The sequence below is a fragment of the Fibrobacter sp. UWP2 genome (assembly GCF_900141705.1).
In the GTDB taxonomy this organism is placed as follows: Bacteria; Fibrobacterota; Fibrobacteria; order Fibrobacterales; family Fibrobacteraceae; genus Fibrobacter.
Genome location: NZ_FQYM01000007.1, coordinates 57672 through 115342, shown reverse-complemented (window position 1 = coordinate 115342; position 57671 = coordinate 57672). Strand labels below are relative to the sequence as shown.

The following is a 57671-nucleotide window of genomic DNA, read 5'->3' as shown; positions in this document are numbered from 1 at the left end:
AACGCCCGAGGGTCATTCCTATTACCTACCCGAGAACTGGATTTTCCGTTATAATGTTCGCAACGGCGAAACTCAGGTCCTTGCTCATAATGGCACCGAGAACTTGTACAACGGCACCATGATTGTGGCGAACATGCAAAAGGCTTCTTTTGCAGGAGACTTGAACAAAATGCAGAACCCGTATGTGTGGAGTTTTGAAGCGGGTGTAAACGGAAACTTGCCGTTCTTTGCAGACGAAAGCCATCCGGCTCAATCTCCCGAAGAAGTTGTAACCTATACGGTGACGTTTGTATTTTACCGCTGGGACGAAGAAGCCAACGCTTTTGTGAAGGTGACCCACGCTGTGGTAGTTGCCGCTGGCGGAGCGGCCTCGGCTCCCGAACTCGAAGAACGTACGGGCTATACTTTTGCAGGATGGGACAAGACCTTTGACGCCGTGGCTTCAAACATGACGGTTACCGCCCTTTATACCATTAATTCTTATGTAATTACTTTTGCCAATGGCGAAAACGTCCTGGATTCTGTTGAAGTACAGTACCAGACGGTGCCTGTATATGAGGGCGAAATCCCTGTCAAGCCCGCCACCGAACAGTATTCTTATGTGTTCAAGGGCTGGAATCCCGAAATTGTGCCCGCTACGGCTGCTGTTACTTATACAGCCAAGTTTGATTCTCTTATCAATGTGTACAGGGTAACGTTCAAAAATGGTGATGAGATTGTTCAAGAATCTGACTTGAAGTATGATGCTATGCCGTCATGTGCCATTGTCCCGGTGAAACCAGCGACCGAAAAGTACACATATGCCTTTAAGGGTTGGACCCCCGAAATTGAATCTGTGACAGGAAATGCGGTATACCAAGCGCTGTTTGATTCGACCATCGCTACGTTCAAGGTGACGTTCATTAGCCACTTGGGCAACATTTTGGAAGTGCAGACAGTGAATTACGGCGAGGCCGCGATTCCCCCAAAAGATGAGGCGAGCGACGGACGCTACTTTGTGGGATGGAGCCGCTCCATAGACAATGTGACCGAGAACATGATCGTGATTGCCTTGACGGATAACATTGCCATGCTTTCGAGCAGCTCCGTTGCCGAGAGCAGCAGTTCTGTTGAGGAAAGCAGCAGTTCTGTTGAGGAAAGCAGCAGTTCTGTTGAGGAAAGCAGCAGCTCGGTTGGAAGTAGCTCCAGCCAAGAAGAAAACGTCGACAAGCCGGTTCCAGGCTCTACTGGCCTTGAAGTCGTCGACCCGGTCATTGATCAGTCGGGTAACGCCATCCGCTTTACCTTTGGTCAGAATGCAATCAATACTCAAATCAAGACCTCGGCCCACTTGCAGGTGCTTGGCAGCAAGGGTACGCTAATCGACACAGTCCTCGCCGACTCTGTGACCGACTTTGACTCCCGCATGCAGTGGCTGCTGGTGCCCTCTCCGACAGGGAAGTTCGAGGTGGTGCTTACGCTTGCCAATGTTGTCGATACGGCGACTTACCGCGATTCGTTTGAGGTATCCAATGAAATCAAGGTGCAGCCGCGCTCGTGGCAAATGGTTTCGCTCGCCTTGCTCGATACCGACAAGGACTGCGACCGCGAAGATGCCGCCTTCTACTGGTGGGACGAAACAAACCCGGTGGGCGATTACTGGCAGTACCGCAGCTACGACTTTGGTAAGTCGAATGTGGACGCTTCCCGCGGCTACTGGTACGGCACCAAGAACGGCAATCCGTTGATACTTAAAGAAGAGATGTCGAGCAAGGACGATGTGATTACGTGGAAGCTCGACAGCCTGTATAGCGGCTGGAACCTGGTGGCGAACCCGCATGGCTGGTATGTGGACCTTACCCAGGGCAAGGGCGGCAGCGTGACGTTCTGGCGCTGGAATGCCGAAACCGGCGAATACGAAATCCCGAAGGTGCTCGGCCCTTACGAGGCTGTTTGGGCGAAGGTCTCGAAGCCCACGGTGTGGAGCGTCTCGGCAGCGCCGGTGTTCAAGCTTGACAAGAGTGATGCCAAGAATACGCTTGCCAAGGTCGGCGCCAACGAATCCTGGACTTTACAGGTGGTACTCTCGGACGACGAAGGCAAGCGCGACAGCTGGAACTTCTTGGGTGCGGGCGAGGCCTACAGCCTCGAGGAACCTCCTTCTGGCATGGGCGACCATGTGAACCTTACGATTGTGGAAGGCAAGGAACGCCTTGCCAAGAGCGTGAAGCCAGTGAGTGCCGATATGGAGTGGACACTCATGGCGACCGCGTCCAGCGCCCGCGATGGCTACCTCGCCTTTGACGGACTCGACGACTTCCGTGCCGCAGGCCTCCGTTTGTTGGTGACGGTGGATTCCAAGACGACCGAGGTGACGGATTCTCGAAAGGTGAAGGTGGTGCTGGGTGAGGGTCAAAAGCAGGTGAACGTGCGCGTGACCAAGTCGGCTGTCACGGTGGCGCAAAGCCGTTTGGAGGGCTTTAGCGTACACCAGGCCGCTCTCGGGGTGAACGTGAACTTCACTGCACCCGCCAACGTGGCGGGCAGCCTTGCCAGGGTCGACTTGATGGGAGTCGACGGCAAGGTTGTGGCGACCCAAAAGGTCCGGGCGACCTCGGGGGGCAATGCAGTGGCGCTGAAGTCCCCGCGCGGCGGTCTCTACTTTGTGAGGGTGCAGGTCGGTAGCCAGAAGGCGGTCCAAAAGGTTTTGGTGAAGTAAAAAAAGAGCCCTCTCGGGGGCTTTTTTTGTTATTGCCCTCTCTTTATATTATTTTTCAAGTATGTGGCCGGCGTTCTCAGCCCGGTTTTTGTGCACCTCAAAATTTGGAGGCCTACATGTTGACGAACCGTAAACTCCTTGCCTTGGCAACGGTCTTTTTGCTCGCGGTTTTTGCCCATTCGCAGTCATATAACGTCAAGTACTTTGTTAGTGAGGGCGTGCAGCAAGTAGGTGACGATGCGATGACCGTGTACCATATGGCGATGAATATTAACACGGACCCGACGTCGGCTGCAATGGAGCAATGCCACACCTTGAAAAATGACATAGAGACGGATCCTGACCTCGCCCCTGTTTATTTGAATACGCTTAGCAGCCAATGCGGTGTAGAAGTGTCCGTAGAAAACTTTGACGAGGTTTGTGTTCCGTGTTTTGTGAATATGGCTTCTATGGATGTCCCGGAAGACGTAGCCTATGTTTACACGTTGAACGAACCCGTTTTTTCATTTGATAAGGGCGATAAGGCGGCTTATGCCCCTGAGCTATATGGAAAAGGTCCTGGAGTTCCGGGCACCAGCTTGGCCCTGACAGGATATTTTATTCTCCCGTCTGGTGTGGAATATGTAGGTATAAGAGTAGACGATGGACTAATTTTTTCCCTTGAAACTGATGATCTCGGCAATCTGGTTTCGTCACAACAACAGTTATATATGACTGCGGTGAATGCGCCTTATGCTTTGCATATTATTGATAATGGCATACCTGTTTATGAGGAGACTACTACGGGTGGTCAAGGACAGTTGGTGAATGAAACCCCTTCCATTGGCTTGCTTTATGCAGAAAACGATCCGCATTACAAGGCGAAAGTGTTTTTTCACCCTGTGAAGGATTCTTCGACTGGATATTCGATTGTGACCTACGCCTACAACCAATCAACGAGCACGTTGGATGAACCCATGGACACGGCGCGCATAACCTTTTCTGATTCGGATCCCTCCGTTTTACTTTCGGACCATATTCGCATAGAGGGGGGGCTGCCGTCTGCCAAATTACCGTTTGGTTGGACCGAAAATGGCTGGTATGCCAAGTTTGCTTATGGCTCTGGCTTAGGATCTATGAGAACGTTTCTTGATACGACTGATGTAAAAATTAGTATCTCTGAGTACGGGGACATTGACCTTAACGAGCGCTTGCAATGGGCTCATCGGTTGTTAAATAACTATCAAGGTGATGGAGATGTTTATTATGGACTTTATATAGGCCCGGATTCCTCGTATAAGGGCTATAGAGTGGACTTTGACGCAAACGTTGACGAGTACAACAATTCTTTGTTTATGGGCGATCACACCTACCAAGGCCTGGTTGGAAGTACCGTTGAGGATGCCGAGCCTTTCCCCACGGACGTTTTCCGTACCGATGCCTGCTTTGTAGGCTGGATGCCGACCCGCGACTATGAAGGCGAAATCTTGGCTGAAACTTTAACGGATTTGACCTTGGACGAGTTTGCCGAAGAACTTGCCTCTATTCATTTTGAAAACGAAGAGGAGGACTTTTTTAAACTGTATGCAAAATGGGACGAGTCGTGCACCCCCGAAACGGAAACAATTGCGTTGGAGTATGCCGGAGGGGATTCGCTGGGCGAAGTTTCCTTGTGGCAGTACAATGTCGGCATCCATCATAAGTTTGAAAAAACTTCGAATGGCTACGAGTTAAAAATTCCAAAGCTGGACCTAGGTGCAATGTTGGATTTTGAAGTTTATGTGGACGGCGATCGCGAAGTTGCCGATAGCGGAATTGTGTTCTCCTATACTTATACTGATACTGATGGGGAAGCAGAACGGGACAGCACGGTGAATCTAAAATTGAACTATGGTAGTTTAATAAGCATTGTGCACAACTATGAAATTGAAATGAGAGATATGAAACTGACGGTCAGTTTCCGTCCGCTCCCGGTTGAGGTGATATTTAACGAAAACGCCGGGGACGACAATGTGTTCTATCGAAACTTTGACAGGTCCCAGCAACTTTATGCAGACGAAACGGAACCGCTGGAAACTACTCTTTTTAGGGCGGGTTATTGCCTTGACGGTTGGGGCTTGGCTCCGGATGCCGAAGAATTTTACACCAAGCCGAGTGACATAATCGCCGCAGCAGAACCCGGGGCGGATTCCATCGCGGTCTATGCAATTTGGTCCGAATCGAATGGGGCTTCTAGTTGCGGAGCTTCGGAAACGTTCACCTTGGTGACGAGTGCGCATGGCTCCGTAAAATTGAGCCATCAAGTTAATTATGAAGACCCCTTCTATTACAAAATGGAACCGGTTTCGGGATCCTCGTACACATACCAGATGCAGGTGCCGACGGGGGTAGGCTTTGCTTTTTATACCGAAGTGGAACCCGAAGAGGGTTATGTGGTATACCGAGCTTCTTATGTGAACGGAACGCAGTCCGACTATAGTGGCGAAAACGTGGTGTCTCAATGGATATCCTTTTATGAGGACCCTGCCGAGTTGCGCGTGCTCTTTAAGAGCTCCGGTCCGTACAACTTTACGCTTTCGCCAGATTTGGAGAACGCGACAGACTACAATGCCGTGTTCCTGGCCGCCCCCCGTGGAGTGTACCAGTTCAGTTCCCAGTCCAAGCTGTACCTGAACGAGGGAATCCCCACACTGTACGATGCTAGCAATTATACGTACACCCCGTGGAACTTAAATGAGAGCCCGGCTCAACGAACTTATGTGAACTTTGACGCCGACTTGCTGGACTCGGTCGAACTTTACGATTCGTACAAGATGACCGCCACTTGGGAACCCTTGACCGAGAACGATGCGGCGTTTAATATTACCACTCAGGTCTCGGGAGGAGAGGTCTTGCTGGTCCAGGAAATTAACGGCAAGACGGTGGAACACTCCATTACTGCGTATAATGGGGATGACAGTGCGTTGGTGTTGCCGATACTGTCAGATTTCCTCGGGTATTCGTTCCGCTTGAAACTCGTGCCCAACGAGGGCAATGTTCTGGACCAATCTGTTTTGGTTACTATGAATGGAGATTATGCAGGATACAATGAAACTGCTTATAACGACGGGGACACAATCACCTTGTTCCCGTACGGTGGTCGAGAAACGTATGCCGTGAACATCAATGCGCAGTTCGGTAAAAAATTGAAACTTGTGTTCGACGAGAATACCAAGTCGACGGATGTGTACTACGGTTCGGAATGGACGCCGTTTAAAGAGATTGTCGCAAGCGAGAATTACGTTTACCTCCCGACCCTATATTCCAATGAGGGGTGTGTGGAAGGTTGGTCCGTGAAGCCAACTGCAGAAAAAGCCGACTTTGAAAATAGCGCGAGGGGCGAAGAACTGCTGTCGGCGCTAGAAAGTGATATGGGGAATGTAAAATCCAGCTACACTTTGTATGCCTATTGGACTGAACGCGATTCTTGTCAAGATTACAAGCAACTGCGGTACGAGAGCGGCAAGCATGGAACCATTGAGCTTGAGGAGGCCTTGGTTTCTTACAATGAGGAATCAGGCGAAGACTCTGTCGATATAGTGATACACCGTTTTGCCCAAGACAGCGTGATGCTTTTGCCGAGGTATTTTATGATGGCCGGCTGGTATGTGCATGCTGTGCCCGACAGCGGTTATAAACTGGATTCGGTTCGCCTGGAGTTTGAAGGCCTTGATACCTTGGTGTTCTTGAACGGGGACCTGTTGATGCCTCCTATGAATGGAGGTTCACAACAGCAAAACTATGATTGGTTCGAGGGTTCTGTGAAATTGAGGGCGTACTTCTCTGAGGGTGAACAAGAAGAAATCCGCTACGGCTTTGACAAAGCAGAACTTCGGCTCTCGGGCAATGCCTTCCAGCTGAACCTTTCGACCAAGGGCAAAGCCATGGTGTACTCTGAGGGTCGCGCGGTTTTGATGGATGCGCTGGGTGTTGTGATGGATTCGACCGAGTGGTATGTGGATTCCGTCCCCGACCTTGTGCGCTGGGAAAAACGTGATTTGAAGCCGGGCCGCTATGTGGTGAATGCCAAGATTCGTTGTCCGCGAGGTGTGGACGTGTTTGAGCGCGCCTTTGACGTTTCGCCCAACGTGGCAGAGGCTTGCGACAACTGCTGGCAGATGATTTCGCTGGAGAGCGCCGAGATTGATTCGCTGGACAAGGACGATGCCGTGGTTTACTGGTGGGACGAAACCTCGAATTACGGGCTCTATTGGCAGTACCAGAGTTTCTCTGGGGCTTCAAAGCCTGTTGCCGGCCGCGGTTACTGGTACAATTCGCTTGAGGGCCGTGAACTTGCCATTAAAAAGGGTGAAAAGCTAAAAGAAACCGATCGCATGTGGAAGCTCGACAGCGTCTACAGCGGCTGGAACCTGGTGGCAAACCCGTATCCGTGGTACATTGACGCCTACGCCTCGGGCTTGGATTCCACTGCCGAGATTTACTATTGGAATGCCGCCGAAGGAGATTACGTCGGTACCCGCTATATTGGCCCTTATGCGGCTGTGTGGATAAAGGCCAAGGAGCCCATGGAAATTGACATCCCCTATGAACATGCCTTTGTGGTGGTGGTCGACAGCACCGGTGAAACTTGGCTGAACGATGCCGAAAACGGGATGTTTGCCTTGGATAAGCCGAAGATGCTTGCCAAGGCGAACGGCGTGGGAGACTGGTCTATCCAGGCGGTACTCTCGGATGACCGGGGCCATAGGGATTCTTGGAACGTGCTTGGCGTGGCCGCCTCGGCATGGGAGCGTGAAGCGCCTCCTGAGGGCATGGGCGACCGTGTGGACCTCTCGATTGTGGAGGGCAAAAAGTCGCTTGCCAAGAGCTTTAGGGCTGTGGATGCCGCTTACGAGTGGACTCTCGACTTGTCGGCTAGCAGCACGCGCAAGGGTTATCTCACGTTCGAAGGGCTCGAAGAACTCCGTGGCATGGGCTACAGCGTGTTTGTGACCGTCGACGGCGCAACTAATGAGATGCTGCCCGGCAAGGCGCTCCCGGTGCTTTTGAAGTCGAACGCCACGCAGGCGCGCGTGCAAGTGACCGCTGGCAAACCCAAGCTGACCGTCGTCAGCAGCCTTGGCGAGCTGCGAGGTTTGCAGACGGGTAACGCCCTCGAGGTCTCGTTTACTGCAAGCGAGCCTTTGCAAGGGCAGGAGGCTCGTGTGCAGCTGGTGAGTCTAAAGGGCGAGGTTGTGGCTGCGGCTAGTACTCGGACCCAGGCAGGGGCAAACCGTGTGCGTCTGGAAACCTCGCGCTCCGGCCTGTTCTTGCTTCATGTGCGCGTTGGAAACCTCTCCAAGTCTGCGAAAATTGTTATAAAATAAGCCGCAAAACGTGATCGCGTAAACTTTTGGCACCCTTTTTTGGGGTGCCAAAGTAATGTTTTTGTAACATCCGCCAAATGTTTAGTTATTTTTTCCTTGATAAGATACAAGGAAAATCCTATGAGAAAGCTTCGCTTTTTTATGATTCTGGGTTGCCTGTTGGCGACTTCCATGGCCTTTGCTGCAACTGTGTCTCCATTACCGCCGTTGCCCGAAAATCACACCATGTTCTGCTTTTCGGGTGGTGCTCTTACGGGTGGGGATAGCCTCGTCATTTCGCAAAAGAAATATTCCGAATACAATGCGGCCGTCGACCATTGCGTGAGCTATTGGTATATAAACACTTCCGTTTATTCTCAAGAGTATGAGAGCGGAGAAGAGGCTTTGCATTTTACAGCTACGTTTGATGATGAACGCGCTTATTACGATGCACGGTCTGTAATCATGGCGCATTTAAACAATAACGTCCTTGCTTCGGTGACTCTTGCGACAGATTTGGATTTTGGTGATGATGAAACAGATTATACCAGTAGTACAGAAACATGTAAGGATTTTGCGGACAACAACCTTTCTTTTCAAAATCGAGGATTGTCTTTTGATGAAACACAACGTTTGATAGATGCTGGAAACGCTGTCATAAAAAATGTGTGTTATGTTGCGGAAACATCTAACGGTGTGTCTTTTTTGTCTTTTGCCAATAATATGACGAGCTATGGCAATTTGTCTTTTGACCATATTTATTTCCGCTTGGGGTCTGAGAATGAGAACAATCCGACGAGCGCAAGTGTGCTTGGGTCTATCACAGGATATGTTCACGACATAAGTGTCAAAAATTCCTATTTTGAAGCGGGTTTCGCAGGTGCTTTGGGCTCCTCAAACGATTCTTACAGTTTAATCTCCAACATAACCATTGAAGACGTTGTGGTGAAAGGGGCTGAGTATGCGGGTGCGTTTGTGGCGACCGCCAGTCAGGCTGACCTTAAAAAAATAACCGTCAAAAACGCTGATGTTTCGGGAAACGTGGCTGGCGGCTTGATGGGAACTTTTGCTTATGGTAATGTTGGTGAATGGAGCATTGATTCTGTAATTGTTGGGACGACTTCAGTTCATGGGACGTATGCTGCAGGCGGCTTATTTGGTTCTATTAGTATATCGTCTATGGGTAGTGCAAATGTTCACGTAACCCATGCCGGTTTGAGCTCGGTGTCCATTGACGGTGCGCGTTATATGGGAGGCCTTGTAGGATATTCTGATGTAGGAGGACAATCTAATGCTGCCATAGACATTCGTGAATCTAGTTTTGAGGGGTCTGTTGCTCTTGGTTGTGCCGATAATTCGGCTATAGGGGGTGTGATGGGCGCTTTGGCTGCGGACATGTATGGGACAAATTCGGTAGCTGTCAGTGGAACAGGAGTGAAAGCGACCATAGGTTCGGCAACGCCTTGTGCTACTCCTCCCAGCACAATGAGTGTTGGAGGTTTGATAGGTGAGGGTTATGGTGACGAAAATGATGGTGCTGTGAATATTTCGGCTAAGGACAATTTTATTATCGGCAGCATATTGGTGCCTAATGGGCAAACTTCCTCCATTGGATACTTGGTTGGTGCAGAAAAAAATGGAACGTCTTCAACTTTGATAGACAACTACTACTATGGCTCCACGGGAGATGCGGCTGTAGTGGGCATAGGTTCCATGAGCCAAGCGGAGTGGAATGCCGGTATGGTAAGTGGAAATTTTTTAAGCTACAACAACTTCCGCAACGACAATGGTGGAAAATTGACGGCTACAGGAACTCTTGATTATAGGTGGACCCAAAAGTCGGTAGTCAATGGAACCAATGTGTATGCGAACGGAATCCTTGCCGACGCCACCATGAAATCGGATGCGCTCCCGGCAATTATGAACATGGTTGATGCTTCGGAGCGTGATGTATATTGGACTCGCACAGATGACGACAATGACGGGCTTCCGTTTTTTGCCACTGCAGGCGTGGCGCCCTTCCCCAACTGGGTTGTTCTGTTTGACTTGACGCAACTCTGCGCAGGCAATGCAGGCTGCTCCGATAAAATAGCGGCCTTAAACCCATTTGAAATTACAGACGATCAAGTCTCCGAAACTAGCTATTACAAGGCGTTTTACACTACTAGCGAAAAGAAGTTCTCGGAAAACGGGCTAGAGTCTTTGGTGGATGCCGTGACTACAGCGTTGGGTGCTGGTGAATATTACTGGAATTATTGGGAAAATACGGGTTTTGATAAAACTGTTGAAAAACGTATTCCCATAAGCCTTGCGGGAGTCCAGTCCGAAAAGTTCGGTGCTATTACGCAAATGACGGGGCCATATTTCGTCTACATTCAGCAGACGAGTCGTTATACGGTTTCTTATTGGTTGAATGTGGGCAACGATCAAACCCCAAATTACCAAAAGATAGATGAAGATTGGACTGCGACGTCATTGTTCTTTTTGACGCAGCCGGTTTACGATATAGTTAATGATGAAAATGGTCCTGGCCTCTTTTTCCCGCCGGCGATATATGAATTGCCTGCAGAAGGGTTTAGTGGGGCGCTGACCAGTTTCGCAAGTTACGTGAGACTGTGCGCCGACGAAACTGGGACGGATTGTATTGGTGATATGGATCATTATTATGATTGTTATGGAAGCAATGCTGGTTATTATGATCCACAAAATGTACGCAATTTGTGGGATTACATCGGATTGACATGTACAGATCCTAACTTGAATGGTGAAGAAACGGATGTGTCAAACTATAAACACCTCCGTGTTGAATACAAGCGATCCACTTCCTACTATATGACCTTGGTGCGGATTGCTTCGGATGCTTGCTCTGAAAATGACCTTTGTTCCATGAAGATTACTGCGGACGGAATCGGAGCCGATGGAATTACTTCTGGAAGCGCGAAAATCCCATCGAACAGTGATGAGTCTTCAATTCCGACGAGAGGCTCTTATTCTTTTGAAATAAACAAGCCTGGGTACAAGCTGACCTCCTACACGGTAAATTTGATTATAGACCCTCCTGCTTTTGATGAAGAGGAAGGAACCGTGCAAAAAATCACGGTAGAGGACAACTCCTTTGCCTTGCCTTCTGTTATTCTTTCTGGTTATGACGAAGCCTGGCAATACTCCAAACGAATTGTTTATTCGCTAGAGAATCCCGACAAGGTGATTATGGACAGCTTGTTTGTTGCAATTCTCGATCTTAATCAAAATTACGGGGATCTTTCAAACCACATTGAAGTGTCTGGCACATTTGAAGCAATTCCGTATGACGTGTTCTTCCATGTCCCGGTGGCGCCTGAACCGGGGATGTCCTCGCCATATTTTGTTTCGACCGATATGCAGGCTAGCAAGACGTATAAACTTGATGACGAAAGCCTCTTTTTCCTAAACGAGCTCTATGGTAAAGTGACTGATTATGAAAATGGGACGGAGTATGTTGAACCGGTACAGGGCTGGAATCTATCTCGTGAGATGCGTTATTCTGATGTTTATTCCTTTACTGCAGATGTGGTTGCCACTGTGATAAGTGACGGCTCTTTGGTTCCGGCGACGGAAACTGCCAATGCGCAAATCCATTTGTATGCGAACTGGCAGGAAATAGCAGACAATTATACGCGAAACTTTATCCCCGCAAATGTGCCCGTGTGCAAAAGCCCAGAAGAAGGCGAAGAGGCGGTTTGCTGGGGGGACGAGGATGTTTTCCCCGGCGAGATTGTACTTAAACAGTCGCTGGGCGAGACTGTCTTTGAACACCATGCAAACATAGTTGAGAATGAGGATGTAGGTGGAGATCCATATTTGGCTGTCGAACTTCTTGAAGGCAATTTGGTCAATAAAGAATTTTGCTTTGACGCCAAATTTAACGTGGATGGCGGATATGCTGTTAAAAATGTTAATGTGTCGGGCCGTTTTGCTCAATTGCCGAACGAGCCGGAAGGTAGCCCTGTAACCCTTAGTTATAAGCTTAATGACGATGACTCTCAAGATACTATTATTTGTTTGAACGGTGCGGCGCGAAATGTGCAGTTGACAGTAGATATAGACACGTTGCAATACGTTATTCATTTTGCCGTCCCGACGGATTCGAACATTTTTGCATTGGATCCGTACACGGGTGACAATTGGATATTCGCAAAAGAATACACTGTGATAAGTGACGATGCAAGTATCCCGCGCATTGCTTCGAGTGAGGGCTGTGTGGCTTGGTCTTTGAATGAAAATGGCCAATTGCTTGCCCCGCTTTCTGGCAGCAATGACGAAATGAATGGGGGAATAGGTGAAGTTGTTGAACTTAATGGAAATGTGGCTAAGTTGCTGACTCCAGGTGAAAACACTCTATACCCTCGCTCATACGGCGGAGAAGATTGCCCGCGAGGTTCTGAGGTGACAAATGCTAAACTGCATACGAATGGCTTTGGGACTATTGTTTTGACTCAATCTTTTGGAGTGGATGATGAACAGGTGGTTGTTCCGCACCGCTTTACTCCAGATGATGCCGGGGATACGGTCTATACAATGATAATCCCTCGTGTTAATACCAAAGACGGACTTGGTTCTATAAGCTTTGCGCTGAAAGCGGAACCGGACAGCAATTACTTCTTGAGCGGAAATATAGAGGCATTTTATGAACTGCTGGAGGAAGGTCGGTTCCAAACGTCTTTGCGTGACGGTGCTGACTTTACTTTTGAAGGCTATACCTTGGATCTTTACGCCAACTTCGTTAGCAAGGGCCCGTATTACGTAAAGTACGACTTGAATATGGCTGACGAAAAAATGCCTGGCAATCTGTTTATTCCGAGCGGCATGACCCAGAATAAAACAGTGTTTCTTTCGGAGCGTGATTCTGACGGGCTTACTAATTATGCTGAACTTGATAAACCTTTTAGGAATGATTCCTGCTTTATGGGCTGGAAAACGTTGGACAACATGTTTACTAGAGTCGATGCCTCTACTGCGCAGTTCCTGAGTAAAGACTCCACCGAGCCGACCTTGCTCAAGGCGGTATGGGGACAAGGCAAATGCGCTACCGCTGATTCTAGGGTTGCTTTGGCGTTGGTTTCCAATGAAGGTGAAAGGTCGTCTGATACAAGTGCTGTCGCCCATGCGAAGGTCAAACTGGTGCAGACCTTTGGCGAAAAGACAATTGAGCACCTTTTGGAAGACTCTAAGGGGATTGAACTGGGCTCTGCACCGGAAGGGTACGATGTTGACGTGGTCGTGATTCCGGATCCCGGTTACAAGGTCGTTCGTGACACAAACGGGGCGCCTGTGATGGGTGCCAAGTATCGTTTGAATGATGGCTTGGCTGAATCCATGACGGCCGAAGGCTCTACATTCAAGATTGGTTTCGTGGATGTGGAGCCTTCGCAAGCACTTGTTGTGGTTCCGCAATACTACTTTGCCCCGCAGGTGACCATAGCCGATTACCTGTTCACGTTTAACACCAATGGACAAGGTTCCAATGTATTCTTTGGTTCCGGTTGGTTCCCGCAAGGGGAGTACAGGCTGAACGGAGATAGCGTTGCCGCATTCCCCAGGGATGCGTTCCGGGCTGATGCTTGCCTTGAAGGGTGGACTTTTGAACCCGATGGGACAACTAGCTATAATGGCTATGACATGGACTTCATGATCGCAGTTAGGGATCGTGATGTACTTGGTCTCGAGTCAGATACCCTGTATGCCGTGTGGGATACCTCATGTGTCCAGAATGTTGTCAAGGTGGTCTCCAATAATCAAAAGGGAGGCCGTTTGAACCTGCTCCAGGTGATTGAAAACGACACAATCTCATTTGAAGTGGGCGAGGAGGGACTCGAGGTCCCCTATATAGATGATGGACTTCGTTTTATCACCAGGTTCATTGCAAAATTTGGTTGGTCCCTGGCTGAGGGTGAACCTGTGAAACTGATGGATGTGAACGGGGTCGTTTACGATTCCCTGCCTAATGGCGGAGAAATCGTTTTGAATCGTTCCATGGTCATAGATGTAGAAATGAGTCCCGATGAATACCACTTGGTCTTTGACGCGGTCAATGACGATGCAACCATATTCTATGGCGATGATTGGAAGTCTGAAGGCATATTTAGCTTGGCCGAAAAGAGCGAAATCCCGCTCCCGGCAGTGCTGTACACTTCTGGAGAATGCCTTGAGGGGTGGACGTTTGAAGGGGCTCAGTCTGCGTATGCCGATTTTAACGAAGATATGGCTAAAGATATGCTTTCTGCCTATAAAGACTCCATGGGAAGTAGCTTTACTGTAAAGCCGCGTTGGACCGATGATCTGTCTAAGTGTAGGGGTGATTTTACACGCATATTTGTTGAGTCTGAACATGGCTCGATTGTGCTGAACGACGTTTCTCGTGAAAAGACTGAAGTCCATGAGTTCACCAAGGATGGCTCCATGGTGCTCCCGCTGAGGGTGAACGGACAAACTCTTATGCCTGTGGTGGAGGCGGACTCCAGCTTTATGATGGACTCTATTGTGGTCACTCGAGTTCATGAGGTTGGTCAAGAAAAGGTGGAAGAACGCTATACGGTTTACCCTGGTGCGACTCTGCCCTTCAATCTCGAAAACGTCTCCTTGCGAGTTTTCTACAGCAAGAGCAACAAGACGCCTGTTGTGGTGAAGGCTAAATTCATGCAGACGGGCAATGCTATTAAGGTTGCCTTTGAAACAAGTGCGTTTGAAGTGACTCGCGGCGTGGATGTTTCGCTCAAGATGATTGACTTGAAGGATGACTCTATTGTGGTCGATACGCTTTTGGGCGACTCGGTGAGATCCGCCTTTGCGGATTCCTGGGAAATGTTCCCTGTATATCCGGGTTACTACAAGGTGATTCTCTTGAGTGGGGATTCCCTTGAACAGGTTGATACAAGCTTCATTGTGAGTGTGGCCCCCGGCATATCTGCGGTGCAGGCTGATGGCTGGCAAATGATATCGCTTGCCGCTATTGATTGGGATTCCCTACAGTGGGATGACGACATCAAGTTCTACTGGTGGAACGAGTTGTCTATGTCGGGTAAGTACTGGCAGTACTATGAACTCAATCCGTCGGATAGCATTGTGGACACCCGAGGCTACTGGTACAGCTCGCTCGAAGGCCGAGCGCTCCCACTCCGCGCTCAAAAGGATGACGGCGCCGACGTGGTTTGGCAGCTGGACAGCGTTTACAGTGGTTGGAACATGGTGGCGAACCCGCACGGCTGGAAAGTGAACCCCTATGGAGATTTGCGAGACGGTGAACCGGACTTTACTGAAGATACTGAAATGGAGTTCTTGCATGTGGACCCCAAAACAGGCGGTTATGTTCCTGTGTTGGAACTGGAGCCGTACGAGGCGGTGTGGGTGCAGGTGGAAAAGCCGACCAAGTGGACTTTCTCGGCGAAGCCTGTGTTCAAGCCGGCGGTGCGGGATTCGCTCATGGAAGAAGGCGACAGTACCAAGGCTTTGGGCAAACGCAACGTACTTGCCAAGGCGGTGGACGGCAAGAATTGGAGACTCCAACTCAGGCTTTCCGATGCTTCGGGCAAGTCGGACTTCTGGAACATGATTGGTTCGAGCAGCAAGCCGTTTGCCACCGAGGAGCCTCCCGAGAACATGAGCGACCATGTGAACCTCTCGATTGTCGAGGGCAAGAAGTTCCTCGCGAGGTCGGTCAAACCGGTTGCAGCCGAGCAGGAATGGAAACTTGAACTCTCTGCCACAAGCAGCCGCATGGGCTACCTGGAAGTGGACGGGGTCGATGCCCTCCGCATGTTCGGGCTCAAGGTGTTTGTGACGGTCGACGGCAACACGACCGAGATGACGGATGGCAACCGCATCCAGGTGCCGCTCGCCAGGAAGTCGAAGTTCGCAACGGTGCGTGTCGCGCCGACGGCGAAGACGCTTGTCGTTTCCCAGCTTTCGGCGGTTCGCGCGGTCAAGGCTGGTTCGGCCCTCAGCGTGACGTTTAATGCGACCGAGGGCCTGGCCGGTGCAACTTCCCGTGTGGAACTCTTTGACATGCAGGGCCACGTGATGGCGACTGCTACGGCAAAGACCCTCGCCGGTTCGAACCAGGTGACACTCGATGCTCCGCGTCCGGGACTCTACATGCTCCGCGTGCGTGCCGGCAGCCAGTCGAGCGCTGGCCGAGTGCTGCTTAGGTAAATTGCTGATTTTAGCCTAAAAAGAGCGTTTTCCGCCTGTCGTGGGAACGTTCTTTTTTGATTCTTACGCCCCCTTGCCAATCTTGCCATAGGGGGCCAAATATGCTAAATTTGAGCCCGCTATGACAAAGGCTAAATTCATCAAATTCATTATTGCGTCGATCCTCGCGATTGTCGCCCTCTACTTGCCCTACGAATCCATGGGATTCGATGCCGCAAGCCCCATGGGAATCCTCAACCCGCTCGAAATTCGCGTCATTGGCGTTTTCGTGATGGCAGCCCTTTTCTGGATTCTTCAACCGTTCCCGATCTGGTCCACCTCCATGCTGGTGATTGTGCTTATGATTATCACCATGTCGGACTCCGCTTTGACGCCCTTCCGCGTCGACGGTGTGACCATGATTAGCCACAAGTCCATTATGGCGACGTTTGCGAACCCCATCATCATGCTCTTCTTGGGCGGGTTCTTCCTCGCTGCCGCTGCGACCAAGTACAAAATGGACTTGAACCTCGCTCGCGTGCTCTTGAAGCCCTTCGGCAAGAACCCGAAGTTCGTGCTGCTCGGCCTTATGCTCATTACCGCCGTGTTCTCGATGTTCATGAGCAACACAGCTACCGCCGCCATGATGCTCGCCATTTTGGCTCCTGTGCTCAAGCTCTTTGACGAAGATGACCGCGGTAAAGCGGCCTTTGCCCTTGCCATTCCCCTTGGCGCCAACATCGGTGGTATGGGTACCCCGATCGGTACGCCTCCTAACGCTATCGCCCTCGGTGCCTTGAACGATGCCGTTGCCCGTGGCGACTTGAACGCCGCCCCCGTGTCCTTTGGCCAGTGGATGGCTTTTGGTATCCCCTACGTGATTATCCTTATGGTGGTGGCCTGGATTTTGCTCCTCAAGATTTACCCCATCAAGATGAAGCAAATGGTTTTGAACATTGAAGGAGCCGGCAAGTTTGACACGAGCCCGAAAGCGATCATTGTCTACATTACCTTTGCTCTGTGCGTGCTCCTTTGGGTGACGGGTAAGGGAGTGCATGGCATTAACGACAACGCCATTGCCATGATTCCGATGGCTGTATTTGCCCTCACGGGTGTGATTACCAAGAAGGATTTGAACGCCATGAGCTGGGACGTGCTTTGGCTCGTCGCCGGCGGCTTTGCCCTGGGTGTTGGCCTTAACGCCACGGGTCTTGCGGCTCACCTTATCAAGACAATCCCGTTTGCAAGCTGGTCTCCGTTCGCCCTCATGGTCGGCTGCGGCGTCATCTGCCTCTTTATGGCGAACTTCATGAGCCACACTTCTACGGCGACTCTCCTTGTGCCGATCCTTTGCGCTGTGGGCATTGCTTGCCAGAACAACCTCACGGGGCTTGGCGGCGTCACCGCTCTCCTCGTCTCTGTCGCCTTCGCAAGCTCTCTCGGCATGAGCCTCCCGATTTCGACGCCTCCCAACGCTCTTGCCCACGCCACCGGTTACACCGACACGCGTGGTATGGCCATTACGGGTGTGGTGATGGGCATTCTTGGCTTGGTGCTTTCCTGGGTCATGATGATCGTGCTCGCCAAGCTCAACTTCTTTGGTTCGTAATAGAACGGAAGTCGTTGAACTAGACTGGTTTAAAAAGAGTCTCCGCAACGGGGCTCTTTTTTTGTATATTGGCAATACTCTATAGGAGGGATTTTATGATCCGCAAATTTCTTGGTTCTCTTATCTTGTTGAGTGTCTTTGGTTTAGCTGCGTGTGGCGGCGATTCGGGCAACAACACAGACTCCACGGAAGACGAATGTACAAAGGATCCTGGTGCCCCGATGTGCCAGGTGGACGAGCCCGAAACCCTCGAATAATAGCCCGGAACTTTTTTACATTTTTTGTTTCCGCCGTATTGCCATGGGGGTGCGGTTATTCTATATTTGCGCAAGTTTAAACCTTGAGCGATTTAGACAAAAAATGAAAAGAATTCTTGCAATGTCGAAGCCCAATGCAGTTTGCGCAATCCATGGCGCAACGGCAGATGGCTTTTTCAAGGGTTCTAAATTTTCTGATTTTGATTTTGCTGGACTTTTTAGTTCAGCATTTTTTTTACCGGCATTGTCACCGCGCACATGTTGCGCGGTCACCATTTTAACACAAGAGTTTAATAATTAGTCATACGGAGATAAAAAATGAAGATTGAAGGCATCGACAAAGTCCTTATCATCGGTTCTGGCCCGATCGTGATCGGTCAGGCTTGCGAATTCGACTATTCCGGCACCCAGGCTTGCAAGGCCCTGCGCGAACAGGGTTACAAGATTGTGCTCGTGAACTCCAACCCGGCTACCATCATGACCGACCCGGTCATGGCCGATGCCACTTACATCGAACCGCTGAACGTCGCCCGCCTCACCCAGATTATCGAAAAGGAACGCCCGCAGGCACTCCTCCCGAACTTGGGCGGTCAGACCGGCTTGAACCTCGCCTCTGCTCTGAGCAAGGCTGGCGTGCTGGACAAGTACGGCGTGAAGGTCATCGGTGTGAACCTCGACGCTATCGAACGCGGCGAAGACCGTGAAATCTTCAAGGAAACCATGCAGAAGCTCGGTATCGACACCCCGCGCTCCGGCATTTGCCACTCTGTGGAAGAAGCCGAAAAGATTGTTGCTGAAATCGGTTACCCGGTGGTCGTTCGCCCGGCATACACCATGGGTGGTGCAGGCGGCGGCTTCTGCTACAACGTGGAAGAACTCCGCACCATTTGCTCTAACGGTCTTGAACTCTCCATGACGCACCAGTGCCTCATCGAAGAATCCATCCTCGGTTGGGAAGAGCTGGAAGTCGAAGTCGTGCGCGATTCCAAGAACCAGATGATCGCCATCTGCTTCATCGAAAACATCGACCCGGTGGGCGTGCATACCGGTGACTCCTTCTGCGCAGCCCCGTTCCTCACCATCGACAAGAAGCTCGAAGAAGAACTGAAGGAAAAGGCCTTCAAGATTGTGGAATCCATCGGCGTGATTGGCGGTACCAACGTGCAGTTCGCTCACGACCCGAAGACCGGCCGCGTGGTGATTATCGAAATCAACCCGCGTACCAGCCGCTCTTCCGCTCTCGCTTCCAAGGCTACCGGCTTCCCGATCGCCCTCATTTCTGCAAAGCTCGCTGCAGGCCTCACCCTCGACCAGATTCCGTACTGGCGCGACGGAAGCCTCGAAAAGTACACCCCGAGCGGTGACTACGTGGTGCTCAAGTTCGCACGCTGGGCATTCGAAAAGTTCCGCGGCGTCGATGACTGCCTCGGCACCCAGATGAAGGCCGTGGGCGAAGTCATGGCTATCGGCAAGACCTACAAGGAAACCCTCCAGAAGGCTATCCGCGGCCTCGAAAACGGTCGCTCCGGCCTCGGCTTTGCGAAGGACTTCAACAAGAAGAGCAAGGAAGAACTCCTCGAAATGCTCAAGACTCCGAGCTCCGAACGCCACTTCCAGATGTACGAAGCTATCCGCAAGGGCGCAACCGACGAAGAGATCTTCGCTGCCACCTACGAAAAGGCTTACTTCGTGCAGCAGATGCGCGAACTCGTGGAACTCGAAGAAGAAATGCTCAAGACTCCGGGCCGTCTCCCGGCCGACGAACTCCTCATCAAGGCCAAGAAGGACGGCTTCAGCGACAAGTACATCGCAAAGATTCTCGGCATCCGCGAGAAGGACGTGCGCAAGAAGCGTACCGAACTCGGCGTGGTCGAAGGCTGGTGCGCAGTGCCGGTGAGCGGCGTGAAGGACCAGTACTACTACTACAGCACCTACAACTGCAAGGACGAATCTACCGCTTCCAACAACCCGAAGAAGATCATGATTCTCGGCGGTGGCCCGAACAGAATCGGTCAGGGTATCGAATTCGACTACTGCTGCTGCCACGCTGCAATGGCTCTCCGCGAAATGGGTTACGAAACCATCATGGTGAACTGCAACCCCGAAACGGTCTCTACCGACTACGATACTTCCGACAAGCTCTACTTCGAACCGGTTTCTTTGGAAGACGTTCTGCAGATTTATCATAAGGAAAAGCCGGCTGGCGTGATCGTGCAGTTCGGTGGCCAGACTCCGCTGAACATCGCCCGCGCACTCTCCGACGAAGGCGTCAAGATTCTCGGTACGAGCATCGACTCCATCGATATCGCTGAAGACCGCGACCTGTTCCGCAAGATGATGGACCAGCTCGGCATCCCGATGCCGGAAAGCGGCATGGCCACGAACATCGACGAAGCCCTCGCTTGCGTCAAGCAGATCGGTGGCTACCCGGTGATGATCCGCCCGAGCTTCGTGCTTGGCGGCCGCGGCATGGAAGTCATCTACGACGAAAGCATGCTCCGCGAATACGTGGCGAAGGCCGTGGGCGTGACCCCGGATCGTCCGCTCCTCATCGACCGCTTCCTCCACAACGCTTTGGAATGCGAAGCCGACGCCCTCTCTGACGGCGAACACGTTTACATCCCGTCTGTGATGGAACACGTGGAACTTGCCGGTGTCCACTCCGGTGACTCCGCCTGCATCATCCCGCCGGTGACCATCACCAAGGAAAACTTGACAACCATCAAGGATTACACCAGGAAGATTGCCGAAGCCCTCCATGTTTGCGGCCTCATGAACATGCAGTACGCTATCGAAGACGGCAAGGTGTTCGTCCTCGAAGCCAACCCGCGCGCAAGCCGCACGGTGCCTCTGGTCTCCAAGGTTTGTAACACGCAGATGGCCCGCCTCGCTACCCGCCTCATGCTCGGTGCCAAGCTCGAAGACTTGAAGCTCAAGGACAAGAAGTTCAACCACCACGGTGCTAAGGAAGCTGTGTTCCCGTTCGACAAGTTCCCGAAGGTGGACCCGGTTCTCGGCCCCGAAATGCGCTCTACCGGCGAAGTGCTCGGCCTCTCCGACGACTACGCCCTCGCTTACTACAAGAGCCAGGAAGCCGCAGGTTCCTTCCTCCCGAACGAAGGTGCCGTGTTGATTAGCCTCTCCGACAAGGTTAACTTGTCTGAACAGGCCATCGAAATCGGCAAGGAATTCCAGAAGCTCGGCTTCAAGATTTACGCTACCGAAGGTACCGCCAAGTTCTACGAAGCCGCCGGTGTCAAGTGCGAAGTGGTGAACAAGATTGCTGAAGGCCGTCCGAACGTCCTCGACATCATCCTGAACAAGCAGGTGAACCTCATCATCAACACGCCGTGGGCAAAGCGCGACGCCATCAAGGACGAAAGCGCCATCCGCAAGGCCGCCATCAAGTACAAGGTTCCTTACATCACGACCCTCGCCGGTGCCTACAACACCGTGAAGGGCATCGCCGCTGCAAGGAACGGCCACGGTGCCGTTAAATCTCTGCAAGAATACCATGCAAGCATTGAAGAGATTTAATTAGGCGTGTCATCCTGAGCGTAACGCCGTAAGGCGTGAAGTCGAAGGATCCAAAAACTTTAAAGACCGTAGCAATAAAATGCTGCGGTCTTTTTTGTGTGTATGGGAGGGGGAGGAATCCCCCTCGCTTCTGTTTCGCCAGACTTGAAACAGTATAAAGGTTGGTGAGCCTGTCGAACCATCCGTAACGCCCGGGCTTGCAGAAAAAGTGTAGAAGGTACTTCCGCATTTGCGGATGCTTTTTCTACATAGTGGTGGTGTTGCTCCAACTTTTGTTGGGGCGATTTTGCATTTGTGCAAAGGCGCTTATACTTTTGTTGTAGCCATTTTGGACAGCATGTTGGATTTGTTCTAAAAAATTATATATATTCTCCAATGACAAACCAAAAATGGAGAATGTTATGGCAAACAAATACGCAGGCACCCAAACCGAGAAAAATCTGGAAGCGGCTTTTGCAGGCGAATCCCAGGCTCGCAACAAGTATACCTACTTCGCTAGCCGCGCCAAGAAGGATGGTTTCGAGCAGATTGCCGAACTCTTCCTCAAGACTGCCGACAACGAGAAGGAACATGCCAAGATGTGGTTCAAGGAACTGGAAGGCATCGGAGACACTGCCGAAAACCTGAAGGCTGCCGCCGACGGCGAAAATTACGAATGGACCGATATGTACGAGGACTTCGCGAAGACCGCCGAGGCCGAAGGCTTCAAGGCTCTCGCCAACAAGTTCCGCATGGTTGCCGCTATTGAGAAGCGCCACGAAGAACGCTATCGTGCCCTCCTCAAAAACGTGGAAACTGCCGCCGTGTTCGAAAAGAGCGAAGTCAAGGTGTGGGAATGCCGCAACTGCGGCCACATTGTCGTGGGCACCAAGGCCCCGGCCGCATGCCCCGTGTGCGCCCATCCGCAGTCCTTCTTCGAAGTCACTGCTGAAAACTATTAAGAGACCGCTCGTTCGTCGTCTCGGGTGAGGAACCTCCGGTTTCTCACTCGCTCTCGCAACCACGCCTCGTTAATACGAGGCGTTTGTTGCTCACGGAAGGAGCCGAGTGTCGCGGCAGACTGCTTGCATGCCGATATGACCGAGGCGACGAGTAATGCGCTCTGCGCAATTACTAATAAGACCGCTCGTTCGTCGTCTCGGGTGAGGGCCCTCCGGTTTCTCACTCGCTCTCGCCTCCGCCACTGATTAATATCAGTGGCTCCGGCTCACGAAAGACCGCTCGTTCGTCACGAATGACCATTCGTTTTGAATGTTTCCATCCCCGGTTTCGGCCGGGGGTTTCTTTTTTTCTAAATTTATGGGGCTAACAATTCCATAATGAGGTAAAAACAAAAAATGGCAAGAGCATTGATTATCGGTTGTGGCGCTGTCGCCACGGTTGCTATCAAGAAGTGCTGCACGGCAAGCGAAGTGTTCAGCGAAATCTGCATTGCTAGCCGTCACCGCGAAAACTGCGAGAAGCTCGCTCAGGAACTGCGCCCGAACACGAAGACTGTCATTACGACTGCCGCCGTGGATGCGGACAAGGCCGAAAATGTCTCTAAGCTCATCAAGGAATACAAGCCCGACCTGGTGATGAACATCGCGCTCCCGTACCAGGACCTCGCCATCATGGATGCCTGCCTCGAATGCGGCGTGAACTACATGGACACGGCGAACTACGAGCCCGAAAACATCGACGATCCGGAATGGCGCAAGGTCTACGACAAGCGCTGCAAGGAACAGGGCTTCAGCGCCTACTTTGACTACAGCTGGCAGTGGGCATACAAAGAAAAGTTTGAAAAGGCCGGCCTCACGGCGTTGCTGGGTTCCGGCTTTGACCCGGGTGTTTCCCAGGCCTACTGCGCCTACGCCCTCAAGCACCAGTTCGACACCATCGAAGAAATCGACATTTTGGACTGCAACGGTGGCGATCACGGCTACAAGTTTGCCACCAACTTTAACCCCGAAATCAACCTGCGCGAAGTTTCCGCTCCGGGCAGCTACTGGGACACCGACGCTAACGGCAAGGGCCACTGGGTCGAAATCCCGGCCATGAGCATCAAGCGCGAATACGTGTTTGACGAAGTGGGCAAGAAGGACATGTACCTGCTGCACCACGAAGAAATCGAATCGCTCGCCCAGAACATCCCGGGCGTGAAGCGCATCCGTTTCTTCATGACATTCGGCCAGAGCTACCTCGACCACATGCGCTGCCTCGAAGACGTGGGCATGCTCAGCACGCAGCCCATCAAGTTCCAGGGCCAGGAAATCGTGCCTATCCAGTTCCTCAAGGCTCTCCTTCCGGACCCGGCAAGCCTCGGCCCGCGCACCGTGGGCAAGACGAACATCGGCTGCATTTTCAAGGGCACCAAGGACGGCAAGCCGAAGACCTACTACCTGTACAACGTGTGCGACCACCAGGAATGCTACAAGGAACTCGGTAGCCAGGCTATCGCCTACACGACTGGCGTTCCTGCCATGTGTGGCGCCATGATGGTGCTTACCGGCAAGTGGAACAAGCCGGGCGTGCACACCGTCGAAGAATTTGACCCGGATCCGTTCATGGAAGCCCTCACCAAGTACGGCCTCCCGTGGAAGGAAAACTTCAACCCTGTTCTCGTTGACTAGAGAGACCCAGAGCAATGAAAAAATGGCGCATTGACGATTCCCGTGACTTGTACAACGTCAAGGGTTGGGGCGTGAACTTCTTCGACATCAACGAGAAGGGCCACGCAACGGTTCATCCGCTCAAGGAAGGCGGCCCGGACATCGACCTGTACGAACTCGTGCAGGAACTTTCGCTCCGCGATGTCTCCACCCCGATGCTGCTTCGCTTCCCGGACATCCTGGACAGCCGCATCGAGAAGATAAACGAGTGCTTCAACAAGTCCCGTCAGGAATATGGTTTCAACGGGAGCTACTACAGCATCTTCCCGATCAAGGTGAACCAGCAACGCGCCGTGCTCGAAGAAATCGTCAGCCACGGCAAAAAGTACAACATCGGTCTCGAGGCCGGTTCCAAGCCGGAACTGCATGCGGTGCTCGCGAACATGGACAATCCAGATTCGCTGATTATCTGCAACGGCTACAAGGACGAGGACTTCATTGAACTTGCCCTCCTCGCGCAGAAGATGGGCAAGAAGATTTTCATCGTCGTCGAGAAGATGAACGAACTCCACTTGGTGGTGCAACTCTCCCGCCGTATCGGCGTGCGCCCGAACATCGGCATCCGCATCAAGCTGGCAAGTTCCGGCAGCGGCAAGTGGGAAGAATCCGGCGGATACCACAGCAAGTTCGGCCTCAACAGTTCCGAACTGCTCGAAGCGCTGGACTACATCAAGCAGGAGAAGATGGAAGACTGCATGAAGCTCATCCACTTCCACTTGGGCAGCCAGATTACGAACATCCGCCACATCAAATCGGGCCTGCGCGAAGTCTCGCAGTTCTACGTGCAGATTCGCAAGATGGGCATGGGCCTCGAATTTGTGGACGTGGGCGGCGGCCTCGGCGTTGATTACGACGGCACCCGCAGTTCCAACGCGAGCTCGGTGAACTACTCCATCCAGGAATACGCGAACGACGTGGTGTATGCCATGTACGAAGCCTGCGAAAACGGGGACGTGCCGCACCCGAACATCATTGCGGAATCGGGCCGTGCTCTTGCGGCGCACCATTCCATTTTGGTGTTCAACGTGCTGGAAACCGCTGGCCAGGCGTTCTTTGACGAGAACGCTCACGAGATTGACGACGACGCTCCCGATGCATTGAAGGATTTGTACGGCATCTACAAGGGGCTCACCCCGAAGAACCTGCTCGAAAGCTGGCACGATGCCATCCAGCTTAACGATGACGTGCTGAACGGTTTCAAGGTGGGCGATTACGACCTGCCGACGCGCGCCATGTGCGAACGCCTGTTCTGGAGCATCGTGCGCAAGGTGGACCAGCTAGCGAAGGACTTGCGCCATCCGCCTTATGAATTGAGCGAACTCCCGCGCCTGCTTGCGCAGAAGTACTTCTGCAACTTCAGTTTGTTCCAGAGCCTGCCCGACAGCTGGGGCGTGGACCAGGTTTTCCCGCTCATGCCTATCCAGCGCCTGAACGAGGAACCTACGGTCGAGACGACTATCCAGGATGTCACTTGCGATTCCGACGGAAAGATCGACATGTTCGTCCGTGGTGGCGACGTGAGCCGCACGCTCCCGCTGCATGAACTCAAGAACGGCGAACCGTACTACATTGCGGTCTACCTCGTGGGCGCCTACCAGGAAATCCTCGGTGACCTGCACAACCTCTTCGGCGATACGAACGCAGTCCACATCGTCTGCAATGACAAGGGCGGCTACGAAATCGACAAGGTGATTGACGGCGAATCCGTGGAAGACGTGCTCGATTACGTGAACTTCAGCGACAAGGCGCTCGTACGCACCATGGAAAACTGGGTGTCACGCTCCGTGAAGGAGGGGAAGATCAGCCTGCAGGAAGGCAAGGAATTCCTGAACATCTACCGCGGCGGCCTTTACGGGTACACGTATTTGGAGTAGCAAGGGATTGCCCAGGCGGTGGAACGGAATAGTCGACAGATTGCCGTATTGCTTGCGACCTACAACGGCGCGAGGTTTCTGAGGGAACAGCTTGAATCGCTGTTCCGGCAGTCTTGCGAAGATTTCCATCTGTACGTCCGCGACGACGGCTCTACCGACGATACTTTGAAGATTGTAGGCGAGTTCGCCCAAAAGTACCCCGACCAGGTTTCGGTCATTGACGACGGGGAAGGTCGCCTGGGTGCGGCTCACTCATTTATGAACCTGCTGGACCAGGTGGATTCTGAGTTCTACATGTTTTGCGACCAGGATGATGTGTGGCTCGATACCAAAATCGAGAAGACGCTGGAGCACATGCTCGGGCTGAACCAGAACATGCCCGTAGTGGTGGCGACGGACTTGCAGGTGGTGGACGAGAACTTGAACAAAATCAAGGATTCTTTCAACGCCGACTTGAAAATAGACGTTTTTCGCAAACATCCGGAGCTGCTTTACGTGCGCCATGTGGTCACGGGCTGCACCATGATGATCAACGAGGCTGCGAAAAATATTTCGCTCCCCTTCTCGCCGCTGGCGACTATGCACGATGAATGGATTGCCCTTTGCACTCATTTTGGCAACGGGACGATTTCTATTTTAGACAAGGCGACGGTGCTTTACCGCCAGCACTCGGCGAACGCCGTAGGGGCGGAAGAATCCACAAAGGGTTTTGTCCATCGGGTAGGCTCTGCAAGGGGGCGTTCCCATTTTGGGGCCCTTTATAAATTAGTTCACGAAGTTTTTGACGTTTCGCTCGTTCAGTTTTTGCTGTATAAAATTCGCTTCAGCTGGTTCTAGCCAAATAATCTTATATTTGGTCTATGCTTCAAGATATTGAACCGTACCAAATGCATAACGAGTTTCGGGTGCAAACGCCGAAACCGAGCGACTATTTGATTGTCTATAATGGCGAAAATACGCTCCTTAAAAAGGTAGGCGACAATTATGTTGTGCCCCGTTTTAGCGATTTTGACGCGGCAAAGTCGCTGACGTTCCCGTGCCACTATTTGCTGAGCATTGATGACGAGGCGTATTTTTTGCTGGATGACGAAAACCGTTCGCGCGTGGCGCCCGAGGGATTTGAATTTGTTGGTAATCGAACCTTCCGCATGCTCTGCAGCCCGCTTGAGCGGTTGGGCGGCGCCACTTCGGCTCACATTGCCCGCTGGGAATCCCTCAACAAATTTTGTGGACGTTGCGGTGTGGCGATGGCTCGTGGAAGCCGCGAACGCGCTATGGTTTGTCCTGCTTGCCACAATACGGTCTACCCGAGAATCTCTCCGGTGGTGATTGTCGCCGTGCATAACGGCAATGAACTTTTGATGGCCCGCAACCTGGATCATCCCGACAAAACCCGTTTGTTCCTGATTTCGGGATTCGTAGAAATTGGCGAATCGCTGGAACAAGCTGTGGCTCGCGAAGTGATGGAAGAAGCGGGAATCCGCGTCAAGAACATCCAGTACTTTGGAAGCCAGCCGTGGCCGTTCTCGGAGTCGCTCATTGCGGGCTACACGGCGGAACTGGACGGCGATGCCACGCTCCACATTCAAGAAAGCGAAATCGAGCGCGCCTGCTGGGTCAAACGCGAAGACATTCCGCCTTACGATACCAGCGTAAGCATTAGCTGCTGCCTTATCGAAGCCTTTCGCAAGGGCTGAGTTTTCTATATTTTACAGTAATGAAATTACCCGTCGTATGCATCATTGGACGCCCGAACGTGGGTAAGTCCTCCCTGTTTAACCGCATCCTCGGCCGGCGTGCCGCGGTGGTGAGCGACCGTGATGGAGTCACCCGTGATCGCCATTACCAAAATGCGAATTACAAGGGGCACGAATTTACCGTAGTCGATACCGGCGGTTTTTTGCCGGACGACTCCATTGACGTGCTCGCCGATAGTGTTCGTGCCCAGATTTTTAACGCTGTGAACGAATCGGACCTGGTCCTTTTTATGGTGGATGTTCGCGTGGGCATTACCAAGCTGGACCAGCAGTTTGCCCGCCTTATTCGCAAGCTCGACAAGAAGGTGATTCTTGTGGCGAACAAGAGTGAGAACCAGAGCGACCGTCAGGAGAGCTACGAGTTCTTGAGCCTTGGATTTGGGCAACCGCGAACCATCAGCGCCAAGACGGGCTACGCCTGCTTGAGCCTTTTGGACGAGGTCGTTTCGGTGCTGCCGACTCCGGTTCGTGGCGAACGCCGCGAAGAACGTCCCATCCGCTTTGCTATTTTGGGCCGCCCCAATGCGGGCAAGAGCACGCTCTTGAACCGCCTCTTGAACGAGGATCGCGCGGTGGTCTCCGATATCCCGGGCACGACCCGCGATTCCATTGACTGCGACTTTGTGGTCGATGGTCAAAAGTTCGTGGTGACCGATACGGCAGGCCTTCGCAAAAAAGCGAAAGTCGAAGACGAAGTCGAAATCTTTAGCAACATGCGTACGCTCGAGAGCATCCGCCGTTCTGACGTGTCGGTGCTGATGGTCGATTGCACCCGTGGCCTTGAGGTGCAGGATCTGCGCATTATTACCGAGATCCGCAAAGTGGGCAAGGGCCTGGTGCTGGTGCTCAACAAGTGGGACATTTATCCGAACAAAACGGAAAAATCCTTTGACCACATGGTCAAGGAAATGCTCGAACGCGAGCCGATGCTTGAGTACGTGCCTATTTTGAGCATTAGCGCCAAGGAAGGCCTCCGTATTAACCGCGTGGTGCAGGCAATTCAAACGGTCTATGCCAACTGCCGCCGCGTGTTGGGTCGTGACCGCGTTGCCGAGAGCTTTGCGAACTTTTTGCAAGAGAAGGCTCCGCCGAGCCACAACGCCCGCGTGGTGATGCTTTCCCGTGCTTGCCAAATCATGGTGGAGCCGCCGGTCATTGCCATAGAGACGCGTACGCCCGAACTGGTGGACGAATCGTACAAGCGTTACCTGCTCAAAAAGTTTTATGAGGAATTCCAACTGCAGGGGGCGCCCTTGCGCTTGAATTTCGATCAGAAGTTAACCCTTAGAAAGGATGAAGAACTTGAACAGTTTACTGAGTCTTCCAATAGCATACTTGCTGGGGTCGATCCCCAGCGCCATTTGGATCGCAAAACTCGCGAAGGGTAAAGATTTCGATATTCGGGACTACGGTTCCAAAAATGCGGGCCTTACCAACACGTTCCGTGTGCTCGGCTGGAAACCGGCGCTCCCCGTGGTGTTCATGGACTTGCTCAAGGGTTTCTTTGGCCCGTGGATTGCCATGCGCATGTGCGAATCCCAGGTCGCTGCCGGCGGTGCGGACTATTCCCACTGGGTTCCGCTTGTCGCGGGTATCCTCGTGATTCTCGGGCACAGTTTCACCTGCTTCGCGGGTTTCCGCGGTGGCAAGGGCGTGCTTGCGGCGCTCGGCGTGTTCCTCGCGCTTTGCCCGATTACCGCGCTTTCTGCATTTGGCGTGTGGATTGTCCTCACGGCTTCAACCAAGTACGTTTCGGTAGGTAGCATTGGCGCCTGCGTCGCGCTCGGCATTTTTGCCGTGATGGGCTACCTCAAGTTGCCTTTCCCGCCCGACGATATCAACCTCGGGCTCATGATTACCTGCCTTCTGGTGGCGGTTTTTGTGATTGTGAAGCACAAATCGAACATCAAGCGCCTTTTGAACGGTACCGAGAACGGTTTTGGCAGCAAGCGCAAGACCCCGAAGGCGTAAATATTGTAGATTGTTGTAAGAATGATTGTCAGTGTCATTCTGAGCGCAGCGAAGCGGAGTCGAAGAATCTAAAAAGACCCATTCGACTTCGCCACGAAGGGGCTTCGCTCAGGGTGACACGCAAGAGATTAGGAAAGATAATATGAAGGTTACAGTTTTAGGTACTGGTGGTTGGGGCCTGACTCTCGGTCAGGTGGTCTATGAAAATAAGTGCGAAGTTTCGTTCTGGACAAACTCGCAGGCTGAAGTCGATCTGCTTTCGACGGAACACCAGTACAAGGACAAGCTCCCCGGCGTAATCTTCCCGGCGGATTTCAAGTACACGACCGACATGAATGCGGCCCTCGACGGTTGCGACATGGTGCTCATCGTGGTGCCTTCGCAGTTCATGGGCGGTGTCGCGAAGAATCTGGGCAAGTGGACTCCGGCGAAGGGCAAAGAACCTATCGTTGTCTGCGCCACCAAGGGCATTCTCGAAGGTACGAACCAGCTGATGAGCGAAGTGCTGCTCTCGAACGTGCCGTGGCTTACCGAAAACAAGATGGTCGCCTTCAGCGGGCCTTCGCATGCCGAAGAGGTTAGCCGTCATATCCTTACCGCGATTGTAGCTGCCTGCGTGAACGAGGAATCCGCGAAACTCGTGCAGAAGGTGATGAGCTGCTCTTACCTGCGCGTTTACAGTTCTACTGACATCGTTGGCGTGGAACTCTGCGGTTCTGTGAAGAACGTGATTGCGATTGCCTCTGGCGTGCTCTACGGGCTCGAGGCGAGCGGCAAGTACAAGATTGGCGACAATACGCGTGCAGCCCTCCTTACCCGTGGTCAGGCCGAAATGTGCCGCCTGGGCAAGGCTCTCGGTGCAAAGTCCGAAACGTTTGCGGGCCTCGCCGGCATGGGCGACCTTATCGTGACCTGCCTCTCGCAGCACAGCCGCAACCGCTATGTGGGTGAACACATCGGGCGTGGCGAAACCATCGAGCAGGTGCTTGCCGGCATGAAGATGGTGGCCGAAGGCGTACCCACCTGCAAGAGCACCAAGGCGCTCGCCGACAAGCTCGGTGTCGAGATGCCTATCGTGAACTCCGTGCACGCGCTCCTCTTCGAAGGCAAGAAGGTCGACGATGTCATCAAGGACATGTGGGGCCGCGAGCTCAAGGAAGAAGTCTGGGGCTAATCCAGATGAGAAGCCGCGAGGCTAGAAACGGATTGATACGCTGAAGTGGGCGGCAAACCCATTGCGGAATGCCGCCGATGTTTTTTGTGGTACATCGCCCAAGATGTTCCCGTCTTTTTGAGGTTCTTCTTCCTTTTTTGAGCCGTTGTTGCCGGCCTTGCCGCCTTGAGGGGCTTCGGTTTCGGCGTCTTCGTAGATTTCGCCGGGGCGTATTTCGTTGTAGCTGATAAAGAATGGGATGATTTGCGTTGCCCCGCCGCTAAAAAGGACGTGCTCGCCGAACTTGAACTCAAATCCCGGCGAGAGGATGGTCCCCAGGCTCCGGATTTTGCGTACAAAGTGTTCGTCTATAGAACTGGTAGCAAAAAGGACGGTTGTCTCGGAGGTGCGTAGGATATCGACTTCCCCGTGGGCGTAGTAAAAGTCGAGATTGATGGAGGGCTTGAATGAGCGCCGACTGCCCAATGCCCATAGGTATTTTCCTCCGCCCAGGATCCCTGTGGCGTCTAGATCGGTGTTGACGCGGAAGGCTTTTTGCAAAAAGGTGAATGAGAGCGCCTTGAGTATGGATGGGGGAAGAGCCCGGTTCGGGGCGAGCGTCTCGTAAAAACGATCGGGATTGGCATCCATCTGAGCGTTCGCGTATATGAAATCCAGGTGGAACGCCATTTGTTCTTTAGCCCATTGGAGCTGCGCATAGTTTAATTGGAACTCAAGGGGCACGTATAAAAACCGCTTGTGGCTTTGCTCTTGGTGAAAAATTCCGAATAGGTAAATATCGGCGTCGGCAAAGGTGTAGTTGGCACTTAGGATTTCACCGCCAAGGTTTGTCGCAAAGCGGCTGCGGAGAACCATTGCGGACACGGAATCGCGGATGTAGTATTCTTTTTCGGGGTTCTGTGGGTCCGAGGTCAAGTACAACCCTGAGAGTTCTAGGCGGCTGTTCCGGATTTTGGCGCCGGCGGATATCCCTCGGTAAAACAGGTGGGTTTGCCAATCTACCGCAATCTCGCTTACGATGTCGCTCTTGTTTTGTGAAATCCAGCGGAGGGTACCGATTTCGGGCTCCCCACGCCCCATGAGCGTGCCGGCGTAAAAAGAGGAGTCGTCGCTGTGCAGGGTAAGCTTTGAATGGACAAAGGGGAGGCTGTTGACGTCGACGCCGAGGGTGAGGTACTTAAAGTGGGCACGGAACCCGGCGTTTCCCACATCCCCGTCGTTTTCGCCCTTGAGGGTCCACTCGTCGGTATAGCGGCCGTAAATGGAATACTTGTAGTATCCGCCAAAGACTTCCACGTTTTGCAGCCTTAGCGATTCGCTTATGCCGCAGGCTTTGGCGGCAAAGTGCTTGTCGTCGGTATGTAGCAAAAAAAGCCCGCCGCAATCGGCGGAGCTTTTAGATTCAAAAAATTCCGAGGCGTTGGCAGATGTAGCCCAAAGGGCCACAAATACCAACGGGAAACACTGTCTTGTAAAACGACTCACGATGGATTAGTAATCGTACTTGCCGTAGTAATCATAATCGTCGTAATAATCGTCAGACTCTTCGTCAAGATCCTTGAAGTACTTGACCCAGTCCCACAAGAGATCGTTGGTCATGCCGGGGAATACGCCGCCAAATGTGGGGTCCGGGAAGAAGATGAACTTTTTGAAGTCGTTTATGGTATATGGTTTCCAGCCGTCGTCGGTAACCTTGCCGTTGGCAAGCCCTTGGATGGTAATGGTCTTTTTGCCGCTCTTGTCGGTGAAGTACAAGAAGTTGGGAGTGACTTCGTCGTAGGCCGTGGCAAATACAGACGCGCCTTTCTCAACCTTGCAAAGAGTGCTGGGTAAAGTTATGGCCTTAGTCATCGAAGAGAAATCTATGCTAGTTTCGTCGCTATAGGGGGATTCGGTGAATTCTGCGACGCAGTTGTTTATGCTGAGATCGTACGAAAGGTAAATGTTGTTTTCTTCTTCTTCATCCCAAGCGTTAAAATAGATGCTCATTCTGTTTTCACTGATATCGTAGTAACCGGAGAAGCATTCTATGAGGTTGGTGTAGGGAACGATGTCCATGAATTTTTTGCAAGTTTCGGTTTCAATGTATTCTTCTGCGTAGCTCTCATGCCCATAGAGGTTGTCGGTCCAGAAGAAGCCTTCCACAGGAGTGGACCACTCTGAACTCTCGTTGAATACATGGTACGGGAAGTAATCCTGGAATCCGTCGGTGATGTTGAAGAACTTGGCGAGGTTCACCTTGAGCACCTTGCCGTTTTCGAACGTGATGTCGACACCGTCGTGGAGTGCGGCCCGGTAGTGCTCCAGGGAGTCGATTGCCTTGGCGAGGTCGCGCGGGCTCACGTCGGAGAATTCGTCATCGCCCACAATGTAAAGGTCATGAGATTGGCCTTCGAGACCCTTCTTGGATTCATCGATGCCGTATTGCAAACCGATTTGAACATAGCTGATGGCGGTATCCAAAAGACTTGGGATGTTTTGGTAGCGGCCTTTCCAATCGTCGTAGACGGTGGAGAACATGCTGCTCGGATCCATGAGCGAAATGATGTGCTTGTAGCCCTTATTGTCGTAATAGTTGTCGTATTGATCCAGCGTGTCAATCCAGTCGTACTTGCCGTTGTCGGAGAAGTCGATGTTGAGGCTTGCGGCCATGGTGAGGATGGACTTGGCCACATAGAGGGAGGCGAGTGCCGGGGCGAATTCGCCACGGTCGAGTTCATAGGTCTTTTCTTCGTAGGTGTAGCTACAAACGAAATTTTCGTCACCTACAATGTTGGTCATGTAGATGATGGCGGAATCGACGGACGGAATGGCCGAGGCGACCGCTTTTTGGATTTGTGAGGTGAATTTGGTGCCGTCCCCATTGACCAATATGCTCGTAGCGTCATCAATGCCTATGTCCATAAGGTCCTGTTTGTTGGAGATGGTGTCGATTAGGGCTTTGATGTCTTTGTTGTTCACCAGGTCGGTGATGATGCTTACGGCGTAACCCAGCTGGGCTTCGCAGTTGCCCGGGTATTGGACAAGCACTTCCTTGAATATGGCCTTATTGCTTCCGCTTACGGTTTGCGCGTGTTTGAAATCGCCTTCGGCAATGGCTTGGAAGGCATCGGCAATGTTGGCCTTGGCAGAGGAAAGCTTATTAATGACGGCTTTATCGGTTACTTCTTCGCAGGAAGTTACCGAGAATACGGGGGTTACGGGGACCGATGCCCCCGGATCGGGAATTTGTTCTACAGAGGTACTGCTGCTGTCATCGCCGCAACCGATGAGGAACGCCATACTGCTGGCCGCTGCGAGAGCGTATTTTTTGAAAGAAAGCATATAAACTCCTTGTTTAAAAGGAAAAATACATGATTTTTTTACAAATGGGGAGCGCTTCAATGGATTATTTGCCTATTTGCGGCCTTTTAGGGTAGCAAAAACGATGCCTCCCTGCAAAGCTTGAAATAAAAGGGGCAAATAACTGAGCAATGTGGATGCCAACACCACGTCGGCGGGGAGGCCCAGGAGGCCGGTGTACAAACTCACTTGAACATTTTCCCTGATGCCAATGCCATTAATGGATATCGGGAGCATGGTAAATGTCACCATGATGGTCGTAAAGACTGTAATTATGGCAATGTCCACCTCGATGCCCATGGCCCTAAAGTAGGCGTAGTGGATGACGATGGTCACCAGTTGCAACCAAATGGAATCTAACCCCGAGAGCATAAATGCCTTTTTGTGGCTTCTATAAATTGCAAAAGCGTCCTGCAATTTTTTTAGAGAAGGAAATCTTGACTCCAGTGAAGTAGGGATCTTTACTTTGTCTAAAAAAAGCCCGCCAAAAATAACAGCAATGGCTAAGATGGCAATGATGCTTACTGTAGCGGTGTAGATTGTGGGGATGTCGTAATGGGACGCCACCCAGGGAAGGGCTGCAAAAAAACTGAGGAACATAGCCAAAAGTCCCATGACGCGGGAGATGACAATGGCTGCAACGGAGTTGGCTGTGTTGCCGAATCGTTTGCCGAAGGCTATGGTTTTTACGGCATCGCCGCCAAAACCACTGGGGAGCAGGTTGTTGAAAAAGTAGCCCAGGGCGATATAGGCGTAAAAAGTGCGAAATTTGATTTTTTTGCCATCGTCGAGCAATAGTCCGCGCCATCGGTTCGCCTGAATGGCCATGAGAATTACTGTTAAGAATAAAATAATGGCAAGCCAGGGCCAGGTTGCTTGCGTCCAGTTGCCAATTGCTTCAGAGAACGGAACTTTTTTGAAAATGTATACAATGCCCCCGATGGTCACCAACACCTTTATCGTGTTCAGGATGATTTTCGTCATCTTTTTTTGCATAGTAGCTTGCATACGTACAATATAATATATATATTACTCCCACAGTGATTTGGCGCTATGGGAAAGGAGATGTAATGAAAAAAGGTTTAATTCTTCCTGCAGTCGCATTTGTGACGATGGGTGCCCTGTTCGGGTGCTCAAACCAGACGTTGGAAGCGGATTCTGTTGCTTCGATTGATTCGAACGGCGCTTCTGGAACAGTGCTTCGCGTGAGTACTGCGGATGCGCAGGCTCACCTTGCCGGATACAGACGTTCTGTGGTGGGGTCCTGGTGGCTTTCCGACTCGACGTCCGATACTACTCAGACTGTCTCTGTCGATATTGATTCTACCCTGCAGGATGGTGATTTCGCTGTTGAAGCGGAAGTCCAAGTCGAAGACGACTCTACCTTTACTGTTGCGTCTGCCGGTGTCGATGGTGATGGTGCTGCCTGGATGATTCAGGTGGAAGACGGAGCCGTCGTGTTCTCCTGGCGTGACAATGCCGAAGATGAATGGCAATCCTTCAAGACAGAAAAGAGCATCGAAAAGAACAAGCTTGCTAACGTACGTATGGAGCATGCGGGTAAGATTGTTGTTTTCATGGTCGATGGCAAGATCTTGGCCGCCTTCGAGGACGATGGCCGCAAAAAGGTCAAGGTGAAAGGTTCATTCACGATCGGCTTCGATTCGAAGGAACACGGAAAGTGCCATTGCAAAAATGGCCATGTGGAACAGGCCGGCGTTGAAACGGTCGAAGAAATCGAAGAAGTCGAAGTCGATACGACGGCGGTCCTCGATACGATCGAAATTCCTATGGATACGGCCGAGCTCAATACGGACACCCCGGTTACGGAATGGATCGCTGAATGGGACTTCAACGATGCCGAGAATGTCGGTCTCGACGTGACCGGTAACGGACACGATGCGACCATCGGCGAAGGTGATGTGTCCTCCGCGGACGGAATCGCAAGCTTCGATGGCCATTCGGGCTTTACGGTGAAGCTGGACGAAGATATCAATATCAACGAGTTCGTTGTCGAGGCCCGTGTAAAGCCGACGCAATTCGGAACCATGCAGAACATTATCGTGGCCGAGCCTCCTGGACGTGGCGTGGACGGCTGGCAGCTTCGCATTGACGAAGGTGTCTTGACGGTCCACCTGCGCGATGACTCTGTGGATGGCGATGACTGGAATATCTTCCCGGGCAAGAAGATGGAACTCGACACTTGGAGCGAAATCCGCCTCGAACGCAATGCCGACAGCGTCAAGCTGTTCCAGGATGGAGAACTCACGGTTGCCGTTGCCTATACGGGTGACGTGACCCAGATGCGCTACGACTGGAGCATCGGTTTCGACGGTATGCAGCAGTCTTTCCATAACCGCTACTTCATCGGCGAAATGGACTACGTCCGCTTCGGCAAGTTTAGTGGCTTTAGCGCTGGCGCCCTGCCCGTCAAGGTTGAAAGGCTCCTGGCCGCTTGGGAATTCAACGAACCGACCTTCATCGGTCTCGACCGCATGGCAAACAACTCCACGCATTACGTGGTTGGCTCTGCCAAGGTTGCCGATACGACTGTGGCTCTCGATGGCCAGTCCGGCTTGCAGATTGGCCTTTCGAAGATCTTCAAGCGCAACACCTTTGCAGTTGAAGCTCGCGTGAAGCCGACCTCGTTTGCTGAAATGCAGAACATCATTGTCGCGGAACCTCCCGGACGCTATGGCGACGGCTGGCAGCTCCGCGTCGACGATGGCGTTCTCACGGTTCATTTCCGTGACGAAGAAGTTGACGGTACGGAATGGAACGTCCTCACGGGCGCCGCTCTCGCTCTTAACGAATGGACCACGATCCGCGTCGAACGTACCGCCGATTCTGTCAAGGTGTTCCAGAATGGCGAACTGACGGTGAGCGCCGAAGCTGTGGGCGATGTTTCCCAGCTGGGTTACAACATCGGCATCGGTTACGACGCTATGATGCAGGCGAAACACGACCGCTTCTTTGTGGGCGAAATCGACTACATCCGCTACTACGGCCTGTAGCACTTTGCAAGGCGTTTAATCTATATTTGAAGGGACCTGCGGGCCCCTTCTTTTTTAGGTGAATATGAAAATCGATGTCGGCATAATCAATTACAATGGTGGTGATGAACTGACGGCGTGCGTCAAGAGCCTTCTTGCGCAAACCGAACCCGTGCGAGTGCTTGTTTTTGATAATGCTTCTGCTGACGATTCCATCTGGAACTTGAAAGCGCAGGAACTTGATTGCACGATTATCGAGAGCAAGAAAAATCTTGGATATGCGGGAGCCTGTAATGGACTGCTCGAAAAGATGAATGCCGACATCCAGGTGCTTTGCAATATGGACCTGGAATTCGACCCCTCATGGGCGGCAAACTTGCTGGATTGCTTTGCCCGCCATCCGGAGGTCGGGTCTGTAGCAAGCCTCGTGATGGAAAAGAGCGGGGTGGTGAATGCGGTCGGTGTGCAGTTCGGTGCAGATCTCTTCGCTAAAAACGAGGCGAGCGGATTGAACATTGGCGATGCCGACGTGCGTGAGAAGGAAGTTTTTGGCTGCTACGGCGCAGTGATGAGTTTCCGCAGGACCGCTGCCGAGGCGGCGGGCCGGCTGGACGCGAGTTTCTTCTTGTTCTTTGAAGAGACGGAATGGTATTTCCGCCATAACCTTGCCGGATTCAAGACGGTGTTCTGCCCCGATGCGAAAGTTTATCATGAACGCTCGATGACGACGGTGCGTTATTCCCCGCGCAAGCTGTTCTACTCCGAAAGGAATCGCCTGCGTACTGCGATTCGCCTGCTGCCTTTCTCGGATGTCGTGAAGCTACCGTTCCGCGGGTTCGTTCGTTACTTGAACATGGCGAAGGGAGGCGTTCCCGGGCAGTCTGGCGACGGGAAAAAACTCTCGAAGGCCGCTATTTGTGGGGCTCTTCTCAAAGCCTGGCTGCAGGCTGTGGCGATGCTTCCTGCGGAACTTGGCGTCCGCGGAAAATACCGCAAACAGTTCGGCGATGTCGGCGCGAAAGTCCGCTCTATTCTCGAAATGTACCCGATACCGCGGGCCTGATTGATAGCTACGCTTCGGCCCTGAAGTGGTCGAACATCTTCTTGAGCGTTATGCGGATGTCGGTGCCGTTCCAGTATTTTTTCACGCGGGAATTGTCGGCGCAAAGGTAAGGTGTTTCCACCGGGCGCACTTTTTCGGGATCCACGACGATTTCAATCTGAACCGGCGTGAGTTTCAATATCACGTTTTTGAGCAGATCCTCGATTTTGTTGGAGACTCCGGAGCCGACGTTGTATGTGTCGAATTCGTTCTCGTTCTCAAGCAGCATGCGGTAGACGTGCACGACGTCTTCCACGTCCGAGAAATCGCGGTAGGCGCTCAAGTTCCCGACGAAAATCTTGCCGGGTTTTCCCGACTTGTCGATTGCGGCAACCTGCTTCACGAAGCTCGGAAGCGCGAATGTGGTTGTCTGCCCGACTCCCGTATGGTTGAACGAACGCGTACACACGATTTTCATCCTGTATTTCTTGCGGTAGAGCTGCGCGAAATTTTCCTGAGCGATTTTCGAGATGCCGTAGGGGTTGCTCGCTTCGAGCGGGTCCGTTTCCTTGAGAGCCTTTTGCCCTTCGGGAATGGCGTATTCTTCGGCACTTCCAATTAAGAGAGCCTTTGCCTGCGGTACGTATTTGCGGATGGCTTCCAGCAGGTTGAGCGTGCCGTTCACGTTGACGCTGATGGTGCCGGAGGGGTTTTTCCAGGAAGCGCCCACCGAGCTGATGGCGGCGAGATTCACGACGGCGTCGGGTCTCGCGCCTTCAATGAGCGCATCCACCTGCTCTGCGTTGAGCAGGTCCACTTCGGGCAGGTCGACCGGGACAACGGTATGACCGGCACCTTCCAGTTCCTGGACAAGGTATTTGCCAACAAAGCCTTTGGCCCCGATAATGACGGTCTTCATTTAAATCTTGCCTTCGGCGAGGAGCTTGATGTCGCTTTCCACCATGCGCTTGACCAGCTGTTCGTAGCTGATTTCGGGTTTCCAGCCGAGTACCTTTGTTGCCTTGCTTGCATCGCCAATGAGCAGGTCGACTTCGGCGGGGCGGAAGAACTGCGGGTTCACCTTGACAACGACCTTGTCGGTCCCCTTGAGGGTCGCGTATTCTTCGACGTCCTTGCCGTGAAATTCCAGTTCCATGCCGGCGGCCTTGAAGGCGAGAGTCACGAATTCGCGGACGGTGTGGGTCTTGCCCGAGGCGACGACAAAGTCGTCTGCCTTGTCTTGCTGCAGCATGAGCCACATGGCACGCACATAGTCGGCGCTGTGTCCCCAGTCGCGGCTTGCGTCCAGGTTGCCGAGTTCCAGCACGTCTTGCTTGCCTGCCTTGATCTTGGCGACCGCGATGGTGATTTTACGGGTCACGAACTCGGCGCCACGGCGTTCGGATTCGTGGTTAAAAAGAATGCCCGAGCAGGCGAACATGCCGTAGCTCTCGCGGTAGTTCTTGATGATCCAGTGACCGTAAAGTTTGGAAACGCCGTACGGGCTGCGCGGGTAAAAGGGCGTGTTTTCGTTTTGCGGAATGCTCTGCACCTTGCCGAACATTTCGCTTGTGCTCGCCTGGTATACGCGGGTGTCTGGCTTGCAGAGTCTGACGGCTTCTAAAAGTTTGGTCACGCCAATGGCGTTGATGTCCGCAGTAGAGAGAGGCGTTTCCCAGGAGGTCGTCACAAAGGATTGGGCGGCGAGGTTGTAAATTTCGTCGGGCTTGGCGATTTCCATGGCGCGGAGGAGCGAAGCGGAGTCGGTCATGTCGCCAAAAATGAAGGTCACTTTGCCTTTGAGGTGCTCGGCGTTGTTAAAGTCGAGCTTGCTTTTGCGACGGACAAGTCCGTAGACTTCGTAACCCTTTTCGAGGAGGAATTCGGCCAAGTACGAGCCGTCTTGACCTGTGATGCCGGTAATAAGAGCCTTTTTCATAATAAAAAAGATAGCATTTTTGGAATTGGGAAACAAATCGTGTGCTTTTTTGGGTCCCTTTTGCGGTGTTTTTTGTTATTTTATAACAAAATAATTCTAAGGATAAGGAAAATGAAGATGTTCAACAAGTCGTTTGTCTTGGCCGCGTCGGCCTTTGCCCTTTTGCTTTCGTTTGCCGCATGCAGCTCGGACAGTTCGTCGACAGGGGTGGAAGATGACCCAACTTCGGTAGTTGGCGACGAAGAACTTGTGCTCCAAACAGATTACGGTTCCTGTTACTTGGGAACGACGCGTGATGTCGTTTATTTGCGATTGGACTACAAAACCCCTGTATTCAAAATGGGAGTAAAAATGGTCTCGACGGTTATGTCTAACTCTATTGATATGTCTGCAGAATACACGTATACGGATTTGCCGGCGGATTTTAGCGAAACCCAAAAAGATTCCATGTATAAGAGTCTTTGCTCTGAAGAAAATTATGCAACACTGGGCATTTCCGATGCAAAATGTGCTGATGGACGCGTGTCTGGAAAAATGAAATCCATCGCTATTCCTACGGTTGGTGGCGAATCTCTGAGCAAAAGTGAGCTTATAGAGGGGCTTTCTCTGGGACTTGTAAAACAGTGTAGGTCTTCAATAGAAAGCATGGATGAAAAAGTATATGGCATCCAGTCTACCTCGCATTATGTCACTGCGTGTAAGTCCTCGGTTGAAGGACATAAGGTGACCCAAACGTTGCGGGGACTTGATTTCGTGGCTGTTATGGAAATGACCGTAAATGACGATTATTCCACGGATGTGTTGGAATACTACACGGGCATAAGTGACTTGACGCTGGGGGAAGTTTGTGCCAGCTACATGACAGAACCGGGGATTTCTAATGTCTCATGCGACGGAAACACTATTTCGTACCATTCAGATCCGGAGGCTGATATTTCTATGGTTATTGCAATGTATGGTTTTGATGATGCCTTGGATCTGCTTGGGGAAAATGCTTGCGGGCTGATGGAAGACTTGGCCATGGAAGACGTGTGGTTTACCCCGTATTTTAAATAAATCGGTTTTTGTTTCCATCTCTTTTTTCTATACTTTGAGGACCGGGATATGGTCCTCTTTTTTATTTTGAAGGATTTTTATGAAACTGTGGGTTAAATTTTTTTTGGTGGGACTCTCTGTATTCACAACGGGCTGTACTTCGGAGTCTTCTTCGGATTCAAATCCTGCCAAAGCGCCCATAGACGCTTCTGATGTAAAATGGGATTTGGCGTATTCCAGCGAGCATGGGGCGTGCTATGTCGGCTTCTCCGATGATCTGGCCCTAATGGCATTGAATTACCAGTTGCCAGAATTTAGGTTGGAATGGATGATGATGATGCAAAAAGATGGTGATCGCCTGCATACGATGGTCAAAGCTTCTGCGGTGGATTTGACTTTCTCCAAAACAAAGGAATCAGAAGCGAAGGTGTGCGAAGCCCTTGTGAAAACATATGCCTCCAATGCGATTGAATCGAAGTGCTCGGACTTTGAATTGAAGGCCTCCTTGCCTGATCAGAAACTGGACGAGGATGATTTGAAAATGGCCGAGTTTAGCGGATTTATGGAAATGGTCTCTGACGGCTTTTGGAAAACTTGCAAAGAGAATCTAGATGACATGGAAGCCGATGTTTATGGGGCTGCCCTTTAAAGAAGGTTGATTATGGCTTTTGTTCACCTCCAGGTCCACTCCGAATTTTCTGTTTTAAAGTCGTCTGCACGTCTTGACGGTATTTTGGAAGCGGCAGCTGAACAGAATGCCCCCGCGGTGGCGTTGACGGACCATGGAGCCATGTTCGGCATCCTAGAAATCCAAACCCGCGGCAAGGATCTAAACAAAAAACGCAAAGAAAAGGGCCTCCCGCCGATCAAGACGATTTACGGGTGCCACATTTATGTGGATACGCCGAGTGCGAGCCAAAAGGACCCGACGACCTACGAACGTCTGACACTTTTGGTGGAGAACGAGAAGGGCTATTACAACCTGCTTCGCATCGTGAGTTACCGCTACGAAGAAAGCGACCGCTGGGCCGAAATTCCCTCGGTGCCGCTGGAGGTGGTGAACCAGCACAAGGAAGGCCTTATCGCTATCGCGGGCGACTTCTTTAGCCGATACGGACAGAACGTTGCGGCGGGTCGCAACAGCCAGGCGCGCGAATACATGGATGCGCTGGACAAGATTTTTGACCGCGACCATCTGTACCTTTCTGTATGCGATAACGGGATTCAGCTGCAGAGAGGGGTGAACGATTACAATGTGCAGCTCGCCAAGGAAATGGGCCGCGAGGTCGTTGCCGTTGCCGACGTGCATTACATAAAGTCCGAAGATGCCATGGCGCACAAGGTGCTCCGCTGTATCTCGCTAAAGACGACTCTCAACGACTTTACGGACGCGCGTTTTCCCACGGACCAGTTCTATTTCCGCTCCGAAGAGGAAATGGTCAAGCTGTTCGGCCATATTCCGGGCGCCATCGAGAATACGGTCAAGATTGCGGAACGCTGTAACTTTACCGTCAAGACAGGCATTGGCGACGATTTCTGGCCGCGCTTCAAGATTCCCGAAGAATTCCTCGCCTCCGAGGAATATCAGAAAATCAAGGGATACATGAAGGCGGAATACGATGCCGAGTATCCGGTAATCCGCGAACGTGAACTTAAGGGCGTTATCAAGGATAAAAAGAAAAAGGTCACGGAGACATATTGTGCCGAAAAGGGAATTGAACCTGATGCGCTTACCGACGAAGATAAGGCTGAAATAGAACGCTTGTCACAGCCGGAATTCTTTACCGAAGAAGACAATAAGGCCTGGGACAAGAGCGTCCACAGGTGGTGCAAACCGGGTGGTGATGCCGATATCTACATTACCCACCTTTGTAACGAACGCTTAAAATGGCGTTTCCCTGACGAGGATTTTAAGTTCCCTGCGCATGAGACCGACGTGGCCAAGCGCATGTACAAGGAACTCAACTGTATCCGCAACATGAACGTGGCTGGCTACCTGCTCATTGTGTGGGACTTTATCAACTGGTCCCGCGAACACGGTATTCCCGTGGGTCCGGGGCGTGGTTCTGCGGCAGGTTCACTTGTCACCTACATCATCGGCATTACCGACATTGATCCGCTCAAGTTCGACTTGCTTTTCGAACGATTCTTGAACCCGGAACGTGTGAGCATGCCCGATATCGATACGGACTTTGCTGACCGCGACCGCGGGCGCGTTATCCAGTACGTGACCGACAAGTACGGCTACGATTGCGTCGGGCAGATTATTACCTACGGTATGCTCAAGTCGAAGGCCGTGGTGACCGATGTGGCGCGAGTGCTCGGGTTCCCGCCGGCAGAGGCGAAGCAGATTACCAAACTGTTTCCGCAGCGTACCTTGAATTTCAGCCTGAAGCAGGCTTGGACGGGTAAAGACAAGAAGGGAAATAATCTTGAAGATGGTTATAGTCCAGAACCCTTGCAGGCGTTCATAAATAGCCGCGCCAGTTACCAGAACCTTTGGGATATTGCGAAAAAGCTTGAGGATTTGCCCCGACAGACTGGCGTGCATGCGTGCGGCGTGGTGATTACGCCGACCCCGATTTACAACCTGGCTCCGTTATACCGTGCGGCTCCTGCTGACACTCCGGTGGTGATGTACGACAAGCATTATGCCGAAGATATTGGCCTTTTGAAGATGGACTTCCTTGGCCTCATCAACTTGTCCATCATCCAGGACACGGTCAACATGGTCAAGAAAAATCGCGGGATTGATTTGGACATGGGCCATATCCCGCTCGATGACAAGAAGACTTTTGACTTGCTTGGCAAGGGCATGACGACTACGGTGTTCCAGTTCGAATCTCCGGGTATGCAGAAGTACCTGCGCGAACTGAAACCGACGCGAATCTTTGACTTGATCGCTATGAACGCGCTGTACCGTCCGGGGCCGATTGACCAGATTCCGCACTTTATTGCACGTAAGAACGGCAAGGAAGAAATCGACTGCTACCATCCGGATTTGGAACAGGTCCTGGGCGAAACGTACGGCGTTATCGTTTACCAGGAACAGGTGATGAAGCTTGCCCAGATTCTGGGTGGCTACACGCTGGGGGGCGCTGACAATATCCGCCGTATCATGGCGAAGAAAATGCCCGAAAAGATGGCGAAACTCGAACCGGAATTCTTCGAGAAGTGCCTCGCGAAGGGCTACGACAAGGCCATGATCCAGAAGGTATGGGACGCGGTGCTCCCGTTCTGCGGTTACGCATTCAACAAGAGCCACGCTGCCGCCTACGCCTACGTGGCGTACCAGACCGCTTACCTAAAGACGCACTATGGTCCCGAGTACATGGCTGCCTCCATGACTTCGAAGATGGGCAAGACCGAAGATATCGTCACCATCATCCAGGAATGCAAGCGCCTCGGAATCAAGGTGCTGACTCCCGATATCAATACGTCGTACGGTGTGTTTACGGCGAATCCCGAAGGCCAGATTCTGTACGGGCTCGCGGGTATCCGTAACGTTGGGCTTGCCGTAGTTGAAGATGTTGTTGCCGAACGCGATAAACATGGCCCCTATAAGGATATTTTTGATTTCTGCAAGCGTGTCGCGGAATACCAGGGTTCGTTCAGCGAAAAGCATCCGCCTTTGAGCAAGAAGGTGCTGGAATGCCTTATCATGGCGGGCGCACTTGATTCGTTGCCGGGTAGCCGTGCTGCGTTAATGGCTACCGTCGACCGTGCCATCGAAGTGGCCGCCAAGCATCAGGAAGACAAGTCGATGGGGCAGATGTCCTTGTTTGACTTGGGGGGCGCTGGCGGTGCGGTATTGGAAAATACTGCAGAAGTCCTAGAAGAAGCGGAACCTTGGGGCGATATGGAAATGCTCGACAAGGAACGCGAAGTGCTCGGCATGTTCCTTTCGGGCCACCCGCTCGACGAGTTCCGTCCGGAACTCCAGGGTTTCACGACTACGAGCCTTGCTGCCGAAGACCTGGAAAGGAAGGTGGGCAATACTGTGTTTGTGGGCGGTGTGGTTACCAAGATGCGCTCGGTAGAAACCAAGCGCGGCGATACCATCGGCTTTGGGCAAATCCAGGATTTCCATGGCGAAACGGGCCTGTTCTTCAAGAAGGATGAATGGGAAAAGTTCCGCGACATCATTTCGCAAGACGACCGAATCCTGGTCAAGGGTGTGCTGGAACACCAGCGCGACAAAGACCGTAAGGAAATGGAAGAGACGCAGATTATCGTGGAAGAGGCCTTCCAGCTCGATTACGTGCGCAGCAAAATGGTGAAATACATCCATGTGTCCATTTTCTCACAAATGCTCACGGATGAGTTCTTGACAAAGCTCGAAGAAGGCTTACAGCAGTTTGAGGCGTTTGAAGGTGAACCTGCAAGCCAGCTGGTTTGCCACATTGAAACTGAATCCAACTACGAACATGGCGTTGTGCTCAAAAAGTACAAGGTGAGCTACACCTCGGAATTGTTGAACTGGCTCAAGCGAGATATGGGTGTCCTCAAGATTTGGGTTTCGGGCAAGCCCAGGCGGTAATATGACTGCGATCGCGCCGGCTCCGTATGTGCTGATTTGCGCCGGAGAAGATTCCGGTGATGTGCTTGGCGCCCCTTTTGTGCAAGCGTTGGCTTTGCAGGGGAGGCGAGTCTGTGGAACTGGCGGCACACGCATGCAGGCCGCGGGGCTAGAGCCTCTTGCCGACTTTGAAGAACTTCCCGTTTCGGGCTTTGGCGACGTGTTGCCGCGGTATTTTCGTTTGCACCGCATTTACGATTGCTTGGCGGCGGCTTTGCAAAAGCCGGAGTGTATCGGCCTCATTGCCGTTGACTATCCCGGTTTTAACATGAAATTGTGCGCGTTGGCAAAACGATTGCAAAAGCCTGTGTTGTATGTTGCGCCTCCGCAGGTGTGGGCGTGGAAAAAACGACGTGCAAAGCAGTTGCGTGATACGGACTTGGCTGTGCTCTTTGAATTTGAACGCGCCGCCTACCAAAAGTTCGGTTGCACGGCGCAGCTTTTGCGCCATCCCTTTTTACAAAGTTCCAGTGAGGAACTCCTGCAAAGTGCTTCCCACGATTTCCTCCTTTTGCCGGGAAGCCGCAAGTCCCAGGCTTTGCGGAACATGGACCTTTATTTGCCTGTAGTGCGCGGCTTGCTCGATTCGGAAATGCGGGGTTCTGTGGTGAAGGTCGTTGCGGCTCGGGCCTCGTTGGTCGATGTGCTAAAGCAAAAGATTGCGGCGTGCTTTGGCGGATTTGTGCCCATGTGGATAAGTGTTGTGCTGGCTCCCTCAAGTGCCGAGAAACGTAGGGCTATGTATGCCTCCGCATGCAGTGCCTTGACTGCTCCGGGGACGGCTACTTTGGAACTCGCGTTATCGGGATGCCCCCAGGTAGTGGCTACCGTTCCCGATACATTGACTTATGTGATGGGTAAGCTTTTGATTCGTACCCCGGTTTTTGCCATGCCGAATATCTTGCTTGGCTCGTGCATCCCCGAGTACATAGTTCCGTCTTGGGCGTGTCGCTCCAAAATGCAAGAAATTAAGATGGCTCTTGTAGAGTCCAGCAAAAAAACGGCAATTGAAATTGCAAACAAATTAATTGATGCATTGCAAGCCGGGAATGAGGCTGCTGACTTGGTAAAACCTTTTATCGTCTGAACTTCTTTGCCAGTTCGTCGAGCGTGATGCGCATGAGTGTGGGCGTCCCATATGGGGACTTGAGCGGGTCCTCGGTAATCATGAGTTGCCCCATGAGGCTCGCCATTTCTTCGGGCTTGAGCTTGTCTCCCGCCTGGAAGGCGTTGGTCTTGGCCCAGGCCTTGGCGATGGATTCCTGGATTTTCACCATGTCGGCCTGGTCGCCGCTGGCGGCGCAGTCGTCCAAAAATTCATGGACTGCTTTGGTGGCGCGCGAAAGCGGGAGGTTGCTCGGGATGGCTCGGATCTGGTAGGTATCCCCGCCAAAAGGCTCTATGTGGAAACCCAGCTTTTTGAGTTGTGCTTCTACGGAGGGAAAGAGCTGCTTTTCGATTTTTGTAAAATCGATCAATTCGGGGAACAGGAGTTCCTGGCTGTCGACGGAACTGGCGCTCTGTAATGTTTCTAGAGCCTGCTCGTAGAGCACTCGCGTGTGGGCCGCGTGTTGGTCGATAATCAAAAGCCCGTCGGAGTCTTCACCGGCAATGTAGGTGTTTGCGATTTGGAACAGGGTAGGGGGTGCCCATGGCGGAGTCTCTACCGGAGGCGGAGGTACATTCCCTTGGTCGGGTTCCAACGAAATAAACTTGCCCGTTTCGGGCTGCGAGAACAGGTCCTGGACTTCGTCGCGGTCGGGTGTGTAGCTTTTGCGCGACTTGGTGTCGCGCACCCAACTTGAGGTGGGCGGTGGCGGCATGGCGAAGTCGCTTGTGCTTTGGGACTCCTCGGCCAAAGGTTCGTTGCTCAAGTCAATGAACGGGGAGTTCTTCTCGAGGTCCTGCTTAAAGGTCTCGCGGATGGCGTGCGTTACAACCAAAAAGACGAGACTCTGATTTGCGAAGCGGACTTCGCGTTTTGCCGGATGGACGTTCACGTCGAATTCCATGTCGGGCATGTCGAGGAAAAGGACAGTCACCGGCTTGCATTGGGCTCCGTACGGTTCGTAGGCTTGTGAAACGGCTTTGCCAATCATCTTGCTCTCGATGGGGCGGTTGCGCATGTACAGGAACTGGTGGTGGCGTTTGCCGCCAGTCTCCGATGTGGGTGAGATGAACCCCGATACATGCACTCCGGCCTCGGTGTAGTCTACCGGGAGGAGCGATTTGGCGATGCCCGAACCAATGGCCTCGGCCAGGCGGCTGCGGAGCTCTCCGGGGACGCCAATAAAAACAGACTTGTCGCCCACCTTGTAGTCGAAGCGGATTTCGGGGTGGGCGATGGCAATCTTCAACACTACGTCCAGGATTTTGGAACATTCGGAGGTTTCACTGCCTAGAAAGGTCCTGCGTACTGGAGTGTTGAAAAAGAGGTCTTCGACCAGGAAGGTCGTTCCACGACTGGCGGCAAAGGGTTCTTTTTCAACGACTTCGCCGGCTTTTAAAATAAGGCGGTTGCTTTCGCCGTCGTCCGTGGCGCTTGTGATGGTCATTTTGGACACCGCGGCAATGGAGGCTACAGCTTCCCCGCGGAACCCGTTGGTTTGCAAATGGAAAAGGTCGTCGGCGTCAATTAATTTGGATGTAGTATGCCGAAGGTAGCACAAATTTAGGTCTGCGGCTCCCATGCCCTTGCCGTTATCCGAAACCAGAATTCTTTTTTTCCCACCCTGCTCGATTTGCACCTGTATACGGGACGCCCCGGCATCGATGGCGTTCTCTACCAATTCCTTTACTGCGGAGGCGGGGCGCTCAATAACCTCGCCTGCAGCAATTTTGTTGATGATTTCATCCGTTAAAAGGTGTATTTCAGCGGGTTTCATGGCAAAAATATAGACAAAAAGGCCTATAAATACCAAGTTTTTTGCTAACTTTATGAATGTAAGAAAAAATAAATAAAAAAGGGACAATCATGCTTTCTAGTCTTTTTTTGCAGTTCATCCACATTGAGTTGCTAATCAGCTATTCTGTCAAGGATGTGCTGACGCTGGTAAAACGGGATCCCCGTTTTACGGTCAAGTTGCTGAATGAACTCAATTTTGAAGATTCTGTAGTTGATGAAGGCTCTCACCGCTTTATCGCCGATAACGTCGTTGCGTGGCTTTATGAACGCGGTGAAAATCCAGACGAATTTGTGGAACGTATTGTGAAGCGATGTGCTTCGTTCGAGGCCGTCCCTGCTCGTAGCGTGCTCCGCTCTTATTTGCCGTTCGTATCCAGTTTTTACTCTACGGATGACGTTCGTGCCCTTTGCCTTGAGATTATTCCCAAACGCTACCCATTTTTGAAGCAGGCAGCTGTAATCAAGAATGAGGTTGTTGGCGAAGATCGCGATATGATGTTCATATTTCGGTTCGATACGCCGAGCGCCCTGGTCTCGAATCCCATGCGCTGGATTCTTGGAATGTTCCGCGTGGGACCGCTTCTTTTGAGCACTCCGGCCTACGAGCACATGTCGTACATCGCTTCGCAGACCTCGTTCATCGAAACGCTGGAAAAGCGTGTGAATGCCGAAATTAAGGACGACGGCACCGTGTACGTGAACGGCAAGCTGGTTGGCAAGTCGGTGACATTTGGTGAATGCCTTGATGCCCGCAATATCAAGTGGGACAACGATGTGGAACGGAGCGTGGGCTGCGTTCTCGCCTTGGATGACGTTTTTGACGAAAAGACCGGTGCCCACCTAGTTCAAAAGGGCTGCTATTACGGCACCCCGGCCAACATCCTGGATGTGAAGTTCAAGGCCAATGTGAAGGCCCCGGAACCGTTCCTCAAGTTGATGAGTTCCGTGGTGAAGCAGGAATTTGCTGCCTGGGCTCCGATTCAAAAGGCCCAGGAACAGCTGTTGGATGCCATGAACGACTCCGTGACGATTGTCTACTACAAGAGCGACGAGTCCATCTCGGTGAACAACAAGCACCTGATGCGCAACGTGCCTGCCCGAATCCTCCGCAACCTCTTGCGCGAATACATCGCCACAGGTCGCGAAGAATACGAGAACCGCGAATTCAAACGCGACCCGGCTATTTGCATGGATCCGCTTCGCCCGAATTTCGAAAGCCGCTTGAACCGCGTGATTGCCCACATTAACGGCAGTGACGACCCGAACAAGCCGAGTGAAGGTGTAAAGAAATATTTTGAAATTGAGCGCCACCGTCGAGGAGGCTTCCGCTTTGTGCCGAAGTGCAAGATCATCTTCCGCGAAGAATGATTAGGCTCGTTTCATTGTAATTTTCATTTTGCAAGAAAATAAGCAAAACGGAAGTTTTACCCGCCCAAAACAATGGTATATTATAGGGCGTTGAGATGGTTTACGGGATTGCTCCTTGATTCTATCTTTTTCCCCTCCTGATTGGGTCAGGGTTCCGGAAACCAAATCAATATTTTCTCCTTCTTAGGAACGGTCTCCCTCTCGGGGGACCGTTCTTTTTGAGACCGCTCGGGCGCTCGCTCCCACCTAAAGGTGGCCATGCCCACATAAGTGCTAAAGCACTAAGTGGTCAAAGGTCGCCTCCGCCCCTGTTTAATAACAGGGGCTTGTTGCTCACGGAGACCGCTCGGGCGCTTGCTCAACAAAAAAACTCCGCCTCAGCGGAGTTTTTTTCAATTCGCAAATGGTCGGAATTAGCGCCTTCTGGGGGCCATTTGCTAATGCTTGCGCATTAGCGACGGCGTTCGGCCATCTCTTTCTTCAAGATGTCCATGACGGCGCCCAGGTCGGCAGGAGCCTTGAACACGGGGTTCGCGAACTTGGAGGCTATGTTCTCGAGCTTCTTTTCGTGATAGCCGACCTTGAATTCGGTGAACTTGAGGCCGTGTGCCGTGCTGATGACGACCACGTTCTCTTCCTTGTCGATCTTGCCTGCGGCCACGAGCTTTTCGAGAGCGCCGAGGGCCACACCCGTGTGCGGGCAGCAGTAGAGACCGATGCGGTCACCGCGGTGGGCGGCATTGGCGAGTTCTTCTTCGGTAACGCTTACGACCATGCCGTTCGTCTTCTGGATGGCGCGTACGGCCTTCGGGTAGCTGACCGGGTTACCGATCTGGATGGCGGAGGCGAGCGTCTTCTTGGCCTGCATCGGGACGAGCTTGTCGAAGCCGCGTTCGTAGGCCTGGAAGAACGGGTTCGCGTTTTCGGCCTGGGCGACGATAATGCGCGGGATGCGGTCGATGAGGCCCATGGCCTTGCAGTCTTCGAAACCCTTCGCGAGGGCGCTCACGTTGCCGAGGTTTCCGCCCGGGATAATCACGGTGTCGGGCACCTTCCAGCCCATTTCCTGGCAGATTTCCGGAGAGATCGTCTTCTGGCCTTCGACGCGGAGGCTGTTCATGGAGTTCGCGAGGTAGATGCGGTTGTCGGCGGTGACCTGCTGCACGATCTTCATGCAACCGTCAAAGTCGGTGTCGAGGGCGAGCACGATGCTGCCGTTAGAAATCGGCTGGATCAGCTGGGCAACGCTCGTCTTGCCGGCGGGGAGGAACACGATGCTCGGGATGCCGGCCTTCGCGCAGTAGGCGCTGAGGGCTGCCGAGGTGTCGCCGGTAGAGGCGCAGGCCACGGCGTCGATTTCGTGAATCTTCTTCTTGATGATGTGGTTCACCTGGCTCACGAGAACCGTCATGCCGAGGTCCTTGAAACTACCCGTGTGGGAGTTGCCGCAAAGCTTGACCTTGAGGCTCTTGATGCCCAGTTCCTTGGCGAGCGGGGCGGCGTCAAAGAGCGGGCTCCAGCCTTCGCGCATCGTGACGATGTCTTCGAGGGGCATGTCGGGGAGCACCATTTCGCGCTTGCTCCAGATGCCGCTCATGTCGGCGGGTTCAAAGCTCATGCGGCGTTCGGCAAAGAGCTTCTTCCATTCGTCGGGGCTCTTGCTGGCAAGTGCAGCACGGTCGTGTTCGACTTCGAGCAGGCTTCCGTCCACCTTGCTACGGTAAATGACGTCGGTCAGCGGGTAGGTGTCGTCCCCGTTGATGTTCCTGAAATGCGCATTGAATTGGGCCATAATGTCCTCTTGATTTTACGAGGGCAAATATAGCAAAATAGACTAGAATGTGGTGCTGTCCGCAGGTGTTTTTGTGGTGTCTGTTGGAACTGGGGGGAACGAGCAGGTTTTTATGGCCTTGTCGACCTCTTCGCGGATGGAATCCAGCTTGGCCTGGTAGCGGGGGTTCACTGTCGTGTCGCCATCGCAAATTTGTGTCTTTGCGAATTCACCTGTGTAATCGTAATCGACAGTTGCGTCGACACAATTTTTTAGATCGTCGGAAACGGTTTTGCCGGCTGTAGCGAGACTGTCCAGTTTCTCGCTTATGCAGTCTTGTCTAACCTCGCTCTTGTTTACGAAATCAGTCTTTTGGCAAAGCGGGGACGGGGCTGCGGAACTGCTGGATTCGGCTACGGAACTGCTACTGACAAATAGGTTGTTGTATTCATCGTTCGTATAAACTAATCCATTTTTCCTGTGGGAATAGATATTGCCGTTGGAGCAATAGTATTTTGTGTTCCATCTCATTTGGTTCATGCACGAGGGAACTCCATAAACGGGTACGGCATCGGCACAATTTTCCAGGCGGTCTTCTATTTTGATCAGTTCTTCGATAGTCAATGTCGCGTTGTTCCGCAATTCGTATTTTGGTGAACTGCACGTTTCCGCGCTGGAACCGCCTATGTATACGCATTCATTGTAAGCGAAGGTTGAATCTTTGCAGGCCACGGTCGTGTCACTGGCAAGCCTGTATTTTGCGGAACTGCTGGACGAAATTTCGTCGCGAGCCGAGGATGACGACTCGGGAGTTCCGCTCGATGTCGCTTCGGAACTGCTGGATGTTTCTTCGATTGCTGTCGAAGAGATGGGTTTGAGGGACTCGCTTGACTCCGGGGCGGAATCGTCGATACCGATAGTGCCGTAGAGGGGTTGCGCGTCATCGGAGCAGCTGGCCCAAAATATGGCCGCTACAGATAAAAAGAACTTGCCTAGGCGTAATCTGAATTTCATGAGCGATTTCCTACTTTGTACTAAAAATATGTTTTTTTGAACAGGGTGCACGTAGCGCTGAATTTTTTCCGTTGGCGTTATGTTTATGGGCTGTCTATTGTTTAGGGGCTGTCTATTGCGATATGGTGGCCTTTTGGAAGGGAAAATTGGGCGAAAACAGGTCGTTTTTTCTATATTTTCCTTCGAGAAAATGTTCAATTCGATACGGAGTACCGAGTGAAGAAGAAAAAAGTTGTTTTATTGTCCTTTTTGTCGATTTTGGCGTTAACGCTATCGGCCTGCCTGTTCGATTCAGAGGATTCTGCCCTTAGCAGCTGGCTTTCGGATCAGGGAATGCCCGATAGCTACAAAGTCCAATCTTTAAGTATCGAAGACCTGACCCCGATCTCTGCCGAGGCGTTCTTGGACACGTTCCCCGATTCCGCGAACTCCAGGGCGGTGTTTGGCCGTTCCTCCAATATTTCCCACGACCTGGTGCTTGACTTTGGCTTTGACACGACCTTGCTTGCCACTTTGAAAAAAGCGGACTCAGCCGCGTCGGTGTTGATTTTGCGCTTGTTGCCCTCCTTCTACAGGTCCAAGGCCTTCCCGGCGGATTCGTTCCCCATTGAAGAAGACATGAACATGACGGTGAGCTGGAAACTCGACCGCGGCAAGAGCATGGATTTTTTGGAAGATGTGATGGAAATAACGGATAAGTCCTGGCTCAAAAGCATTGAGAACTGGGAAGAGGACGGCAGTGCCGATACGACCTACTCCATTTCTGTGGGTTCCAAGGATTCTCTTCTGGCATTCTTCTTGCCAGCGGCGCTGGTCGATGACATTCGTAGCGAGGTGAGCTTCTGCCGCCTGCAGCTCCGCATCTCGGCCCCCGAGGCCAAGCACGTCTACCATATTTTTGGACCGAACTACACCTACGGGCCGCAGTTCCGCCTGACGACCTTGACGGATTCCACATACACTTACCGCTCCATGACGCCGTTCCGCATGGCGGAAGCCATCTCGAACAAGGAGGATTGCTCGGACTGCCTCATTTTGCACGGCGGCGTGTTTGATTCCCTGGTCGTGGAGTTCCCGTCGGAGCCGATTCTCAAAAAGCTTGCTGAATTCTATGGTGACGACTTCCCGTACACGGTGGGTGATGGCGAGGATGTGCGCCAGAATGTGGTGTTGGCCCAGCTGACGTTTGCCCGTGACGATTCCAAGGGCTCAAATGAGATTGGGCATCCCATCCAGGTGGTGGTCGGCTCTTTCCTAGACAGCGCCGATGGGACTTACCGTAAAATGGAGGCGTACAAGCTCAACAGGGATGTTATCCTTGAAGAGGGGCACCCGAACATGGTGTTCCATGACGGTGATTCTTTGACGCTCCAGGTGACATACGGCATGCGCAACTTTATCAACCGCGCCAGTGATGGTCGTACCTTCAAAATCATGATGCGCCTAGGCTATCCGGTGCTGCAAGAGAAGGATACTGCCTATACCGATTACATTACGTCGAAGGGCGATACCAGCTTTGTGTTCTTGTCGCACTTTGACTACGCCCGTTACGATTTTTCTGAGATAATGAAACAGCCGGCTACGTTAAAGCTGTGGCTAGCCTCCAAGCGGGGGGATGAATAATGAAAAAGATTTTAAGTGTTCTCCTTTTTGCTGCTGCATGTGCTTCGGCTTCCATGCTCGGTCTTGACGCCCTTGGCGAAGAACAGACTCTGGGCGGAATGGCTTCTGCTGCCGGTCGTGGTTTTGCTGGTGGAGCCAAAACGGGTGAGGCCGAGGGCATCTCCCTTTCGAACCCGGCAAGGATTGCTTTCGATAGCAAGGTCGTGTTCAATATCAACTTCTTGATGGACATTTTGTCTATTGAGCAGGGAGGCAGTTACTATTCCACGAATAATGTGACCATTCCTTCGTTCAATCTTTCGTTCCCCATGGGGAGCTTTGGGGCGATGGGTGTTTCTTTGTGGCAGCATTACGCCTCGATTATGGACGAAGAAGTCGAGGATACTACGACCTCAGCGATGGCGACCTTTAAGTACCAGAGCAGCGTTTACGAGATTGTGCCCAATTACGCCGTTCGAATTCCGTATTTCCGCAACTTCTCGTTGGGCGCCTCAGCTCATTTTGTGATGGGAAGCGCCGAACGCAATTTGACGTTGGGCCCGAACAACAGCGAGATCCCCGAGGACGAATCCTGGGCGACGACGGGTTCCAAGATTACCGACCATGTTGAAGGAACTTGGGAAATCAAGAACCACCCGGCTTACTATTCGATCGCCCTCCAGTACCGCGGGCGTCAGTCTTCGTACTATTTCTCGTTCACCACACCGTACACTTTGCAAAACGACCTAGAATACAATCTCCGCTTCAGCGAATTGGATACGCTCGTGCCCACCAAGTACACGCGTGAAATTGATGTGCCCATGACGCTTGCGACCGGCATGAACTTCCGCTTCAAAAAGAGGTACAACGTAATGGCTGACTTGCAGTGGCGCGCCTGGGACGGCGACATCGAGACCATCGGCAAGAGCTTTGACATGCCGGATGCGATTGAAACGCAAAATGACGTTTTGGCGGCGGTTGGCTTCCAGCGAGATGGCAGCCCGCTGTTTTACGACCCGTATTTGGACCGCATGACTTACCGTGCCGGCGCCTGGTACAAGGGTTGGTACATGGAGTCTGTCCACGAGTTGGGCGGCTCTATTGGTGCGGGATTCCCGTTGGGCCGCAAGGGCACGACTGTCGATCTTGCCATTCAGGGCGGCAAGCGTTTTGTGGATAACGGTCGCGATTGGGAAGAAACATTTATTGGGCTCCGCCTTGGCCTGATGGGCATAGGTAACTGGGGCCAAGCTCGCTAAATAAGTTTGAACTGAAGGAGGCTTATATGGCTACGAAAAAGACGATAACTGCTAAGGCTGCTCCGGCAAAAGCGGCGAAGACCGCTGCCAAGGCTGCTCCGGCAAAGGCGGCGAAGACCGCTGCGAAAGCTGCTCCGGCAAAAGCGGTCGCAAAGGCTAAAAGCGCTTTGACGAAAGTGGCCGCCAAGGTGGCGACCAAGGTCACCGCCAAGAAGGAAGCTGTAAAGAAGACCACGTCGAAAATAAAGACTGCCGTCAAGACTGTAAAGACCGCCGCACCGGTGGCAAGGTCCGCCCCGCGTGCTACGGAACAGACCGATGTTGTTTTAAAGAGCACTGCCAAAAAGGCAAAACCGGTAGTTAAGGTTTCTGCCGTCAAGGCGGCTGCTAAGCCGGTGACCAAGAGCGCTTCGCTCGCACAGTCCTTTGACCCCGAATACCTGGTACTCATGCAAAAGGATCCGAACTGGATGCAGGCGTTCTGGGAAGTTTCCGAAAAGAGAATCAAGAATTCCAAAAAGGGGAAAGGCAAGCTGGTTCTCCGCCTGTTCGACATTTCGAACGACTTGACCGTGAAGCGTGGCAAAAAGCGCAAGTTTCACGATGTGGTGGTGCCTGCCGATGCCCGCAGCTGGTATGTAGAAAACAAGGCCAGCGACAACTGCGTCGCCGTTTTGGGCTTTGCCGACGGCAACAAGTTCTTGCCGCTTGTGGAGTCCGCTCCGGTGCACCCGTTCTCCATGGAAGGTTCCGAAATTGATGCCGGCAACAAGTTTGTGCAGGCCTCCTTGGGCGGTGCCGCCCTGGGAGGGTTCAACAGCTCGGGCCTTTCGAGCATGTCGGCCAAGAACTGGCTTGAATCCCTTTCGAGTTCCTCGGGTTCCATGTTCTCGGGAGCGCTCTCCAGTGCGGCTCTCAAGAGCAATAAGCTTGAACTCCCGAAGGATTCCGTGAACTACGGCAAGGACTTTTTCCTGTGGGTCAAGACCCGCCTGATTGTTTACGGCGGTACGCGCCCGGACGCTCACTTGCAGGTGCGCGGCGAACCGTTCCCGCTGAATCCCGATGGCACCTTCAGCTTTGAAGAAGACCTTCCGGATTCCACGAAGATCATCCCGGTGTTCGCCACCGACAAGGATGGCGACTTCCCGACGACAATCGTCCCTATCGTTGTAAAGCGCACCGAATAAGCAGGCTTGATGAGCGCACCTGGAAAAATACACCTCCTGTTGCATGCGCACTTGCCTTTTGTGCGTGAGCCTGAATATGACCGGTTCTTGGAAGAGAACTGGTTTTTTGAGGCGATGTCGGAAACGTATTTGCCCCTGGTGCAAATGCTTTGGCGATTGGAAGAGCGCGGCGTGCCGGGGACGCTCAACTTGAGTATATCCTCGGTGCTTTTGGCAATGCTCACCGACGAGGTGCTGCTGCAAAAGTTCACGCGCCATTTGCACAAGCAGCTGGAACTTCTCGAAAAAGAGAAGGTGCGCCTGCAGGACGATAGCGCCCGCTTGGACGTGGTGAATTTTTATTATCGACGCCAGACATCCTTGATAGACCATTGGGAAAAAGTCTGCCACGGTAAAATTGTCCCCATGTTAAAACTACTTGAAGAGCGCGGCAAGCTTACGCTCCTCACGTGCGTGGGCACGCACCCTTTTTTGCCGGCGTACCAGTCCGACGTGGACGCCATCCGTTTGCAGCTCGGCATTACGGTTCGCGCATTCGAGAGCGCCTTCGGCAAAAGACCTAAAGGGTTGTGGCTCCCGGAATGCGGGTACTTTGACGGCCTGGATTCCATTTT

The 57671-nt window shown here is 52.3% G+C and carries 34 protein-coding genes (2 of these 34 cut by a window edge); 26 read left to right on the top strand and 8 right to left on the bottom strand.

What is annotated here, in order from left to right; all coding sequences use genetic code 11:
* The 15 genes from BUB55_RS05645 to BUB55_RS05585 form a co-directional block, all read left to right on the top strand.
* Positions 1 to 2698: the 3' portion of a T9SS type A sorting domain-containing protein gene (locus tag BUB55_RS05645; protein WP_073188966.1), read on the top strand. It extends 2213 nt beyond the left edge of the window; only the last 2698 of its 4911 coding nucleotides appear in the window; the start codon falls outside the window, past its left edge; it ends in the stop codon at positions 2696 to 2698.
* A gap of 116 nt (positions 2699 to 2814) precedes the next feature.
* A complete protein-coding gene (locus BUB55_RS05640) occupies positions 2815 to 8043 on the top strand; it encodes a hypothetical protein (protein WP_143152924.1) in 5229 nt (1742 codons plus the stop codon).
* Positions 8044 to 9522: 1479 nt separating this feature from the next.
* Complete coding sequence (locus BUB55_RS05635) at positions 9523 to 16209, top strand: T9SS type A sorting domain-containing protein (protein WP_159431932.1); 6687 nt, start codon at positions 9523 to 9525, stop codon at positions 16207 to 16209.
* A gap of 121 nt (positions 16210 to 16330) precedes the next feature.
* On the top strand, positions 16331 to 17797 hold the full coding sequence (locus BUB55_RS05630) for an SLC13 family permease (RefSeq protein ID WP_073188960.1): 1467 nt from the start codon (positions 16331 to 16333) through the stop codon (positions 17795 to 17797).
* A gap of 95 nt (positions 17798 to 17892) precedes the next feature.
* Positions 17893 to 18054 carry a hypothetical protein gene (locus tag BUB55_RS14180; protein ID WP_159431931.1) on the top strand — a complete coding sequence of 54 codons (162 nt, stop codon included), beginning with the start codon at positions 17893 to 17895 and terminating at the stop codon, positions 18052 to 18054.
* A gap of 103 nt (positions 18055 to 18157) precedes the next feature.
* Positions 18158 to 18355: a hypothetical protein gene (locus BUB55_RS13965; RefSeq protein ID WP_143152922.1), complete on the top strand. Its 198-nt coding sequence runs from the start codon at positions 18158 to 18160 to the stop codon at positions 18353 to 18355.
* 17 nt (positions 18356 to 18372) lie between these two features.
* Complete coding sequence (gene carB, locus BUB55_RS05625; RefSeq protein ID WP_073188958.1) at positions 18373 to 21591, top strand: carbamoyl-phosphate synthase large subunit; 3219 nt, start codon at positions 18373 to 18375, stop codon at positions 21589 to 21591.
* A gap of 401 nt (positions 21592 to 21992) precedes the next feature.
* Positions 21993 to 22532, top strand: a complete 540-nt coding sequence (gene rbr, locus BUB55_RS05620; RefSeq protein ID WP_073188986.1) for a rubrerythrin — start codon at positions 21993 to 21995, stop codon at positions 22530 to 22532.
* 396 nt (positions 22533 to 22928) lie between these two features.
* Entirely contained in the window at positions 22929 to 24203 is a 1275-nt protein-coding gene (locus BUB55_RS05615; RefSeq protein ID WP_073188957.1) for a saccharopine dehydrogenase family protein, read from the top strand.
* Positions 24204 to 24217: 14 nt separating this feature from the next.
* Positions 24218 to 26116, top strand: a complete 1899-nt coding sequence (gene speA, locus BUB55_RS05610) for a biosynthetic arginine decarboxylase (protein ID WP_073188955.1) — start codon at positions 24218 to 24220, stop codon at positions 26114 to 26116.
* An 18-nt stretch (positions 26117 to 26134) separates the two neighbouring features.
* Positions 26135 to 26953: a glycosyltransferase family 2 protein gene (locus tag BUB55_RS05605; RefSeq protein ID WP_073188953.1), complete on the top strand. Its 819-nt coding sequence runs from the start codon at positions 26135 to 26137 to the stop codon at positions 26951 to 26953.
* Between the two features lie 23 nt (positions 26954 to 26976).
* Positions 26977 to 27813 carry an NAD(+) diphosphatase gene (gene nudC, locus BUB55_RS05600; protein WP_073188952.1) on the top strand — a complete coding sequence of 279 codons (837 nt, stop codon included), beginning with the start codon at positions 26977 to 26979 and terminating at the stop codon, positions 27811 to 27813.
* A gap of 20 nt (positions 27814 to 27833) precedes the next feature.
* Entirely contained in the window at positions 27834 to 29261 is a 1428-nt protein-coding gene (gene der, locus BUB55_RS05595) for a ribosome biogenesis GTPase Der (protein ID WP_073188950.1), read from the top strand.
* Positions 29209 to 29844, top strand: coding sequence for a glycerol-3-phosphate 1-O-acyltransferase PlsY (gene plsY / locus BUB55_RS05590; RefSeq protein WP_159431930.1), 636 nt, complete (start codon positions 29209 to 29211; stop codon positions 29842 to 29844). The genes der and plsY overlap by 53 nt, the downstream gene beginning before the upstream one ends.
* Before the next feature lie 142 nt (positions 29845 to 29986).
* A complete protein-coding gene (locus BUB55_RS05585; protein ID WP_073113632.1) occupies positions 29987 to 31018 on the top strand; it encodes an NAD(P)H-dependent glycerol-3-phosphate dehydrogenase in 1032 nt (343 codons plus the stop codon).
* Between the two features lie 21 nt (positions 31019 to 31039).
* On the opposite strand, the gene BUB55_RS05580 is transcribed toward BUB55_RS05585, so the two are convergent.
* The 3 genes from BUB55_RS05580 to BUB55_RS05570 all read right to left on the bottom strand — a co-directional run bounded on the left by BUB55_RS05580 (position 31040) and on the right by BUB55_RS05570 (position 35356).
* The gene (locus BUB55_RS05580; protein ID WP_234971817.1) at positions 31040 to 32386 is read right to left on the bottom strand and encodes a hypothetical protein; all 1347 of its coding nucleotides are present in this window, start codon (positions 32384 to 32386) and stop codon (positions 31040 to 31042) included.
* Between the two features lie 123 nt (positions 32387 to 32509).
* Positions 32510 to 34342 (bottom strand): hypothetical protein, encoded by a 1833-nt coding sequence (locus BUB55_RS05575; RefSeq protein ID WP_073188945.1) that lies wholly within the window; start codon positions 34340 to 34342, stop codon positions 32510 to 32512.
* 72 nt (positions 34343 to 34414) lie between these two features.
* Complete coding sequence (locus BUB55_RS05570) at positions 34415 to 35356, bottom strand: lysylphosphatidylglycerol synthase transmembrane domain-containing protein (RefSeq protein WP_073188943.1); 942 nt, start codon at positions 35354 to 35356, stop codon at positions 34415 to 34417.
* Positions 35357 to 35430: 74 nt separating this feature from the next.
* Between BUB55_RS05570 and BUB55_RS05565 the strand changes: the two genes are divergently transcribed.
* A complete protein-coding gene (locus BUB55_RS05565) occupies positions 35431 to 37374 on the top strand; it encodes a LamG-like jellyroll fold domain-containing protein (protein WP_083596897.1) in 1944 nt (647 codons plus the stop codon).
* A 64-nt stretch (positions 37375 to 37438) separates the two neighbouring features.
* Positions 37439 to 38416: a glycosyltransferase family 2 protein gene (locus BUB55_RS05560; protein ID WP_073188939.1), complete on the top strand. Its 978-nt coding sequence runs from the start codon at positions 37439 to 37441 to the stop codon at positions 38414 to 38416.
* Positions 38417 to 38423: 7 nt separating this feature from the next.
* On the opposite strand, the gene BUB55_RS05555 is transcribed toward BUB55_RS05560, so the two are convergent.
* Together BUB55_RS05555 and gmd are read right to left on the bottom strand one after the other, a co-directional pair.
* Positions 38424 to 39314 (bottom strand): GDP-mannose 4,6-dehydratase, encoded by an 891-nt coding sequence (locus tag BUB55_RS05555; RefSeq protein WP_073188937.1) that lies wholly within the window; start codon positions 39312 to 39314, stop codon positions 38424 to 38426.
* On the bottom strand, positions 39315 to 40334 hold the full coding sequence (gene gmd / locus BUB55_RS05550) for a GDP-mannose 4,6-dehydratase (protein WP_073188984.1): 1020 nt from the start codon (positions 40332 to 40334) through the stop codon (positions 39315 to 39317).
* Between the two features lie 111 nt (positions 40335 to 40445).
* Between gmd and BUB55_RS05545 the strand changes: the two genes are divergently transcribed.
* The 4 genes from BUB55_RS05545 to BUB55_RS05530 all read left to right on the top strand — a co-directional run bounded on the left by BUB55_RS05545 (position 40446) and on the right by BUB55_RS05530 (position 47035).
* Positions 40446 to 41390: a hypothetical protein gene (locus BUB55_RS05545; protein WP_073188935.1), complete on the top strand. Its 945-nt coding sequence runs from the start codon at positions 40446 to 40448 to the stop codon at positions 41388 to 41390.
* A gap of 79 nt (positions 41391 to 41469) precedes the next feature.
* A complete protein-coding gene (locus BUB55_RS05540; RefSeq protein ID WP_143152920.1) occupies positions 41470 to 42018 on the top strand; it encodes a hypothetical protein in 549 nt (182 codons plus the stop codon).
* Between the two features lie 12 nt (positions 42019 to 42030).
* Positions 42031 to 45909 carry a DNA polymerase III subunit alpha gene (locus tag BUB55_RS05535; protein ID WP_073188932.1) on the top strand — a complete coding sequence of 1293 codons (3879 nt, stop codon included), beginning with the start codon at positions 42031 to 42033 and terminating at the stop codon, positions 45907 to 45909.
* 1 nt (position 45910) lies between these two features.
* Positions 45911 to 47035 carry a lipid-A-disaccharide synthase gene (locus tag BUB55_RS05530; RefSeq protein WP_073188930.1) on the top strand — a complete coding sequence of 375 codons (1125 nt, stop codon included), beginning with the start codon at positions 45911 to 45913 and terminating at the stop codon, positions 47033 to 47035.
* On the opposite strand, the gene mutL is transcribed toward BUB55_RS05530, so the two are convergent.
* On the bottom strand, positions 47025 to 48833 hold the full coding sequence (gene mutL, locus BUB55_RS05525) for a DNA mismatch repair endonuclease MutL (protein WP_073188982.1): 1809 nt from the start codon (positions 48831 to 48833) through the stop codon (positions 47025 to 47027). The genes BUB55_RS05530 and mutL overlap by 11 nt on opposite strands.
* 89 nt (positions 48834 to 48922) lie before the next feature.
* Between mutL and BUB55_RS05520 the strand changes: the two genes are divergently transcribed.
* On the top strand, positions 48923 to 50221 hold the full coding sequence (locus BUB55_RS05520; RefSeq protein WP_073188928.1) for a hypothetical protein: 1299 nt from the start codon (positions 48923 to 48925) through the stop codon (positions 50219 to 50221).
* Between the two features lie 451 nt (positions 50222 to 50672).
* On the opposite strand, the gene thrC is transcribed toward BUB55_RS05520, so the two are convergent.
* Positions 50673 to 52013 carry a threonine synthase gene (gene thrC / locus BUB55_RS05515; RefSeq protein WP_073188927.1) on the bottom strand — a complete coding sequence of 447 codons (1341 nt, stop codon included), beginning with the start codon at positions 52011 to 52013 and terminating at the stop codon, positions 50673 to 50675.
* A 42-nt stretch (positions 52014 to 52055) separates the two neighbouring features.
* Positions 52056 to 53006 carry a hypothetical protein gene (locus BUB55_RS05510; protein ID WP_073188925.1) on the bottom strand — a complete coding sequence of 317 codons (951 nt, stop codon included), beginning with the start codon at positions 53004 to 53006 and terminating at the stop codon, positions 52056 to 52058.
* Between the two features lie 216 nt (positions 53007 to 53222).
* On the opposite strand from BUB55_RS05510, the gene BUB55_RS05505 reads away from it, so the two are divergent.
* The 4 genes in view from BUB55_RS05505 to BUB55_RS05490 are tightly spaced (at most 26 nt apart) and all read left to right on the top strand, a layout consistent with a single transcriptional unit that may run on beyond the window.
* The gene (locus BUB55_RS05505) at positions 53223 to 54629 is read left to right on the top strand and encodes a hypothetical protein (protein WP_073188923.1); all 1407 of its coding nucleotides are present in this window, start codon (positions 53223 to 53225) and stop codon (positions 54627 to 54629) included.
* Positions 54629 to 55867, top strand: coding sequence for a hypothetical protein (locus BUB55_RS05500; RefSeq protein ID WP_073188922.1), 1239 nt, complete (start codon positions 54629 to 54631; stop codon positions 55865 to 55867). The genes BUB55_RS05505 and BUB55_RS05500 overlap by 1 nt, the downstream gene beginning before the upstream one ends.
* A 26-nt stretch (positions 55868 to 55893) precedes the next feature.
* Complete coding sequence (locus tag BUB55_RS05495) at positions 55894 to 57057, top strand: DUF4912 domain-containing protein (RefSeq protein ID WP_073188920.1); 1164 nt, start codon at positions 55894 to 55896, stop codon at positions 57055 to 57057.
* 9 nt (positions 57058 to 57066) lie between these two features.
* Positions 57067 to 57671: the start of a glycoside hydrolase family 57 protein gene (locus BUB55_RS05490; protein ID WP_073188918.1), read on the top strand. Its footprint extends 1000 nt past the window's final position; 605 of the gene's 1605 nt are visible here — the first part of the coding sequence; the start codon lies at positions 57067 to 57069; its stop codon lies off the right edge, out of view.

Bases quoted from the DNA above. Each gene is read 5' to 3' on its own strand.
- BUB55_RS05575 (WP_073188945.1), bottom strand. From the start codon at position 34,342: ATGCTTTCTTTCAAAAAATACGCTCTCGCAGCGGCCAGCAGTATGGCG.
- BUB55_RS14180 (WP_159431931.1), top strand. From the start codon at position 17,893: ATGATCCGCAAATTTCTTGGTTCTCTTATCTTGTTGAGTGTCTTTGGT.
- BUB55_RS05530 (WP_073188930.1), top strand. From the start codon at position 45,911: ATGACTGCGATCGCGCCGGCTCCGTATGTGCTGATTTGCGCCGGAGAA.
- BUB55_RS05560 (WP_073188939.1), top strand. From the start codon at position 37,439: ATGAAAATCGATGTCGGCATAATCAATTACAATGGTGGTGATGAACTG.
- carB (WP_073188958.1), top strand. From the start codon at position 18,373: ATGAAGATTGAAGGCATCGACAAAGTCCTTATCATCGGTTCTGGCCCG.
- BUB55_RS05535 (WP_073188932.1), top strand. From the start codon at position 42,031: ATGGCTTTTGTTCACCTCCAGGTCCACTCCGAATTTTCTGTTTTAAAG.
- BUB55_RS05570 (WP_073188943.1), bottom strand. From the start codon at position 35,356: ATGCAAAAAAAGATGACGAAAATCATCCTGAACACGATAAAGGTGTTG.
- speA (WP_073188955.1), top strand. From the start codon at position 24,218: ATGAAAAAATGGCGCATTGACGATTCCCGTGACTTGTACAACGTCAAG.
- gmd (WP_073188984.1), bottom strand. From the start codon at position 40,334: ATGAAAAAGGCTCTTATTACCGGCATCACAGGTCAAGACGGCTCGTAC.
- BUB55_RS05585 (WP_073113632.1), top strand. From the start codon at position 29,987: ATGAAGGTTACAGTTTTAGGTACTGGTGGTTGGGGCCTGACTCTCGGT.
- BUB55_RS05500 (WP_073188922.1), top strand. From the start codon at position 54,629: ATGAAAAAGATTTTAAGTGTTCTCCTTTTTGCTGCTGCATGTGCTTCG.
- BUB55_RS05555 (WP_073188937.1), bottom strand. From the start codon at position 39,314: ATGAAGACCGTCATTATCGGGGCCAAAGGCTTTGTTGGCAAATACCTT.
- BUB55_RS05540 (WP_143152920.1), top strand. From the start codon at position 41,470: ATGAAACTGTGGGTTAAATTTTTTTTGGTGGGACTCTCTGTATTCACA.
- BUB55_RS05510 (WP_073188925.1), bottom strand. From the start codon at position 53,006: ATGAAATTCAGATTACGCCTAGGCAAGTTCTTTTTATCTGTAGCGGCC.
- BUB55_RS05565 (WP_083596897.1), top strand. From the start codon at position 35,431: ATGAAAAAAGGTTTAATTCTTCCTGCAGTCGCATTTGTGACGATGGGT.
- BUB55_RS05495 (WP_073188920.1), top strand. From the start codon at position 55,894: ATGGCTACGAAAAAGACGATAACTGCTAAGGCTGCTCCGGCAAAAGCG.
- thrC (WP_073188927.1), bottom strand. From the start codon at position 52,013: ATGGCCCAATTCAATGCGCATTTCAGGAACATCAACGGGGACGACACC.
- BUB55_RS05630 (WP_073188960.1), top strand. From the start codon at position 16,331: ATGACAAAGGCTAAATTCATCAAATTCATTATTGCGTCGATCCTCGCG.
- BUB55_RS05615 (WP_073188957.1), top strand. From the start codon at position 22,929: ATGGCAAGAGCATTGATTATCGGTTGTGGCGCTGTCGCCACGGTTGCT.
- rbr (WP_073188986.1), top strand. From the start codon at position 21,993: ATGGCAAACAAATACGCAGGCACCCAAACCGAGAAAAATCTGGAAGCG.
- BUB55_RS13965 (WP_143152922.1), top strand. From the start codon at position 18,158: ATGAAAAGAATTCTTGCAATGTCGAAGCCCAATGCAGTTTGCGCAATC.
- BUB55_RS05520 (WP_073188928.1), top strand. From the start codon at position 48,923: ATGCTTTCTAGTCTTTTTTTGCAGTTCATCCACATTGAGTTGCTAATC.
- der (WP_073188950.1), top strand. From the start codon at position 27,834: ATGAAATTACCCGTCGTATGCATCATTGGACGCCCGAACGTGGGTAAG.
- nudC (WP_073188952.1), top strand. From the start codon at position 26,977: ATGCTTCAAGATATTGAACCGTACCAAATGCATAACGAGTTTCGGGTG.
- BUB55_RS05640 (WP_143152924.1), top strand. From the start codon at position 2,815: ATGTTGACGAACCGTAAACTCCTTGCCTTGGCAACGGTCTTTTTGCTC.
- BUB55_RS05545 (WP_073188935.1), top strand. From the start codon at position 40,446: ATGAAGATGTTCAACAAGTCGTTTGTCTTGGCCGCGTCGGCCTTTGCC.
- mutL (WP_073188982.1), bottom strand. From the start codon at position 48,833: ATGAAACCCGCTGAAATACACCTTTTAACGGATGAAATCATCAACAAA.